General features: G+C 69.3%; 51 protein-coding genes and 2 pseudogenes. 23 read left to right on the top strand and 30 right to left on the bottom strand.

All coding sequences use genetic code 11. The annotated features are described in order from the left end of the window. Positions 1 to 259 (top strand): hypothetical protein (locus ACWDX9_RS23635; protein ID WP_449957356.1); only part of this gene is annotated, 259 nt, incomplete at its 5' end. Between the two features lie 29 nt (positions 260 to 288). Here the strand turns inward: ACWDX9_RS23635 and ACWDX9_RS23640 are convergent. The 6 genes and pseudogenes from ACWDX9_RS23640 to ACWDX9_RS23665 all read right to left on the bottom strand — a co-directional run bounded on the left by ACWDX9_RS23640 (position 289) and on the right by ACWDX9_RS23665 (position 4,817). Beyond that, entirely contained in the window at positions 289 to 1,398 is a 1,110-nt protein-coding gene (locus ACWDX9_RS23640; protein ID WP_449957358.1) for an ABC transporter permease, read from the bottom strand. Then, complete coding sequence (locus ACWDX9_RS23645; protein WP_449957360.1) at positions 1,395 to 2,291, bottom strand: ABC transporter ATP-binding protein; 897 nt, start codon at positions 2,289 to 2,291, stop codon at positions 1,395 to 1,397. Before ACWDX9_RS23645 ends, ACWDX9_RS23640 begins: the two co-directional genes overlap by 4 nt. A 65-nt stretch (positions 2,292 to 2,356) precedes the next feature. Then, complete coding sequence (locus ACWDX9_RS23650) at positions 2,357 to 3,013, bottom strand: GPP34 family phosphoprotein (RefSeq protein ID WP_449957362.1); 657 nt, start codon at positions 3,011 to 3,013, stop codon at positions 2,357 to 2,359. Further along, entirely contained in the window at positions 2,988 to 3,245 is a 258-nt protein-coding gene (locus ACWDX9_RS23655; RefSeq protein ID WP_449957364.1) for a hypothetical protein, read from the bottom strand. The genes ACWDX9_RS23650 and ACWDX9_RS23655 overlap by 26 nt, the downstream gene beginning before the upstream one ends. Before the next feature lie 5 nt (positions 3,246 to 3,250). Then, positions 3,251 to 3,935: pseudogene (locus ACWDX9_RS23660) on the bottom strand (SPFH domain-containing protein). A gap of 99 nt (positions 3,936 to 4,034) precedes the next feature. Next, positions 4,035 to 4,817 (bottom strand): alpha/beta fold hydrolase, encoded by a 783-nt coding sequence (locus ACWDX9_RS23665; protein WP_449957366.1) that lies wholly within the window; start codon positions 4,815 to 4,817, stop codon positions 4,035 to 4,037. 246 nt (positions 4,818 to 5,063) lie between these two features. Between ACWDX9_RS23665 and ACWDX9_RS23670 the strand changes: the two genes are divergently transcribed. Further along, a complete protein-coding gene (locus tag ACWDX9_RS23670; RefSeq protein WP_449957368.1) occupies positions 5,064 to 5,660 on the top strand; it encodes a DUF2218 domain-containing protein in 597 nt (198 codons plus the stop codon). A 19-nt stretch (positions 5,661 to 5,679) separates the two neighbouring features. Here ACWDX9_RS23670 and ACWDX9_RS23675 read toward each other — a convergent pair whose 3' ends face one another. From ACWDX9_RS23675 to ACWDX9_RS23700, 6 genes are all read right to left on the bottom strand, one after another. Then, positions 5,680 to 6,258, bottom strand: coding sequence for a TetR/AcrR family transcriptional regulator (locus tag ACWDX9_RS23675; protein ID WP_449957370.1), 579 nt, complete (start codon positions 6,256 to 6,258; stop codon positions 5,680 to 5,682). A 63-nt stretch (positions 6,259 to 6,321) separates the two neighbouring features. Continuing rightward, entirely contained in the window at positions 6,322 to 6,423 is a 102-nt protein-coding gene (locus ACWDX9_RS23680; RefSeq protein ID WP_449957371.1) for an alpha/beta fold hydrolase, read from the bottom strand. Positions 6,424 to 6,737: 314 nt separating this feature from the next. Continuing rightward, on the bottom strand, positions 6,738 to 8,345 hold the full coding sequence (locus ACWDX9_RS23685; RefSeq protein WP_449957373.1) for an alpha-amylase family glycosyl hydrolase: 1,608 nt from the start codon (positions 8,343 to 8,345) through the stop codon (positions 6,738 to 6,740). Further along, entirely contained in the window at positions 8,342 to 9,220 is an 879-nt protein-coding gene (locus ACWDX9_RS23690; protein ID WP_350737030.1) for a carbohydrate ABC transporter permease, read from the bottom strand. The genes ACWDX9_RS23685 and ACWDX9_RS23690 overlap by 4 nt, the downstream gene beginning before the upstream one ends. Next, on the bottom strand, positions 9,217 to 10,077 hold the full coding sequence (locus ACWDX9_RS23695; protein WP_449957375.1) for a carbohydrate ABC transporter permease: 861 nt from the start codon (positions 10,075 to 10,077) through the stop codon (positions 9,217 to 9,219). The genes ACWDX9_RS23690 and ACWDX9_RS23695 overlap by 4 nt, the downstream gene beginning before the upstream one ends. Positions 10,078 to 10,145: 68 nt before the next feature. After that, positions 10,146 to 11,312, bottom strand: a complete 1,167-nt coding sequence (locus ACWDX9_RS23700) for an ABC transporter substrate-binding protein (RefSeq protein ID WP_449957377.1) — start codon at positions 11,310 to 11,312, stop codon at positions 10,146 to 10,148. 259 nt (positions 11,313 to 11,571) lie between these two features. On the opposite strand from ACWDX9_RS23700, the gene ACWDX9_RS23705 reads away from it, so the two are divergent. Genes ACWDX9_RS23705 through ACWDX9_RS23715 form a run of 3 tightly spaced genes read left to right on the top strand, consistent with a single transcriptional unit; the run spans position 11,572 to position 13,956 of the window. After that, positions 11,572 to 12,288, top strand: coding sequence for a FadR/GntR family transcriptional regulator (locus ACWDX9_RS23705; RefSeq protein WP_355206008.1), 717 nt, complete (start codon positions 11,572 to 11,574; stop codon positions 12,286 to 12,288). A gap of 7 nt (positions 12,289 to 12,295) precedes the next feature. Next, positions 12,296 to 13,390, top strand: a complete 1,095-nt coding sequence (locus ACWDX9_RS23710; RefSeq protein WP_449957378.1) for a D-2-hydroxyacid dehydrogenase — start codon at positions 12,296 to 12,298, stop codon at positions 13,388 to 13,390. Next, positions 13,390 to 13,956, top strand: a complete 567-nt coding sequence (locus ACWDX9_RS23715) for a gluconokinase (RefSeq protein WP_449957380.1) — start codon at positions 13,390 to 13,392, stop codon at positions 13,954 to 13,956. The genes ACWDX9_RS23710 and ACWDX9_RS23715 overlap by 1 nt, the downstream gene beginning before the upstream one ends. A 31-nt stretch (positions 13,957 to 13,987) precedes the next feature. Here the strand turns inward: ACWDX9_RS23715 and ACWDX9_RS23720 are convergent, their stop codons facing one another. Next, positions 13,988 to 15,190, bottom strand: a complete 1,203-nt coding sequence (locus ACWDX9_RS23720) for an acyltransferase family protein (protein WP_449957382.1) — start codon at positions 15,188 to 15,190, stop codon at positions 13,988 to 13,990. 103 nt (positions 15,191 to 15,293) lie between these two features. Between ACWDX9_RS23720 and ACWDX9_RS23725 the strand changes: the two genes are divergently transcribed. Continuing rightward, complete coding sequence (locus ACWDX9_RS23725; protein ID WP_449957441.1) at positions 15,294 to 16,415, top strand: MFS transporter; 1,122 nt, start codon at positions 15,294 to 15,296, stop codon at positions 16,413 to 16,415. Here ACWDX9_RS23725 and ACWDX9_RS23730 read toward each other — a convergent pair. Next, complete coding sequence (locus ACWDX9_RS23730) at positions 16,406 to 16,960, bottom strand: TetR/AcrR family transcriptional regulator (RefSeq protein ID WP_449957384.1); 555 nt, start codon at positions 16,958 to 16,960, stop codon at positions 16,406 to 16,408. The two genes, ACWDX9_RS23725 and ACWDX9_RS23730, sit on opposite strands and share 10 nt — an antisense overlap. 115 nt (positions 16,961 to 17,075) lie before the next feature. On the opposite strand from ACWDX9_RS23730, the gene ACWDX9_RS23735 reads away from it, so the two are divergent. Genes ACWDX9_RS23735 through ACWDX9_RS23745 form a run of 3 tightly spaced genes read left to right on the top strand, consistent with a single transcriptional unit; the run spans position 17,076 to position 18,671 of the window. Next, a complete protein-coding gene (locus tag ACWDX9_RS23735) occupies positions 17,076 to 17,723 on the top strand; it encodes a class I SAM-dependent methyltransferase (protein WP_449957386.1) in 648 nt (215 codons plus the stop codon). Between the two features lie 48 nt (positions 17,724 to 17,771). Continuing rightward, the gene (locus ACWDX9_RS23740) at positions 17,772 to 17,987 is read left to right on the top strand and encodes a hypothetical protein (protein ID WP_449957388.1); all 216 of its coding nucleotides are present in this window, start codon (positions 17,772 to 17,774) and stop codon (positions 17,985 to 17,987) included. 3 nt (positions 17,988 to 17,990) lie between these two features. Then, positions 17,991 to 18,671, top strand: a complete 681-nt coding sequence (locus ACWDX9_RS23745) for an ABC transporter permease (protein WP_449957389.1) — start codon at positions 17,991 to 17,993, stop codon at positions 18,669 to 18,671. A 132-nt stretch (positions 18,672 to 18,803) separates the two neighbouring features. Here the strand turns inward: ACWDX9_RS23745 and ACWDX9_RS23750 are convergent, their stop codons facing one another. Next, complete coding sequence (locus tag ACWDX9_RS23750; protein WP_449957391.1) at positions 18,804 to 19,238, bottom strand: GNAT family N-acetyltransferase; 435 nt, start codon at positions 19,236 to 19,238, stop codon at positions 18,804 to 18,806. 179 nt (positions 19,239 to 19,417) lie between these two features. Then, positions 19,418 to 20,119 (bottom strand): GntR family transcriptional regulator, encoded by a 702-nt coding sequence (locus ACWDX9_RS23755; RefSeq protein WP_449957393.1) that lies wholly within the window; start codon positions 20,117 to 20,119, stop codon positions 19,418 to 19,420. Between the two features lie 134 nt (positions 20,120 to 20,253). Between ACWDX9_RS23755 and ACWDX9_RS23760 the strand changes: the two genes are divergently transcribed. Genes ACWDX9_RS23760 through ACWDX9_RS23780 form a run of 5 tightly spaced genes read left to right on the top strand, consistent with a single transcriptional unit; the run spans position 20,254 to position 25,795 of the window. Continuing rightward, complete coding sequence (locus ACWDX9_RS23760; RefSeq protein WP_449957395.1) at positions 20,254 to 21,543, top strand: alpha-L-fucosidase; 1,290 nt, start codon at positions 20,254 to 20,256, stop codon at positions 21,541 to 21,543. Further along, entirely contained in the window at positions 21,530 to 22,882 is a 1,353-nt protein-coding gene (locus ACWDX9_RS23765; protein ID WP_449957397.1) for an ABC transporter substrate-binding protein, read from the top strand. Before ACWDX9_RS23760 ends, ACWDX9_RS23765 begins: the two co-directional genes overlap by 14 nt. Next, positions 22,882 to 23,805, top strand: coding sequence for a carbohydrate ABC transporter permease (locus ACWDX9_RS23770; protein ID WP_449957399.1), 924 nt, complete (start codon positions 22,882 to 22,884; stop codon positions 23,803 to 23,805). The genes ACWDX9_RS23765 and ACWDX9_RS23770 overlap by 1 nt, the downstream gene beginning before the upstream one ends. Then, complete coding sequence (locus ACWDX9_RS23775; protein WP_449957401.1) at positions 23,802 to 24,692, top strand: carbohydrate ABC transporter permease; 891 nt, start codon at positions 23,802 to 23,804, stop codon at positions 24,690 to 24,692. The genes ACWDX9_RS23770 and ACWDX9_RS23775 overlap by 4 nt, the downstream gene beginning before the upstream one ends. A gap of 14 nt (positions 24,693 to 24,706) precedes the next feature. Further along, positions 24,707 to 25,795 (top strand): mandelate racemase/muconate lactonizing enzyme family protein, encoded by a 1,089-nt coding sequence (locus ACWDX9_RS23780; RefSeq protein WP_364265785.1) that lies wholly within the window; start codon positions 24,707 to 24,709, stop codon positions 25,793 to 25,795. A gap of 43 nt (positions 25,796 to 25,838) precedes the next feature. On the opposite strand, the gene ACWDX9_RS23785 is transcribed toward ACWDX9_RS23780, so the two are convergent. Next, on the bottom strand, positions 25,839 to 26,090 hold the full coding sequence (locus ACWDX9_RS23785; RefSeq protein WP_449957404.1) for a hypothetical protein: 252 nt from the start codon (positions 26,088 to 26,090) through the stop codon (positions 25,839 to 25,841). A 124-nt stretch (positions 26,091 to 26,214) separates the two neighbouring features. Between ACWDX9_RS23785 and ACWDX9_RS23790 the strand changes: the two genes are divergently transcribed. From ACWDX9_RS23790 to ACWDX9_RS23800, 3 genes are all read left to right on the top strand, one after another. Beyond that, positions 26,215 to 26,787: a DUF6506 family protein gene (locus tag ACWDX9_RS23790; RefSeq protein ID WP_449957406.1), complete on the top strand. Its 573-nt coding sequence runs from the start codon at positions 26,215 to 26,217 to the stop codon at positions 26,785 to 26,787. A gap of 354 nt (positions 26,788 to 27,141) precedes the next feature. After that, on the top strand, positions 27,142 to 28,335 hold the full coding sequence (locus tag ACWDX9_RS23795) for an Nramp family divalent metal transporter (RefSeq protein WP_449957408.1): 1,194 nt from the start codon (positions 27,142 to 27,144) through the stop codon (positions 28,333 to 28,335). A gap of 20 nt (positions 28,336 to 28,355) precedes the next feature. Continuing rightward, entirely contained in the window at positions 28,356 to 28,613 is a 258-nt protein-coding gene (locus ACWDX9_RS23800; protein WP_449957410.1) for a hypothetical protein, read from the top strand. A gap of 13 nt (positions 28,614 to 28,626) precedes the next feature. Here ACWDX9_RS23800 and ACWDX9_RS23805 read toward each other — a convergent pair whose 3' ends face one another. From ACWDX9_RS23805 to ACWDX9_RS23840, 8 genes are all read right to left on the bottom strand, one after another. After that, positions 28,627 to 29,670, bottom strand: a complete 1,044-nt coding sequence (locus ACWDX9_RS23805; protein WP_363983744.1) for a cupin domain-containing protein — start codon at positions 29,668 to 29,670, stop codon at positions 28,627 to 28,629. Between the two features lie 216 nt (positions 29,671 to 29,886). Continuing rightward, complete coding sequence (locus tag ACWDX9_RS23810) at positions 29,887 to 30,030, bottom strand: hypothetical protein (protein ID WP_449957412.1); 144 nt, start codon at positions 30,028 to 30,030, stop codon at positions 29,887 to 29,889. A gap of 12 nt (positions 30,031 to 30,042) precedes the next feature. Continuing rightward, on the bottom strand, positions 30,043 to 30,162 hold the full coding sequence (locus ACWDX9_RS23815) for a hypothetical protein (protein ID WP_449957443.1): 120 nt from the start codon (positions 30,160 to 30,162) through the stop codon (positions 30,043 to 30,045). Positions 30,163 to 30,216: 54 nt separating this feature from the next. Continuing rightward, on the bottom strand, positions 30,217 to 31,398 hold the full coding sequence (locus ACWDX9_RS23820; protein ID WP_449957414.1) for an MFS transporter: 1,182 nt from the start codon (positions 31,396 to 31,398) through the stop codon (positions 30,217 to 30,219). Beyond that, positions 31,395 to 31,697 carry a chromate resistance protein ChrB domain-containing protein gene (locus tag ACWDX9_RS23825; RefSeq protein WP_449957416.1) on the bottom strand — a complete coding sequence of 101 codons (303 nt, stop codon included), beginning with the start codon at positions 31,695 to 31,697 and terminating at the stop codon, positions 31,395 to 31,397. Before ACWDX9_RS23825 ends, ACWDX9_RS23820 begins: the two co-directional genes overlap by 4 nt. 23 nt (positions 31,698 to 31,720) lie before the next feature. Further along, the gene (locus ACWDX9_RS23830; protein ID WP_449957418.1) at positions 31,721 to 32,194 is read right to left on the bottom strand and encodes a Chromate resistance protein ChrB; all 474 of its coding nucleotides are present in this window, start codon (positions 32,192 to 32,194) and stop codon (positions 31,721 to 31,723) included. A 68-nt stretch (positions 32,195 to 32,262) separates the two neighbouring features. Further along, positions 32,263 to 32,811, bottom strand: a complete 549-nt coding sequence (locus tag ACWDX9_RS23835) for a hypothetical protein (RefSeq protein ID WP_449957420.1) — start codon at positions 32,809 to 32,811, stop codon at positions 32,263 to 32,265. A gap of 365 nt (positions 32,812 to 33,176) precedes the next feature. Further along, positions 33,177 to 34,466 carry a dicarboxylate/amino acid:cation symporter gene (locus ACWDX9_RS23840; protein WP_449957421.1) on the bottom strand — a complete coding sequence of 430 codons (1,290 nt, stop codon included), beginning with the start codon at positions 34,464 to 34,466 and terminating at the stop codon, positions 33,177 to 33,179. 341 nt (positions 34,467 to 34,807) lie between these two features. On the opposite strand from ACWDX9_RS23840, the gene ACWDX9_RS23845 reads away from it, so the two are divergent. From ACWDX9_RS23845 to ACWDX9_RS23860, 4 genes are read left to right on the top strand one after another with little or no spacing between them, the layout of a single operon-like run. Then, positions 34,808 to 35,587 (top strand): ABC transporter permease, encoded by a 780-nt coding sequence (locus ACWDX9_RS23845; protein WP_449957423.1) that lies wholly within the window; start codon positions 34,808 to 34,810, stop codon positions 35,585 to 35,587. 16 nt (positions 35,588 to 35,603) lie between these two features. Then, entirely contained in the window at positions 35,604 to 36,632 is a 1,029-nt protein-coding gene (locus ACWDX9_RS23850; RefSeq protein WP_449957425.1) for a taurine ABC transporter substrate-binding protein, read from the top strand. Beyond that, complete coding sequence (locus ACWDX9_RS23855) at positions 36,616 to 37,443, top strand: ABC transporter ATP-binding protein (RefSeq protein WP_449957427.1); 828 nt, start codon at positions 36,616 to 36,618, stop codon at positions 37,441 to 37,443. Before ACWDX9_RS23850 ends, ACWDX9_RS23855 begins: the two co-directional genes overlap by 17 nt. Continuing rightward, positions 37,443 to 38,567 carry an LLM class flavin-dependent oxidoreductase gene (locus ACWDX9_RS23860; protein WP_449957428.1) on the top strand — a complete coding sequence of 375 codons (1,125 nt, stop codon included), beginning with the start codon at positions 37,443 to 37,445 and terminating at the stop codon, positions 38,565 to 38,567. The genes ACWDX9_RS23855 and ACWDX9_RS23860 overlap by 1 nt, the downstream gene beginning before the upstream one ends. Here the strand turns inward: ACWDX9_RS23860 and ACWDX9_RS23865 are convergent. After that, on the bottom strand, positions 38,557 to 39,465 hold the full coding sequence (locus ACWDX9_RS23865) for a phage baseplate protein (protein WP_449957430.1): 909 nt from the start codon (positions 39,463 to 39,465) through the stop codon (positions 38,557 to 38,559). The genes ACWDX9_RS23860 and ACWDX9_RS23865 overlap by 11 nt on opposite strands. A 253-nt stretch (positions 39,466 to 39,718) precedes the next feature. Between ACWDX9_RS23865 and ACWDX9_RS23870 the strand changes: the two genes are divergently transcribed. Further along, the gene (locus ACWDX9_RS23870) at positions 39,719 to 40,249 is read left to right on the top strand and encodes a hypothetical protein (protein ID WP_449957432.1); all 531 of its coding nucleotides are present in this window, start codon (positions 39,719 to 39,721) and stop codon (positions 40,247 to 40,249) included. Here ACWDX9_RS23870 and ACWDX9_RS23875 read toward each other — a convergent pair. Together ACWDX9_RS23875 and ACWDX9_RS23880 are read right to left on the bottom strand one after the other, a co-directional pair. Then, entirely contained in the window at positions 40,165 to 40,887 is a 723-nt protein-coding gene (locus ACWDX9_RS23875; protein ID WP_449957434.1) for a hypothetical protein, read from the bottom strand. The two genes, ACWDX9_RS23870 and ACWDX9_RS23875, sit on opposite strands and share 85 nt — an antisense overlap. 152 nt (positions 40,888 to 41,039) lie before the next feature. Then, complete coding sequence (locus tag ACWDX9_RS23880; RefSeq protein WP_449957435.1) at positions 41,040 to 41,441, bottom strand: ArsR/SmtB family transcription factor; 402 nt, start codon at positions 41,439 to 41,441, stop codon at positions 41,040 to 41,042. Positions 41,442 to 41,506: 65 nt separating this feature from the next. On the opposite strand from ACWDX9_RS23880, the gene ACWDX9_RS23885 reads away from it, so the two are divergent. Further along, complete coding sequence (locus ACWDX9_RS23885; RefSeq protein ID WP_449957437.1) at positions 41,507 to 43,534, top strand: heavy metal translocating P-type ATPase; 2,028 nt, start codon at positions 41,507 to 41,509, stop codon at positions 43,532 to 43,534. 88 nt (positions 43,535 to 43,622) lie between these two features. Here ACWDX9_RS23885 and ACWDX9_RS23890 read toward each other — a convergent pair whose 3' ends face one another. Both ACWDX9_RS23890 and ACWDX9_RS23895 read right to left on the bottom strand, forming a co-directional pair. Next, entirely contained in the window at positions 43,623 to 43,817 is a 195-nt protein-coding gene (locus tag ACWDX9_RS23890) for an ATP-binding protein (protein WP_449957439.1), read from the bottom strand. Positions 43,818 to 43,927: 110 nt separating this feature from the next. Beyond that, positions 43,928 to 44,065: pseudogene (locus tag ACWDX9_RS23895) on the bottom strand (two-component sensor histidine kinase); the annotation flags it as partial. Between the last annotated feature and the right edge of the window lie 267 nt (positions 44,066 to 44,332).

Raw genomic sequence — 44,332 nt, forward strand, 5'->3', positions numbered from 1 at the left:
GCTGGCCACCGGACCCACCCCGAGAGAACGAACGCAAGGGCTCACCACCGACGTCCCACCCGAAGCCGGCCCGTTCTCGATGACCGCCGAACCCGCCGGCCACCTGGTGGTGACCCTGTCCACCCCGCCAAGCCAACTACCCGCACTGGCCATCGACCAGATCGTCTGCACGGCCGCCGCCCTGGCACCGGAAACCCCTGGCCAGGTCACCATCCTCGGCGCCGGGCAGGACATCGGCCCCCGAAGCTGCCCGAGGTGACACGGGCGGTCTTGGCCAGATCGTCCCATTCAGCGCATACGTACCACGTCGCCGAGCCTGACCCTGGCGCCTGTCCGCAGCACCGCCCGCTGGTACACCTTGGCGCCGAAGGCCAGCGCCGCGAGCACCGCCGCCACCATCGCCGCCGTGGCGAGCACCGCCTGCCACAGCGGCACCTCGGTCGCGGCCATCCGCACCGGCATGACGATCGAGGAGAACGGCGGCACGTACGACATGACCATGGCCGGCGTACCCGTGGGATCGATGGTGGCGTAGAAGGCCACGAAGTAGCTCACCATGATCACCATGATGATCGGCGTCAGCACGCTGTTGACCTCCTCCAGGCGCGAGACCAGCGAGGCGAACGCCCCCGCCAGCGTGGCGAAGAAGGCGTACCCGAGGACGAACCACACCACCACCCCGGCCACCAGCCCCGGCATGCCGGGCGGGAAGTCGCCGGCGATACCTGAGACCATGGAGGCGGTCAGGCCGACCGTCAGGATCGTGACCAGGTTGATCAGGCCGACCGCGCCCAGCCCGACGATCTTGCCGCCGAACAGCTGCCACGGCCGCAGCGTGGAGAGCAGGATCTCCACGATCCTGCTGCCCTTCTCCTCCACCACTCCCATGGCCACCATCCCGATCTGGCCGATGAGCATCATGAAGAGCACGATCACCAGCACCACGGCGAGCCCGGTGCGCGCGGCCTGATAGCGGGTGTCGGCGCCCACGGACTCCATCTTCAGCGGCGGGATCGACACGCCTGCGGCCCCGAGCTTCGCCTCCCGGTTGACGCTCTGCAGGAGCACGCCGAGCTGGTCGTCGATCTCCCCGTCCGTGAGCACCTTGGTGCCGTTGACCAGCACCGCGTCCACGTCCTTTGCGAGCACGGCCCGCTTGGCGGCGGCCTCGTCGGAGAACGCGCGCCAGGTGAACTCCGAGTCCGGGGCGGCGGCCTCCAGCGGTAGCCGCTGGGAGTTGACGGTGCCGAGGGTGTAGGAATTAGGCCCGTCGAGCAGCTTCGGCGCGAAGGAGACGGCCGCCACCAGCACGGCCGTGATGATCAGGCCGGTGACGAACGCCTTCGTACGGAGCTGCGTCACGATCTCCCTCCGGGCGACCAGCATCAACTCGTTCACGCCACGGCCTCCTTGAAGATCTCGGTGAGGGTCGGGCGCTCGTGGCCGAAGTGCTCGACGTGCCCGGCCTTGATGGCGCGGCGCAGGATCTCCTGGTCGTCGCCGTTCGTCGTACGCAGAATGTGCCGGTCGCCGGACACGGTGACCGTGCCGGGCAGGCCGTCCGCCCAGCCGGGGGACGGATCGCGGACGACCACCCGCAGCGTGTCGTCCTCGGCCGAGCGCAGGTCGGTCACCGTGCCCGAGGCCACCATCCGCCCGGCGGACACGATGCCGACCGAGTCGCACAGCCGCTCGACCAGCTCCAGCTGGTGGCTGGAGAAGATCACCGGCACGCCGCCCCTGCACCGTTCCTGCAGAGCGGTGGCCAGCGCGTCCACCGCGATCGGGTCGAGTCCGGAGAACGGCTCGTCCAGCACCAGGACCTCGATGTCGTGCACCAGCGCCACGGCGAGCTGCACGCGCTGCTGGTTGCCCAGCGAGAGCGCCTGCACCGGGTCGTTCCTGCGCTCGGCCACGCCCAGCCGCTCCATGAGATCCTCGGTGGCCTTCTTGGCGGTGGCGGCGCTCATCCCGTGCAGGCGGCCGAAGTATTCGATCTGCTCGGCGACCCGCATCTTCTGGTAGAGGCCGCGTTCTTCCGGCATGTAGCCGAAGCGGCGCCGGTCGTCGTAGCCGAGCGTGCGGCCCTGCCAGCTCACCGAGCCGGAGTCGGCCTGGAGCACACCCATCACGATGCGCATGGTCGTCGTCTTGCCCGCGCCGTTCGCGCCGACGAACCCGAACATCTCCCCCGGCCGTACGGCGAAACTGATCCCGTCCAGGGCGATCTTGCCGTCGGGAGCGTCGGGTCCGCCCGCGAAGCGCTTGTGTAACTCGCTGATCTCGAGCATCAGGTGCTCTCCTCCATCATGGGTGCCGTCGAGAACTGTGCGATGAGCCGCCGTGATGCGTCATGTCAGCCGCCCCCGCTCGCCGCCGCCGACCTGGCCTCATCGACGCTCTTGCGCAATGCGGTCGCGATCGGCTCGACCGGCGCGGACAGCTGCTGGATCCGGTCCCGGCGCAGACGCGCCTCCCGCCAGGAGGGAACCACCGTCTTGAGCCGGGCCGCCGTGGCCAGCGCCGCCAGGACGCGGACGTCCTCATCCAGGAGCCCGACCGGCTGGCCGCCGCGGATGGCCTGGCCGACGCGCTCGGCCAGCCTGCGCGACAGGTACGCCTTGCGCGGCGTGATCCGCTCGACCGGGAACAGCAGGATCCGGCGCCGCTCCACGTCGATCATCCGGGCGGCCGCCAGCTCGTCGCGTACCAAGCGGACCGCCTTGCCGTTGTGCTTCTGCACCCACCGCCGCCACGAGCGGGGCGGCGAGTTCGAGATCTGCTCCCAGACCACGGCCCGCAGGGAACCCGGCTCGGCGGCCGGAGCGGTGAGAGCCCGCGCCCTGCCCGACTCGTCCGCCAGGTTGCCCGCCAGCAGCAGCTCGGCGAGGGTGGCCGCGCGCAGCAGGCAGCCCAGGTCTCCCCGCTGGGTCAGCTTCTCCTTCCGCAGGTCGAAGGCCAGTAGGAAGGCCGATCGGGTCAGTGACTCACCCTGCTTCACTTGCGTCTCCATCCGCCTGCTCCCCTTCTTCTTCCTGATCTGTGTCGTCCTCCCGTGCCTTCCTCTGCCGTCCGCGCGGGCGCATCCGCCCCACGCTGTCGGGCAGGCGTCCGGCCTCCGAGAGGGCCCTGCGCAACAGGAACTCGATCTGCGAGTTCGTGCTGCGCAGGTCGTCGGCGGCCCACCTGGCCAGCGCGTCGTGGACCACCGGGTCGAGCCGCAGCAGGATCTTCTTCCGCTCCACGGCGATTACTGGTAGAGCGTGCCGGTGTTGACCACCGGCTGGGTGTCGCGGTCGCCGACCAGCACCACCATGAGATTGCTGACCATGGCCGCCTTGCGCTCCTCGTCCAGCTCCACCACGTCGTCCTCGGCGACCTTGGCCAGCGCCATCTCGACCATGCCGACCGCCCCCTCGACGATCCGCTGCCTGGCCGCCACCACCGCCGCGATGTGCCGCACGGCCGTCCCCGCCTGGATGGCCACGAAGTCATCCACCTCGAACACCGCGGTCGCGATCTGGATCGGGTTGCCGCCGGCGTCGTTGACCTTCGTCACGTCCGTCGCGCCGGCGCACCGTGATCGGGTTGACCCGCTGGAAGCCGGGGGTGCGCAGGGGGCCGACGTACCGGCCGAGCAGTTGCGCCACCCTGGCCTCCCCCGGTGCCACCGCGGTGAGGCCGACGGACATGAAGAGCCCGAGCAGGATCATCAGGCTGCTCGCGATGACCACCCACATGCCGTCCTGCCCGGCCCCCGCGGCGAGCAGGACGATCCCCACGACGAGCAGCGCTATCCCGGCCAGGTCCAGCCCCGTCGCCACCCCCAGCATCACGAACCCGTTGGCCACCCGCACCGGGTGCTCGCTCGTGCGCGGTGCGGGCATGTCCACGACGGCGGTCTCAAGTACGGCCTCACCCGATGCGTTCGCCATCGTCCGCCCCTTCTATGTGACTTCACCTTGCTAGCAAAGTGATATCACTTTTTGGGTGACTAGGGAAGGCCAGGTTTGAGCTCCTCCCCTCCGCGCCCGTCAGAGCGACTTGACGAGCGCGGCGGCGAATGCCGGGGCGTCGGTGATGAAGCCGATGTGGCCGCCGGGAAGCTCGGCCACGTCGCGGCCCAGACGCGTGCCCAGCGCCACGGTCGCCTCGTAACAGGGGTGTCCGCGTGATTCGCGGCCGACCGCGGGAGTGACACGACCGGCGTGCGCCGCGAGCGAGGCAAGGTCGAGAGGGGCCGGCGGGTACTGGCGTAGCTCGTGCTCGAACCAGTAGGCGGCGTTGGCGTCGTTTCTCGGGGCGTTGGCCATGTACCGGTGGTCATAGGGGGCGAATGTGCGCTCCCGGAACAGCGTCATCGCGGGCTCGGGACCGGAGCGCCGATGGAGGTCGTAGACCTCGGAGAAGAACCGTACCCATGTGTCGCCGTCGGAGAGCAGTCGCGTCACGGGCGGTTCGTACGGGATGAGAGTGCGGATCGCAGAGGGGTGGCGGGCGAGGAGTTCCAGCCCGACCACGGCTCCGGAACTGGCGCCGAAGACGATCGCCGGCCCGGCGCCGAGGTGCTCGATCAGACGGCGAGCGTCGTCGGCGTCGGTTTCCAGGCGGCGGTCGTAGTCCTGCGAGCCTTCGAGGAGGCTGCGGGAGAAGCCGCGGCGGTCGTAGATGGCGACGGTGAAGTGGGCGGTCAGATGCTGGGTGACGGCTCGATATACGTCGGCCACGCCAGGGGCGCCTGTGATCAGGAGGAGGAGAGGGCCCCTCCCGTGGGTCTCGTAGTAGAGACGGGCTCCTGGGACTTCGAGCGTGCTCACGTGTCCAGCGCTCCTCATCTGTTCGCGGTGTTGCGGAATTTTGCGATACAGAGTGTATGTATATAGTACGACATGTTCCAGACCGAGACAGAGAGGCAGCGTCATGACAGGAACGCCGCACGGTCATCGCGGCCGTACGCCATCGGCGTTCCTCGAAGCCCGGCGGTCGCATCCCCGACGGCGTCCTGGCCCGGCTCGCCGCGCTCACCAGAATCCGACCCTCACCGAATCCCGAAAGGACTGCCGATGCCGACCGCCGAAGCCCGCGTCGCAACCGAACGCGCCGGCCGATACCTCGTCCAGCTATGCCGCCACGCCACCCAGGTGGGCCACGGCTTCCCCGCTCACCCCGGCCGCGACCGGCACATGGGCAGCGAGAGGCCGAAGAACGTCCAGGCCGAGTGGTCGGAGACCAGCGGGACCATCACCGTCGACGGGGGATCCTGCGTTCTGGAGGCCACGCCCGAGGCCCTGACCTTACGGATCGAGGCCGAGGACGAGGACGGGCTGCAGCGCCTCCAGACCCTCCTCACCAGGAACATCACGCGGATGGGCAGAAGGGACAGCCTGGCCGTGGAGTGGAACCGTACGGACGCGAACACCGGAACGGCGCCCGCCGTGGCGAAGGCCACGCCGCGTCGAGGCCGGCACACGGTGCTCGGTCTTACGGTGGCCGCCGTCGTCGCGATCGGCGTTCACGTGGGCCTGGCCGCAGGCGTTCTGGCGATTCCGCATTGGGCCGGACTGGGCGCGGACGTCGTCCTGGTGGCCCTCCTGGTGAAGGCGGCCCTTGTGGCGACCCACGTCTGGCGCCGCCGCCGACCGTCCGCCAAAGCCCGCTGAGCCCGAGCGGGCGTCCGGCTCAGCGGGCTCGCAACCCGGACAACGTGAGTGCGACGAGCCGCTGGACAGCGGCTTTTGACGGAAGTGCGCCGGCCGCCTGAAGCGCGTGGAGGCAGAACGTGGCCAGCTCGTCCGCCGCCACGTCGTCACGTATGACACCGGCCCGCACGGCATCGGCCAGCGCATCGCGGAACATGGCGTGCAGCTGCTGCCGGGCGTGGCCGGCGTCGTGCGATCGGTGCAGGAGGGTGACGAGGTCGGGGCTGAAACCGTGCCCTGCCATCTGCTGGTTGATGAGCGCGTACGCCTCCAGCATGGCCTCGAGCCGCTGCCCGGCGTCGCTCTCATGCTCAGCCGCCCGTACGAGGTGCTCCAGATGCCCGGCGACCTGGCGGTTGTGCCAGGCCACCAGAATCGTCTCGACGTCGGGGAAGTACTTGTAGAGCGTGGCCCGGCCGATGCCGGTCTTCTCGGCGATCTGCGACATCGTCACCGCCAGCAGCCCCCGCTCGCCCACCAGCTCCACTGTGGCGTCCAGGATCGCGTCATGCACGGTACGGCGGTGCGCCTCGATCGTCTCGTTCCACAGTTTGGGCACCCAGCCAGTGTACGAGGCGACGCAGGGGCCCTCTGAGGTGTCGCCGCCGGCGGGACCGGGTTGCTAGGCGTGCTGGCCGAGGAACCCGAGGATCTCGCTGTTGAAGAGCTCAGGCGCCTGCAGGCAAGGCATGTGCCCCACCCCGGGAAGCAGCACGGACGACATCCCGGGCACGCCTTGGGCGATCCGCCGGCCGATCTCCGATGAGATCGATCCGCGGGCCAGTGTCGGTCAGGACCCTGGCGAGTCTCATCGGGGATGTCCTCTCGTGTGGCCGCCGGTTCCGCGGAGCGCCCGCTTCGAGCAGGTCCAGAGCCAGAGCGTACGACTGTTCGACGGAGGCTCGGGCCGCATCGCTCAGGCGCACCACTACCGGGTCGCGGGCGAAGTACATCTCTCGCCAGCCGGCCAGGCTGTGGATTACTCCATCACGGAAACTTATTCGCCGAGCCTGGCCGGCACGCGCGACCCCCGGACTGTCACCGCAGGAGTCGCGCTTCGAAAGGCGCGAGAGTGACCGCACCGGGCAGCCGGTCTCCCTCGCCGACGGTCGCATGCGATGACCAGAGCGTGCTCCGGGACCCGGGAAACGCGACCGTCCGGTCGCGGTCGGAAAGGTTCACCGCCACGACGAGCGAGTTCTCGCCGTCGCCACGGAGGTAGGCGAGATGGTCCGGGCCGGCGGAGAGCACGGTGATGCCGCCCTGACGCAGCACGGCCAGCTCTCGCCGGAGCTTCAGGAGTTCCCGGACGCGGGAGAGGAGCGAGCGGGGGTCGAGCTCCTGGCTCTCGACGCTGAACCGTCCCGCCCACGCTGGTACGGGCAACCACGGCTCGACGTCGTCGGGCGTGAATCCGGCGTGCGACGGCGTCGCCTCCCAGGGCATGGGCATCCGCTGGGGATCCCGGCCGAGTCCGAGGCCGGGCGCGCGGAGTTCGGCGCAGTCGCGGGCGCGCCCGGCCTCGACCGGGGCGTCGGGCAGGCCGAGTTCGTCGCCGTAGTAGAGCGTCGGCGTCCCCTTGAGCGTGAGCAGCAGGGCCAGCGCGCCGGGGACGCGTTCCGTCCCGATGCGGCTGGCGAGCCGGGACCTGTCGTGGTTGCTCAGCACCCAGTTGGGGTGCGAGCCGGGCGGGAGCGCGGCGTAGTAGCGCTGGATGAGTGTCGCCAGGTCGAGGCCGTTCCAGGGGGCGTCGATGAGGGAGAAGTTCATCGCGATGTCCAGCCCCCGCGTGCCGAGGGCGGCGACGCGTTCGAGCTTGAGGTGGAGCTCACCCATCAGCATCCGGTCGTCGTACTCGTCGATGACCGTGTGCATCTGCGCGAGCAGGCCCGGGAGCTCGGGTTGGTCGGCGGTGTACTTCTGGATCTGCCGGACCGTCGTGTGCGCGGCCGCGCCGCCGATCTCGAACGACTCGCCGCCGTCCTCCATCATCGGGTTGTCGCGCAGCTGCGCGTCCTTGATGAGCCGCCACAACGCGTCCACGCGGAACCCGTCGACCCCGCGGTCCAGCCAGAACCTCATGACCTCGAACATCGCCTCCCGGACGGCCGGGTTGCGCCAGTTCAGGCTCGGCTGCTCGGGCAGGTGCGCGTGGTAGTAGTACTGCCCGGTCGGCTCGTGGAAGGTCCAGGCGGGGCCGCCGAAGGCGGAGGCCCAGTTGTTGGGCGGGCTGCCGTCCGGTTTCGGATCGTGCCACAGGTACCAGTCCCGGTGCGTGCTGTCACGGCTCGACAGCGCGTCGCGGAACCAGGGATGTTCGCTGGAGGTGTGCTGGGGCACGTAGTCGAGGACGACACGCAGCCCTCGATCGTGCGCCCCTCGTACGACGCGATCGAAGGTGGCCGGATCGCCGAACACCGTCCCGACCTCCGTGTGACCGGACACGTCGTAACCGAAGTCCAGCAGCGGCGACGCATAGATCGGGCTCAGCCACACCGCGGTCACGCCGAGTGCCGCGATGTGGTCGAGGCGCCGCTCCACGCCCCGCAGATCGCCGAATCCGTCCGCGTCGCCGTCCTGGAACGACGGCACGTACACCTGGTAGAAGACGCCCTCGCGCCACCACCGTCCGTTCTGGGCGTTCATCCTTTGACTGCTCCCGCGGTGAGGCCGGACACGATCTTTCTCTGGAAGACCAGAACCAGGAGAACGAGCGGGATCGAGATGATCACGGACGCGGCGCTGATCGTGCCGAGCGGTTGCTCGTACTCGCTCGCGCCGGTGAAGAACGCGATGGCGACGGGGACGGTGCGAGCCTCGGGACTGTACGTCAGCGTGGCCGCGAGCAGGAACTCGTTCCAGGCGAAGATGAACGCGAGGATCCCCACGGTGGCTATGCCGGGTGCGGCAAGCGGGAGGATGACCTTGTAGTAGGCCTGGAACGGGGACGTGCCGTCGATGTACGCCGCCTCCTCGAGCTCCACGGGGATCTCTTTGAAAAAGGACACGAGGGTGTAGATCGACAACGGCAGGGTGAACGTCAGATAGGGGATGATCAGCCCGACCAGCGTGTTGTAGAGCCCGAGATCGTTCCACAGGGAGAACATCGGCGCGGCGATCGCGATACCTGGGAAAGTCGTCACGGACAGCACGATGCTCAGGATGAGGAACTTGCCGCGCATCCTGAGCCGCGCGAGAGGATACGCGGCGAACGACGCGACGGCGAGCGCGAGCAGGGTCGTCGTCGTCGCCACGATGACGGAGTTGACCAGCGCGCCCACGAACTGGCTGTCGCCGAGCACCGCCAGGTAATTCTCGAAAGTGGGGCGCGGCGGGGTGAGACTCGCCGTCGAGAGGTCGGGCCCGGTCTTCAACGACGTGTTGACCAGCCAGTACACCGGCACGATCGAGAAGACCATGACGACGGCCATGGCACACCAGACCAGCGGGTTGTGCTCCGGACCGCGCCGTCGGGCCCTTCGCCGTGGCGACGGCTGCCGGCCGGTGGCGGTGTTGCTCATCGCGAACCTCCCTTGACGACCGATCGGATGTTGCCGCCGGCGAAGCGGATGTAGAGGAAGGACACGAGCATGACGATGGCGAACGTGAGGATCGACACCGCGGATCCTTCGCCGATCAGCTGGTTGCCGCGCAAGGTCTGGTAGGCCAGGACGGACATCGTCTCCGTGCCGTAGGCGCCACGCGTCAGCACGAACGGCAGGTCGAAAACGCGCAGAGCGTCGAGCGTACGGAAGATCATCGCCAGCGCGATGGCGGGCCACAGCAGGGGCAGCGTGATGCTCCAGAAGTGCCGCAGAGCGCCGGCGCCGTCGATCTGCGAGGCCTCCCGCAGGTCGGCGGGGATGACCTGGAGCCCGGCGAGCACCAGGAGCGCGACGAAGGGCGCCGTCTTCCAGACGTCCGCCAGGATCACCACCGTCATCGCGTATCCGCTCTGCCCCAGCCAGACCACGCCGGCGTCGGTGAGGCCGAGGGAGCTGAGCATCGTGGAGACGAGGCCCAGGTCCGGGTCGAAGATGGTCCGCCACGTGATGGCGGACACGACCGTCAGGATCGCGTACGGGAGCAGCACGATGCTGCGCAGCAGCGTCCTGAACCGGAAGGCGATGTTCAGCAGGAGCGCCAGGCCGATCCCGATGACCAGCTCGAGCGGGACCGAGATCGCGGTGAACAGGAAGGTGTTGCGCACGGCTTCCCACCACGCGCGCGAGGTGAGCTGCTCGACGTAATTGCCCAGGCCGACGAATCGCGAGAGCCCAGGGGTGATGACGCTGTACTGGTGCAGCGAGAGCCAGATCGCGTAGAGCACGGGATAGCCGGCGACGCCGGCCATGAGGATGAGGGCGGGCGCCACCATACGCGCCGCGAGGCGCCTCTCGGTGGAGTCCGAGAGGTGCCTCGAGGATCGGGAGAACCGCATCGCCATCAGAACGTCTTCAGGGCGGTGCCGACCTTGTCCGCCATCTGCGAGGCCCCTGCCTGCGGAGTCAGCTCTCCGGAGAGCACCTTCCCCACGGTCTGGTAGATCGCCTGCGAGATCTGCGGATAGACGGGCGACACCGGCCGCGCCTTCGCGCTCGTCAGCGCCTTCAGCAGCTCCTGCGAGAACGGCAGCGCCTTCTTGACCGGCTCGGACGTGTAGGCCGCCGCGACGGCGGGGGCGAGCGCGTTCTTGACCGCGATCTGCTCCTGCCAGCTGTCGCTGGTCATGAAGTCGATCATCGCGAGGGCGCCCGCCTGGTTCTTGGAGAACGTGCTGACCGCGACGTTGCTGCCGCCGAGCACGCCGACGCCGTTGCCCGGCGTCTTCCAGCCGGGAAGCGGCATCACGGCGAACTTGCCGGCGATGGCCGACTTCTGGCCGGCCGCGTAGGCGTAGGGGTAATTACGCATGGTCGCCCCGGCGCCGGACTCGAACGCGAGGCGGGTGGCGTCCTCGTCGTACGTCAGCACCGCCTTCGGCGCGGCGCCCTTGTTGATGCCGTTCTGCATGAACGTGAGGACTTCGGCCGTCTGCGGCGAATTGACGGCCACCTCGCCCTTGTCGTTCAGCATCTCGCCGCCCGCGCTGTACAACAACTCGAGAAAGCTCACAGTGAGCGACTCACTTTGTGAGGCCTGGTAGAGAAATCCCTTCTTGGAGTCCGCCTCGCCATATGAGTAGAGCTGCTGCCAGGTCTGCGGAGCCTCCGTCTTGTCGGTGCGGTAGTAGAGCAGACCGGTGTTCGAATAGAACGGGACACCCCAGTATTTGTCCTTGTAGAGCAGGGTGCCGGCCGTGGACGGAATGAGTTTGTCCAGCTTGGCCGAGATGACTTTGCTCATGTCCGCGAGCCAGCCCTGGGCGGCCAGCTGCGCCGTCCACACCACATCCAGGCGGACGACGTCACACTGCGTCGACTTCGTCTGCATTCGCTGGGTAATCTGCTGCAGCTGGTCGTCGGCCGACGCTCCCAGCTCCACATAATTGGCCACCGTCCCCGGGTTGGCCTTGTTGAAGGCCTCCATCGTCGCCTTCCAGACGCCCGAGGAGTCCGTGGGCCCGCAGACCGTGACATTTCCCTTCGCGGACTTGGCCAGCGCCGGATCCATTGCCGTACTGGTGGAGGCCGACTGCTGGGAGCCGGAACATGCGGTGAGCGCTACGGCCAGTGCTGAGCCCGCTCCGATTACCGTGACGGCACGGAGCAGACGTCGTTCACGTGTCAACATCATTGCCGCTTTCTCTGGTTACTTCTGGGCTATGTCGTCGTAGCGCCACGAATCGAGCAGGCCCGGGGAGTTTGCTGTTGAAGGGGATTCTCGCTAGAATCCGAATAATCCTATTTGTAGGATGAATGGAGTAGATCACATGATCGAACCTCGTGTCAAGGTGACCAGGAGAAACCTGTCGGCCTCGATCGCCGACGACCTGCTGTTCAAGATCAAGAGTGGCCAGTTTCCGCCGGGCTCGAAGGTGCCGGGGGAGAAGGAATTGATGGAGGCTTACGGGGTTGGCCGCAACACCGTCCGGGAGGCGGTCCAATCGCTGGTGACCATGGGTTACCTCGACGTGCGCCCACGCGTCGGAGCGCGGGTGACCTCCGTCCCGATCGAAGAGGCGGTCGAGGCGGCGGCGATCTCCGCATTACTGGAGGGGCAGGCCGTTGGGGACATCTATGAGCTGCGGCGCGTGCTGGAGACCGCGATAGCCGAGCGGGCGGCGACCGAGGCGAGTCCCGCCGACCTCGAGGCGATCGGCGTCGCCCTCGACGACTACGAACGCGCCCACCGGGACGGGCAGGGCGCCTACCGCGCCGACGTCGCCTTCCACGCGGCGCTGGCGGTCGCGAGCCACAACGTGGCGTTCCGCAACGTGCTCGAGGGCGTGGGGGATCTTCTTCTGAACGCGCGCCAGCTGACCGACCGTCTGCCTGGCGCGATCTCACTCGCGCTGAAGGAGCACACGGAGATCTTGCGAGCGGTCGAGCAGCGTGACCCCGACAAGGCGCGTCACGCGATGAAGGTGCACATGGACACTTCCGTGGAGGCGTGGAAACGCGCCCAGCGACTCTTCGTCGAGAGCTGACCGGCGAGTGAGCGATCACAGGAAGCCGGACGGGGACCGACTCCCGCCCGGCCGGAAAAACCTTCGAGTTGCCGTCGCCAACCCCCTTCACGAGGAGTCCTACCAGCTCATTCTGGAACGCGAACCGCGCGTGACCCTGCTGTTCGATCCCTCGTTGCTGCCGCCCCTCCGGCACCAGGCGGACTTCTCCGGCGATCCCGGATTTCGGCGGACTCCGGAGCAGCAGCGAAGATTCGAAGCCCTCCTCGATTCCGCCGACGCGCTGCTGGGGATCCCCGACGTCGATCCTGCGGCGCTGGCCCGTACGGTGCAGTCGAATCCGCGCCTGAAGTGGGTGCACACGACCTCCGCCGGCGGCGGCCAGCAGGTCGGGAAGGCCGGGCTGAGCCCGTCGCACTTCCAGAGGGTCACGTTCACCACGTCGGCGGGCGTGCATGGATCGCCGCTGTCCGAGTTCGTGGTGCTGGGAGTCCTCTGCGGCGCCAAGGATCTTCCCCGGCTGCTGCGGCAGAAGAGCCGGCGCCAGTGGGGCGAGCGGTGGATGTCGCGGCAGATCTCCCGGCAGAAGGCGCTGATCCTCGGCTTCGGGGGGATCGGCAGGGCCGTCGCCCGCTCTCTCTCCGCGCTCGGCATGAGCGTCACGGCGACCTCACGCCACGCCGACGCCAAACACCTGGACGTCGACAGGTTCGTGAGCATCGACGAATTGGACGACGTCGCCGGCGAGATGGACGTGATCGTGTCCGCGCTGCCGGGCACCGACCTGACGAGACGGCTCGTGGGCGAACGGCTGCTCGCACGGGTCAAGCGCGGTGTCACGTTCGTGAACGTGGGCCGCGGCAGCGTGGTCGACGAACCGGCTCTGATCGCGGCGCTGGAGGACGGGCGGATCGGGTTCGCGGCCCTCGACGTGTTCGAGGTCGAGCCGTTGCCCGCCGCGAGCCCGCTCTGGGGAATGCCCAACGTCTTGATCAGTCCGCACACCGCGGCCCTCGCGGTCGACGAGGAGGCGGCCGTCGTCGAGCTGTTCGCCGACAACGCCACCCGGCTGCTGGACGGGCACGAGCTCGTGAACGTCGTCGACACGGTCGAGTTCTACTGATGCCGCGGGTCGATATCGGCCCATCAGACCGAGGAAGGGGATTTCCGCTGCGACCACTTGTTGTAGTGATGGGCGTGTCCGGGGCCGGAAAGACCACCGTCGGCCGCTTACTCGCCGAGCGGCTGCGAGTGCCTTTCCTCGACGGCGACGACCTTCATCCGCAGGCCAATGTGGCCAAGATGGCTTCGGGCGTCCCGCTCACGGACGACGACCGTCTCCCGTGGCTCGTAACGGTCGGAGGCGCTCTCACCGGCTTACGAGCGGAAGGGGCGGTCGTCGCGTGCTCGGCACTCAAACGGAAATATCGGGAGACCATTCTCGCCGAGGCCCCGAGTGCGGTGTTCGTCGAGCTCCATGCCCCGCCGGACCTCATCGCCCGTCGCGTCGAGGCACGCACCGGGCATTTCATGCCGGGGGCGCTGTTCGACTCGCAAATGAAAACCCTCGAGCCGTTGGAGGCGGACGAACCGGGGTTCCGCGTGGACTGCACTCAGGAGCCGGACCGCGTGGTCGCGAACCTCATGGAGAAGATCCTGCCGCGCGACTCCCGCGTCCCGCCCTGCTGATGCCGCCGAGCCTCACCCGGCCCGGTGGTCCTCACGTGAGTACGGGCGCCGCGGAGGAGCTCCGGTCAGCCAGGCGGCGGCCGAATCGCTGAAGAGGCCGCTCGATGAATCGGTGGCTCAGCCAGCTGGCCGGGAGGAGCACACCGACGAAGAGCACGCTGATGCCGATCTGCATGGGCAGGGGTGACCAGCGCATCTCCCCCGCCAGTTCCATGACGACGAGCAGGATCGGCAGGTGCACCAGATAGAGGGAGTAGCTGATCGTCCCGAGCCAGGTGAGGAAGACGGGCACGCGGCGCGTGCGCCAGACCATGGCAGCGGCGAAGGTGACGCCCGCCAGGACGATGGTCAAGCTCCACACATCAGGCTGAACCCACCACCACCCCGCGTTGATCGCCCACAGAGGCGTCGCCGTCACCAGCACGGCGGCGACGGCCACCGGCCACAGCCGGCCGTCGCCGCGCTCCCACCGGTGAATCGCCGTACCGGCGAACATGACCGCGAGGATCGCGGCGGCGAACCACGGGACGCGGCTGCTCACCAGGACCAGAGCCAGCGCCATGACGCCCAGCGCACATGATCCAACGGTGATCGCGCGTCCGGAGATCACACCCGCCAGACCGATCACGAACACCCCGAACGACAGCCAGGCCAGCCACCCGCCCGACAGCGACGCGCCGGACAGAGCCAGCCCGGTGACGGCGCAGATCAGCCCGAACAGGACCGGGAGCAGAGCCTGGCGGTCACGCACGCCCGTCACGAACAGCGCGGCGACCAGCAGGTAGAAGACCATCTCGTACGACAACGTCCACATGGTGTTCAGCACGCCGGCCACGCCGATCGCGTCCATCAGCATCGTCGCGTGCGCGGCCACCGACGCGACCTCCCTGGGCACCTCGTCGCGTACGGGGATCCACCACGACAGGGCCAGCACCACGGCGATGACCGCGAGGTAGAGCGGATAGAGGCGGAAGAGGCGGCCGATCCAGAAGGCGCGCACGCCGCCCTGCCGTTCAAGCGAGGCCGGGATGATGTACCCGCTGACCAGGAAAAAGACCAAGACGCCGTACACGCCCAGATTGAACGAGGTGGGGCGCAACCAGGGCATGGCCCAGGTCGTCAGGTGCTCTCCCACGACCGCGAGCGCCCCGACGCCACGCAACGCGTCCAGCCACGCCAGTCGGGTAGGCGCAGTATGCGCGGCTTGATGAGTTTTAGGAGGGGCCGTCACCATATGCCAAACGTATCGGAGCGATGATCCAACGCCACATCGCTCCGTCAAGGCCGGCGTCAGGAAGCCTTTTGTCGGAGCGGCCGGGTAGCCTGCGTCGGTGTTCATGGGCAAGAAGCAGCGAGAGCCGTTCCCGGCGGCAGCGAAGACGCTGCTGTGGATACGGGTGCTCAACCAGCTCGGCGCCTATGCCCTGGCCTTTCTCGCGGTGCTCACCGGCCCTGAGCTCGCACCCGCCGCGCTGGCGAGCTTCGGGATCGCCGCGTTGGTCTCACGCTGGATCGGGGCCTTCCTCCTGGACCGCATGCCGCCACGCACGGTCCTCGGCCTGGGCCTCGGCCTGACCGGCCTGTCCTTGCTGGCCCTCGCCGCCGCCCGGACCCCGCCGCACATGCTGGGAGCGGTCGTCCTCGTGGGCCTGGCGTTCGAGCTGTACGAGCCCGCCACCCAGGAGCTCATCGCCCGTGTCGCCACTGGAGCACGGCGGCAGCAGGTGTACGCACTGCTCGGAGTCTGCCTGTCGGCAGCGGGGGCGATGGCCGGCCTGCTCGCCGCCGTCCTGCTGCCTCTGGGCGTGCGGTGGCTGGTGATCACTGATGCGGTCACCTGCCTGGTAGCCGCCGGAGTCGCCCTGCGCTTCCTCCCCCGCGGCGAGGAACGGGTCATCGCGCCGAGACGACGCTGGCGGCCTCCCGCCCCCTTGCTCCGGTTGACCCTCGCCGGCACCGCCTTCGCGGTGGGCTATCTGGCCGTGATGATGTTCATCCCCTTGGCCCTGCTCGAACGCGGCGCCCCTGCCTGGGCACCCGGGCTCACCCTCGCCGGCGCGGCGGTGCTCAGCCCGCTCGCGCTGTGGGCAGGCGGGCGACAGCTGGCACGCCTGGGTCACGGGATCGTGCTCGGTGGCGGCGCCGTGCTGCTCGGCCTGCTCGCCCTGACCATGGCGCTCACCGAACGGCCAGGGCTGACCGCGGCGGCCTACCTCGCGTCCACGGCCGCCAACGGACTGCTGCTCGGACGCTGGCAGAGCCTCGTCGCCGACTCCGCACCCGAGCCCGAACGGCCGCGCTGGTTCGCCTTCCAGGGATCGTCCTGGGGTGTCGCCCAACCCGTCGTCCCAGGTCTGGTGGCCATGTTCGGCTCCTTGGCGGGCGCTCCGGGTGCGGGCGCGTTCTGGACCGCGGCTCTGGCCTTCCTGGTGGTGCCCCTCACCCTCAGCTACTCCTGACCCAGCGCCGCCCGCACGCCCGGCTCGATCGCCGCGCGGAAGGCCGCGTCCAGTTCGGCGGGCGTAGCGGTGCTCTCGCCGTCCACCCACGCCCGCATCAGCCCCATGAACGCGCCGACCACGCACACCACCAGCAGGTCCAGCGAGGCCGACGCCCGCGCGCCCGCGGCCACGAGCTCGTTCCTGACCGCGGCCGCGAGCAGTTGCTCGCCGCGCGCGTACACCTGGCCGCCGCCCCGCCGCCCCAGCAGCGCGCGCACGAGCCGCCGCTGCTCCCGCACGTGCTCGAACATCGGCAGGCTGAACGCGAAAAGCTCCCCCGATCGGGCAGCCGGTACGGGATGCAGGAACGCGAGCTCGTCGAGGTTGCCGAACAGCACGTCCTGCTTGTCCGTGAAGTGCGAGTAGAACGTGGACCGGCCCACGTCCGCGCGCTCGATGATGTCGGTGACGGTCACCGCGTCATACCCCTTCTCCAGGATCAGCGCCACCAGCGCCTCCTGGACGACCCGCCGGGTACGCCGCACCCGCCTGTCTCCGGACACTTTTCCACCCTCTGTTCGGTACCGCACAACACGGCCGATCTGCTCGTTGCCCCCTCACCATTATGAACGCATCATTCATAACTGAACACCTTGTTCATCATTGGGAGGCAATGCCATGGGTCTGGGAAAGCTCCTGCACACCCACGAAGAGCACGCCGACGCCGGCGGCACCATCGACCACCCGCGCGCCTACGAGACCCTCGTCTCGATCGGATTCCTGGGCGGCCGCCGCGCCGCCTTCACCCGGGTGGCGGCAGCGGCCAGGCCACGAGCAGGCGATCGCGTCCTGGACGTCGGCTGCGGCACCGGCTATCTCAGCCGGATCCTCGCCCCGGTCGTCACGCCCAGCGGCCACGTCACCGGCCTGGACCCCTCCCCCGCGATGATCGACTACGCCACCCGGCACGCTCCGGCGAACTGCACCTATGTGGAAGGCGAGGGCCAGGACCTGCCGTTCCCCCACGGCTCGTTCGACCTGGTGGTCTCCAGCTTCGCCGTCCACCACATCCCCGCCGGCGCCCGGCCCGAGGCGCTGCGCCAGATGTTCCGCGTGCTGCGGCCCGGCGGCCGCCTGCTCATCGCCGAATTCCGCCCACCCGCCAACCCCCTGGCCAGACACCTCATCGGCGCCCTCAGCGGCCCCGCCATGCGGCACGACCCTCGCGACCTTCTCGGCACCATGATCCCCGACGCCGGTTTCCAGGTGGAATCAGAAGGCCGCCTGCCGTACCTCCTCTACTACGTCCGCGCCGCACGGCCGTAGAACGCAGTCACAAACAGGCTCAGCGGCGGGCTCGTTAGGGTCTGCGGTATGGCTCAGCACTGGTTCGATCCCGACCGGTCCGGCTCCACCGGCTGGGACCTGGTGGCCGTGGCGCTGTGCGTCCTGGTGTTCTGGCTGCTGATCGACAGCGGTGGCCGCGCCGCCTGGGTTCACGCCGTGCTGATCGCGCTGCTGGTCGTCGGCATGCTGCTGCGCGGGCGGCGGCCGTTCGTCGCGCTGGGCGTCGTCGGCAGGGACGCGTGAGCCATGGCCCTGCGCAACACCGTCGCCGCCGAAGTGATCAAGCTCGTCACCCTTCCGGCCGCGCTCGCCGCGGTCTGCGCGACCGTCCTCGTCCCGGCCGGGCTCGCCGCAGTCATCGCCGCCGGGCCGCCGTCCGCGATGGCGTCGGCGTTCAGGAGCGTCGATTACGCCCAGGCCGGCCTGCTCGTGCTCGGTGTCCTGTCGGTCGCGTCCGAGTACGCCGGGAGCCAGATCCGGACGACCCTCACCGCCGTCCCGGGGCGGATGCCGCTCATGGCGGGCAAGCTCATCGCGTACCTGGTGGTCGCGTCCTGCACCGCCCTGCTCACGGTCACCGGTGCCGCGCTCGCCGCCCGCCTCACCGACGGCGCCGAGGTGGACGTCGCCGGTCTGCTGCGCGCCGCCGCCTATCTGGTGCTGATCGGCCTGCTCGGGGCGGTGGCGGCGACCTTGACCAGGGAGGTCGTCGCCGCGCTCGGCGCCGCGCTCGTGCTGGTCCTGATCCTGCCGCCGGTCCTGGGCCGCGTCACCACCCTGGCCGGCTACCTGCCGAGTGCGGCGGGGGCGCGGATGTACCTGCAAGGGCCGGGGCTGACGCCGGTGGAGGGCGGGCTGGTGCTGGGGGCGTGGCTGGCGGTCGGGCTGGCCGGCGCCGCGCTCGCCTTCTCCCAGCGGGACGCCTGAGGCGAGGAATTCGACCGCAGCCGGGAGGACCTTCAGCGCCGCCTGCGCGAGTCGCACGTCCTGGTGCTCGGCACCGGTGGCCTCAACTCCAAGCACGTACTCGTGAACCCCCCTGCGGCCCCGAACCACTGCCTACAGAGTGATCCAGTAGCGGCGCTTGACGCCCACCTCCGTGGTGCGGACATCCTCCAGGACGCCACCGTTGCGCTCGATGCTGCGCGCCGATCCGACGTTGTCGTCGTCGCAGGTGACCAGGACCTGATCCATACCGAACGCACGCGCCTCGGGCAGAACCGCCCCGAGGGCCCACGTGGCCAGGCCGCGCCTTCGGGCAGAGGGCCGGATGCTGTAGCCGATGTGCCCGCCGATATCGAGGAGGACGGCGTTCAGGTAGTGCCGCAGATCGATGGCTCCCAGGTAGTCGTCGTCCTCGACGATCCACCAGTAGGTGGCGTGGACGCTCCCGTCTCCCAGGGGGACCGACCTGTCCGACTGCTGCCGCAGTTCCTTGACCCACGCCGAGAAGACCTCGGGACTGTCCAGCTCGGCTTCAGGTGCGAGGCGCAAGCCGGTCCCGTCCTGATGGGCACCTGGAGGCCACTCGTCACGCGCCGCGAGCCATGAGGACCGGAGTCGACGTGTGGGGGTGATCAGTTCGGGCATGCGGGCGAGGATAGCAGCCTCTGATCAGGCATTTTACGCTGCCCCTGGCCCGCGACGCCGCACTCTCCGCGGACCTCGCGGGGTCAGGCCTCGTAGGCGCTCGTCAGGCGTGACCGCGACGCCTCCAGGTGGGCGGTCATGGCGCTCGCCGCCGCCTCGGGATCCTTGCGGCAGATGGCGTCGAGCACCGCGCGGTGCTCATCGGCGGCGTGGGTGGCGATCCCGTGGCGGAAGTAGAGGCGGTAGCCATGGGTGTGCGCGCGGAACCTGCGCAGCGTGTCGGCGATGAGCGGGCTGCGACTGGCCTCGGCGATCGCGTTGTGAAACAGGGCGTCCAGTTCCGCGAAGCCACGGTAGGCCTCGTAGGTGTCGCCGAGCAGCGGCGACATCATCTGCTCCAGCGCCTCCCGCATGGCGGCCACCTCGGCATCCGTGGCGTGCCGTGCGGCACGCGCGGCGGCGGACGGTTCGAGGAGCAGGCGAACGTCGTACAGGTCGTCGAGGGCCGCCCGGTCGAGCAGCGGAGCCACCAGATAGCCGGCGTTCGGCCGGCGGACGACGAGCCCCTCCGACTCGCAGCGCGCGAGCGCTTCGCGAACCGGCGTCTGTGACACGTCGAGTTCGCGGGAGAGCCCGTCGATCGACAGCTTCGTCCCGGGCTCCAGGTCGTGATCCATGAGCCGGGCCTTGAGCGCCTGGAATACCGATTCGCGCACGCTGACCTTGGCCGGCTCGTCGGAGCCCGAGCCGCTGGATGCGCCTGCCACCGGCGCGGACTCACTCATCGTCCCTCCATCTGAGACCACCGCGGACATCTTCGCCACTCGTGGTTGACACATGCCCGAAACGCCCTGCATCCTCGTGCAAATCGTATCGTATCCGATCTGGGCAAGCTCGCCCAACGCAGAAGGATGAGCTCGTGACCTTTCCCGGCTGGTTCGGTGACGCGGGTTTCGGCCTGTTCGTGCACTGGGACCATGCGAGTCAGCAAGGCGTGGAGATCGGCTGGCCCCTGGTCGGCCATTCGATCCTTCCGGGCCGGACAGAACCCGAAGCCGACATCACGATCACGCAGTACCAGTCGAGCGCGGCCACGTTCGACCCGCGGCGCTGGGACCCGCAAGCCGTGGCGCGGCTCGCCCGCGACGCGGGTGCCCGCTACGTGGTCTTCACCGTCCGCCATCACGCCGGGTACTCGATGTACCACACGAGGCAGTCGGAGTTCTCCGTCGCGGCGTCGCCGTACGGACGTGACATCACCCGGGAGTTCTTCGACGCGCTGCGCGCCGAGGGCCTGCGCGTCGGCGTCTACTACTCGCTGCTCGACTGGAACCATCCCGACTACCCGGCGTTCACCGACGCCGATCGTCCCTACCCGCACGAACGCTACCGGCGGCCCGCGCCCGAGCAGTGGGCGCGCTATCTCGACTACGTCAAGGGGCAGCTCACCGAACTGCTCACCGAGTACGGGACCATCGACCTGCTGTGGTTCGACGGGGAGTGGGAACGCACCGCGGAGGAGTGGCACGCCGCCGGGCTGCGCGAGCTGATCAAATCCCTGCAACCGGACGTGATCATCAATGACCGGCTGCCGGGCCAGGGCGACTACGCGACCCCCGAACAGGGCATGCCGCGCCGGCCACCGGGCGGACCGTGGGAGCTGTGCCTCACCATGAGCGAGAGCTGGGCGTACCGGCCCGACGACCTCGACTACAAGAGTCCGCGGCTGCTCGCCTCCTACCTGAGCGAGGTCGTCTCCCGGGGCGGAAACCTCCTGCTCAACATCGGGCCGCGGGGTGACGGGTCGCTGGTGCCGACCGAGGTCGCCACGCTCAAGCAGCTCGGCGGCTGGCTCGCCGGCCACGGCGAGAGCATCGTCGGGGCCGCGCCCGCGCCGGAACGCCTCGACTTCCACGGCCCGGCCACGCAGCGCGGCAACAACATCTACCTCCACCTGCTGATGCAGCCGCAGGAGGTGCTCATCGTCCGGAACGTCCCCATCGGCTCGGTCGTCGGCGTCCGCCTGCTCGGCACCGAGCAACAGCTGCCGTACAGCGTCAACGAGGAAGTGCACAAGGCGAACGGCGCGGACGACGAGCCGCTCGGCGAGCTGTTCATCACCGTGCCACCACCGACCGGCGCGCTCGTCGACGTCATCGCCATAGAGCTGTCAGCCCCCTGGAAGGACGGGTCCCGTGCCACTCTCTAGAACTCTCAGGGCGGTCAGGCCGGTCCTCGCGGGCGTCCTGCTCGCGGCCGTCGGCATCGCGTGCGGCACCGGCACCGGACCGGGCGGCGGCGACGGCAAGTCGCTCCGGATCCAGATTCCCACCGGACCGCTGGCGAGCGCCATGCAGCAGGTCGGCAAGGACTTCGAGAAGGCCAACCCGGGCACGGTGGTCACCTTCGAGGGCGTCGACTCCGGCAGCTCCCGCGGCCCCAACGTGGCCCTGCTCAGCTCGACCGGCACCCCGGACATCGGCTACCTGCAGCGCAGCACGGGCGTCTGGTCCGCGCTGCTGAAGAACAGGCAGCTGACCCCGCTGGACGACGTCTGGCAGGCCGCGGGCCTGGCGGACAAGTACTCCAAGAGCCAGGTCGACTACTACACGACCGACGGGCACCACTACGGCGTCCTCTACGAGCAACTGCTGATCAACCCCGTCTACTACAACAAGGCGGCCTTCGCGAAGGCCGGCATCCCCGAGCCGGCCGACCACCAGATCGCCTCCGTCGCCGACTTCGAGTCCATGGTGGGCAAGGTCAACTCCGCCGGTTACGAGGGATTCGGCGTGGGCGGTTCGAGCCCGTACGACCTGGGGCACACGCTGGACGCGCTGCTGCCGACCGCGGTGTCGGCCGACGACTACGCCGCCATGCTCACCAACTTCAAGCCCGGCTCCCCCACGAACGTCAAGTACACCGACCCCGGCTTCGTGAAGGTGCTCCAGACGATCCAGGACTGGCAGAAGAAGGGCATCTACCAGAACGGGATGCTCGGCATGGACACCGACCAGGCCCAGGGGCTGTTCACCAGCGGCAAACTCGCCATGCTGCAGGGCGGCAACTACACCTACGCGAGCTTGAAGGAGGCCAAGCCGTCGTTCGAGATGGGCTGGTTCCTGCTGCCCCCGCTCACCCCGGGCCGGAAGACGCCGTTCAACGCCTTCAACGGTGACACCCTGGTGGTCCCGGCCAAGGCGGCGAACCCGGAGCTGGCCAAGAAGTTCCTCCAGTTCTTCATGACCGACAAGTACCAGGTCAGCGTCATCGCCGCCACCGGGTCACTCCCGGTGTTCACCTCGATCCCCGCATCGAGCCTGTCCAACCTCGGTGACCTGGTGCAGCAGCAGTTCGAGCTGTCGCAGTCCGTCGGATTGGTCAACATCTGGGACTCCACCGTGCCCTCCACCCTCGGGCAGGCGTTCTCGGTGCCGGTGCTGCAGAAGCTCGTGGCGGACAAGCTGACCCCGCAGCAGGCGGCGCAGCAGTACCAGTCGGCACTGGAGGACCTGCAGTCCGGCAAGGTGTCGGGGGCGTCGGACTGATGACGGCCGACAAAGTCGTTCTGGCGACGGCCGCCACGGCGCGGCCGCCCCGCCGGAGGGCACGGATCTTCCCGATCGCGGTGATGGCCCCGGCCCTGGTGCTGCTGCTCGCGCTCGTCGCCTACCCGATCGCCGGATCCGTGCGCATCAGCCTCGGTTCCTGGGACGGCGTCGGCGCGGTCGTCTACCACGGCCTGGACAACTACCGGCGGCTTCTGCACGATTCGCTGGTCTGGCAGTCCATCGGGACCAGCCTGCAGTTCTTCATCGGGACCGTGGTGTTCACGGTGATCTTGGGCTGTCTGCTGGCCAACGCGATCAGCCGGAAGGTCCCCGGCGCCCGGATCTTCAAGGTCGTCTGGTTCCTGCCGGTGATCATCCCGGTCAGCATCGCGGGCATCTTCTGGTCGAACGCGTTCCAGCCCACGACCGGCGTGGTGAACTCCCTGCTCGGCCTGATCGGGCTCGGAGACGGGCACGCCTGGCTGGCGTCGTCCTCGACCGCGCTGTACGCGGCGATCTTCGTCGCGGTGTGGACGCAGACCGGGTACGCGATGCTGATCCTGCTGGGCGCGATGGAGGCCATCCCCCAGGAGGTGCACGAGGCGGCCACGATCGACGGCGTCGGAGCGGCCGGACGGCTGTTCCGGATCACCTTGCCGAACATCGTGCCGATGCTGGGCACGATCACGACGTTGACCTCGGTGTTCTCGTTCAACGCGTTCGGCGTCATCTACGCGATGACCCGGGGCGGCCCGGGCAACTCCACGAGCATCCTCCCGGTCCTGGTCTACAAGCAGTCCTTCGTCGACCAGGACTACGGCTACGGCTCGGCCACCGCGGTCATCACGACCCTGATCGTCGCCGTCATCGGGATCATGGTCATGCGGATCTTCCGCCAGCAGACCCTGGACGCGCGATGACGGCGCCGCGGACCCCGCGCGGGACGCGGCCGGCCCTGCGGCGACGATCTGCCTGGCGGCACGGCCCGCTCTGGTACGTCGGCTACACGCTCCTGCTGGTCTGGACGGCGATCACGGTCGTGCCGTTCGTGTCGATGCTGCTGCTGTCGCTGCACCCGACCAGCGACATCTACGCCCACCCGCTGGGGCTGGGCGGCGAGTGGGTGCTGTCGAACTACGCCGACGCCTGGCGGGGCGTGGTCGGCGGCGCGCCGCTGTCGACGTACATCATCAACAGCGTGCTGGTGGCACTCTGCAGCCTGGCCATCGGCGTGACCTGCGGCAGCCTGGCCGGCTACGGCCTGGCCCGCGCGACCAGGGGCCTGTCGAACGCGGTCAGCCGCGTCATGGTCCTCGCCCTGAGCGTCCCGCTGGTCGTCGCGCTGATCCCGACGTTCGAGCTGCTGGGCAGGTATCAGATGCTCAACAGCGTGCCGGGCATCTCGCTGGTCTACGCGGCGTTCATGACGCCCACCATCGCCCTCATCATGCGGTCGGTGTTCGCCGCCGTACCGCGGGAACTGCTCGAAGCGGCCAAGATCGACGGCTACGGGGAGCTGGCCGCGCTGCTCCGCGTGGTCCTGCCGATCAGCAAGGGCGGTTTCGTCTCCGTCACGCTGCTCGGGCTCATCTTCGTGTGGAGCGAGGTCCAGTTCGGGGTCGTCCTGCTGACGCGCCCGCAGAACCGCACGCTGTCGGTCGGCCTGCTCTCCTTCCAGGGCCAGTTCGTCAGCGACCAGGGGGCCTTCTTCGCCGGCCTCGTCATCGCGACGTTCCCGATCGTCATCCTCTTCCTGATCTTCCAGCGCTACGTCACGAGCGGCATCACCCTGGGTGCGCTCAAGTGAAGAAGGCATATGACATGACCCGAATCGAACGAATCGACGTCCAGTTGGTCGACCTGCAACCGGCGGCCGTCCGCGTCGACGCGATGCAGTCCTTCGTCAAGCAGGAGACGGTGCTGGTCACCGTGCACACCTCCGACGGGCTGTCCGGTACCGGGTACTCGTACACGATCGGGACCGGCGGGCGGGCCGTCATGTCACTCATCACCGACCACCTGGTCCCGGCACTTCTGGGCCGAGACGCCCGGCCGGTGGAGGCGCTGTGGCGGCACATGCTCGACCAGACCCGCGCGACCACCGTCGGGGCCATCACCTCACTGGCGTTCGCCGCCGTCGACACCGCGCTCTGGGACCTGCGCGGCCGGCGTACCGGTGAGTCGCTGTGGCAGATGGCAGGCGGCGCGCACGAGCGGCTGCCCGTCTACGACACCGAGGGCGGCTGGCTGCACCTGCCCGTCGAGGAACTGGTGGACGGCGCGAAGCGAGCGGCCACGGCCGGGCTGTGCGGGGTGAAGATCAAGGTGGGCAGGCCGTCGCTCGCCGAGGACGCCGAACGGCTCGCGGCCGTCCGCGAGGCGGTGGGACCGGGCTTCGAGGTCATGGTCGACGCCAATCAGGCGTTCACCTCCGCGGAGGCGATCCGACGCGCCCGGACCTACGAGCCGCTCGGCATCGCCTGGTTCGAGGAGCCGCTGCCGGCCGACGACCTGCACGGACACCGAAGGCTGGCCGCCTCCACCTCGGTGCCGGTGGCGGTCGGCGAATCCCTCTACTCCGTCCAGCGGTTCGGCGACTACCTGGCCGCGGGCGCGGTCGGCATCGTGCAGGTCGACGTGGCCCGCATCGGCGGGATCACCCCATGGCTGAAGGTCGCCCACGCCGCCGAGGCGTTCAACGTCGCGGTGAGCCCGCACTTCCTCATGGAGCTGCACGTCAGCCTGGCCGCCGCCGTGCCCAACGGGATGTACGTCGAGCACATCCCGCAGTTGCAGGCGATCACCCGTAGCTCCCTGGTGATCGAGGAGGGCCAGGTGACACCGCCCGACGTGCCCGGCATCGGGATCGACTGGGATCCCGATGCCCTCGACGACCACCGCGTCGCCTGAGCGGGACGAGGAGGGCGATGACACGGGTGGCGACGGACCGTCGCTACGGACGAGCGTTCGACGACTGACGGCGAAGCTGCAGGTGGGCGTCGGCGAGGGCCTCTTTCAGCTCGGCGATCTCGCGTTCGTCGCGGGCATCCGGCCGTAGCAACGGCATCACGACGGTGTCGAGGATCTCGCCGACCACCTCGTCGGAGACAGCGCCGCTCACCGCGGTCGAGGCCCTGATGGCCCGGGCCTGCCCTACCGGGTCGCTCCACGTCGAACGGTTCAGCGGACGGAGCGACGCCGGCACCGGAGGTGAGGAATTCGAGGTCGAGCTGGTGCGAACCGGCCAGGTTCTGGCGGAGCAGCGGCTGCTCGGTGCGGGGCGGGTCCGCCTTGACCTCAAGTTTGGTTGAGGTAGCAGAGTCGTGGACATGAGCGAAGACAGAGTGATCATTTATGAGGAGACCGGCGCCGACCCGTGGACGGACGTCATGACGATCCAGAACGAGGGCGGGCGCACGCGGGTGCGGGCCGTCGGCGAGCCGGGGCAGATGACCGAGCTCGTGTCCCGGCTGGTCGGCGAAGGGGCGACCCAGGTCGAGCTCTGCGGCGGGTTCGGCGCGGTCTGGCACGCCGCGGCCGGCCGGGCAGCCGCTGGGAAGGTCCCCGTGGGGGCCATCTACTACGGGTTCGAGTCGCTGACCGGCGTGGCCTCGTACAAGACCCGCTTCGAGACTGGGGAGACGCTGTCCGAGGCGTTCATCATCGTGCACGAAGGCGCCGATCCAGCGGTCGACGTGGTGGTGCACGAGAAGGCCGACGGCGGCAGGACGACCTTTGTGGCGGTGCCCGACGAGACCGTCGCCGGCGAGGTGGCCGGGACGATGGCCGGCGAGCTGCAGCTGATCGAGCTGTACGGCGGCTCCGGGCCCGAGGGTGCCGAGCCGGTCATCCGCGCCGTGGACGGCCAGGTGCCCGTCGGCGTCAGCGCGTACCGGCGTTAGAGGAGGGTGCCTGGCACCGCCTAGTACGGGGCCGGCGGGTGTTCCGGTTGAGGCCCCCGTGCCACACACCCAGATCGCCTCGATTTGCAGGGAAACCTGAAGATAGAGCCCTTCGAATGGATTGATGGCAATTTAGCACTCCCACGATATCGATCCGATCCTTTCGTGAAATGATCGCGTTTCACGACCCTCTTTGTACGGGTATCCCTAACTCGGCATGCCGATTCTGGCGACACGGAAAAATGCCGAATACATCATCATTAGGGAAGCTCGGTGATTGCGCGCCTCAAGCCGACGAATTCGAGTAGGTGGTCCGGCAGACTCCGCACCGCCACCATCGCTACGAGGCCGGAAATGCTGGGGCCGGCCTTCGTCGCTGCGATCGCGTACGTCGACCCCGGAAATGTGGCCACCAACCTCACCGCGGGCGCGACGCTGGGCTACACCCTGGTATGGGTCGTCGTGGCGGCCAGCCTCGTCGCGATCCTCGTGCAGTTCCAGGCGGCGAAACTCGGCATGGCGACCGGGAAGAACCTGCCGCAGTTGTGCCGGCAGCGGTTCACCCGGGCGGGCAGCCTCATGCTGTGGTTGCAGGTCGAGGTGGTCGTGCTCGCGACCGATCTCGCGGAGTTCGTCGGCGCGGCGATCGGGATGCAGCTGCTGTTCGGCATGCCGGTGGGGGTGTCGGCGGTGGCGACGGCGCTGGTGTCGCTCGCGCTGCTCGAACTGCGTCGCAAGGGCCGGACCCGCCCGTTCGAACTCATGAGCGCCGCGGCTCTCCTGTTCGTCGGCGCGGGCATCGGCTACGACATCATCGTCACGGGAAACCAGTCCGCGAGCGGACTCGCCACCGGGCTGCTCCCGAGCCTCGGAGGCGAGGGAGCGCTGCTCCTGGCCATGGGCATTGTCGGCGCCACGGTCATGCCCCACGCGGTCTACCTGCACTCGGCACTGGTGCAGGGACGCGGCATGACGACCGCTGCCGCCCGCTCGCAGCCGGACCTCGTCCGCCGGATCCTGCGCCTGGACTGCTCACTGGCCCTGGGCGTCGCCACGGTCATCAATGTGTCGATGATCGCCCTCGGCGCCGGGCTCGGCGCCGAGACCGGCGGTGCGTGGGCCGGCGACCTGCCGGCCGCCCATGCGGAACTGAGCGCCCGGATAGGCGGAGCCGCCGCCCTCGCCTTCGCCATCGCGCTCCTGTCGTCCGGGATCTCGTCCTCCGGGATCGGAACGCTCGCAGGCGACATCGTGATGCAGGGTTTCCTGGGCCGGCGGGTGCCCGTGCACGTGCGCCGGATCGTGACCATGACGCCGGCCGTCCTCGCGCTGCTCTCCGGCGCGCCGCTGACCGACCTGCTGATTCTCAGCCAGGTGGTCATCTCCCTCGGCGTGCCCGTGGTGCTGTTCCTGCTCGTCCGTTTCTGCCGCGATCGGTCGCTGATGGGTCCGCTCGTCAACGCCCCGCACACGACCTGGATCGCAGGCACCGCCGCGGCGATCGTCGCTCTTCTCGGCTGTTCGCTGCCGGTTCTCCTGCTGTTCTGACCTGCGAACGGGGTCCTTCGATGCACGACCACACCGGGCCCGACGAGGACCGCACCCCGCCCGAGACACTGATTCCGATTTCCCTGGCCAGAATTCGGGTCAAGTTCTTCGTCTTCGCCGGACTGGCCGTCGGCTGTGCCATTTTCGGTGCGACCGTATGGCTGACCCTCACGCTGCTGCTCACGTGTGCCGCGATTCTGCTCGCCGTGGCGATCATCGGAGGGAAGGAGCTGGTCCGTTCCCTTTTCTTCGTGTCGCCGAAGCGGGACTGGCGATAAGAGCCGCGAGCCGTCATTGCCGAACAGGATCGCTGGGGTTGGCCCGGGCGACGATGAGCGGGTCTATCGGCGTGAAGGGGAATTGAGGAAGCTCACGCTCGGGAATGCCGAAACTCGCGGCGAGGACTTCGCGGGAGAACGCCGACGCGGTGGCCCGATAGCCGATGTCGCCGGGCATGGGCTGATCGAAGAAGATGAGGAAGTGGATGTCCTCGTCGCCGATGACCTCGATATGGTGCGGGAAGGCTCGTGGCACGAAGTACAGGTCGCCGGGGCCGAGCAGATACTCGTCGAGGGTGTTGTCGGGGTCCAGGACGCGCATGCGGGCGTGACCTTTCTCGACGTATCCCATCTCGGCGGTGACCGGATGCCAGTGCGGTTCGCGCATCCCGCTCTCCCTGATGCGCAGGGAGTACATGGAGATGTCCTCCAGGGCGGCCCAATACTGCTTACGGGCCAGGCGGGCGTCACCGTAGGCGTAGGACAGCGGCGCGTGCTGGCCTTCGGCGTCGAACAGGTGGGCATTGGGCAGCCCGGCCGTGGACGGGACGTCGGCGGCACCGGTACGGCGGACGATCTGCTGGGCCGGAGACCGCTCGAAGGCGCTGAACGCCGATGAGGGCAGGTCATAGGTGTTGCCGAGCACCGCATCGGTCATCGCGTTGAAGCTGTCGTGCAGCGAGAAATGCTGCGGGCGCTCGTTGCGCAGGGCGAGGAGGAACTCGGCGCGCTCGGCGCCGATGTTCTCGATGTGGTAAACGGCGCCGGACTCGACGTGATACATCTGACCGGCGCTGACGATGAACGAGGAGAAGGCGTCGGCGTTGCCGAGGATCGACACCAGGACCGTGCCGGAAAGGCAGTAGCCGAGCTGGTTGGCATTGACATTCCACTGCGGCTCGCGGATCGCGCCGGGTTCGAGGACGACGCGCTTGAGCGAGAGCCGGTTGAGAATCGGCAGCACGGTGGCGTCGACCATGGTGACCGAGCCGAGCTCGTTCTCGAATGCGGGTGACACGGTCGCCAACGAGGTGATGTGCGGCGATGCGTTCGTCATGGCCTTCCCTTCATTGCCGCAACCCGCACGCTCAACGTCGAATGCGTGCCACCGCGAAAATGTCGCCCCGGGTCGCGTGGCGCGTCCACGCCGGTGGTCTGTGAGTTGGCCTTCGGCCGCTCCAGTTTTCCAAGGTTAAGCATGAAGTGTCCGCTGCAGCGGATTGTGGTGCAGCGTGTCGCCCTTTCGACCACGTTGTGTAACCGGCCGAAGGACTCACGGCAGCAGCACCGTGCCCAGGCCCAGCACCGCGCAGCTGCCCAGGATGCGCAGCATCGGCCACTTGAGCGCGAACGTTCGGCCTGGGCGACGACGGCCAGCACCCGCCGGGGCGATTCCGGCGAACAGCGCGGTCACCACCGTGGTGTCCTGTCACAGGATGTAGACGCCCGACAGGACCAGCAGCGCCAGCATGCCGGGCAGCACGAAGAGGGTGCCCGCCACCAGCCCACCGCGGGTGCCGTTGAGCAGCCAGCCGACGTAAATGGCCAGCTGCTGGGCCTAGGGAACAGATCGTGTGTCGCTTTGGTGGTCATGGCGACCTCATCAGGGAGAAGGCTGATCGGCGGGCAGACGGACGGATCGGAAGATCCGCCATAAGGTCAGGTCGTAGCCGGTCTTGGCGACTCCGGCGATCAGGAAGGGCAACGCCAACCCGAGCGGGAACAGCAGTCCGGCAAGTGCCGGGCCGACGGGCCGGGTGAGGTAGCGGGCGGTGTTGGTGACACCCGCCGCCGCGGTCCGCTCCTCCGCCGGGACGAGCGCCATCACGTACGCCTGCCGGGTGGGCACGTCCATCTGCGACAGGCAGGCACGGGCCAGCAGCAGTGCGATCGCGACAGGCAGGACAGGCGCGAACGGGACCGCGGCCAGCAGCAGGTTGGCCGGCAGGTGTGTGAAGACCATCGTGCGCAGCAATCCGATGCGCCCCGCCACCACCGGCGCGGCCAGCAGGGACGCTGTCTGCAACACGCCGAGCGCGGCGAAGGTGATCCCGATCGTCTGTGTGGTGGCGCCGTAGCTGACGCTGAGCCAGTACCCGAGGTACGCCTGCACCACGAACCCACCGGCCAGGCTGTCCACCGCGAACAGCGCGGCCAGCCGGGCCACCGGCCCACGGGAACGAGCGAGCAACCGCGGACGCGGCAGACCGGGCAGCGTCACCGGCGCCTCGACGCTCGCGGGCAGCCGCGCCGCCAGCATCGCGCCCGCAACCCCTGCCATGATCAGCACACCGCCGAGCAGCCGCCGGTCCGCCGGAAGCGCGCCGAGGAGCGCACCCAGCGTCCCGGCGACCGCCGCGACCGCGTTGTAGAGCCCGAACCCGCGGATGACCTCGCGTTGCGGGCGCCCCGTGCTGGCCAGCATGACCTGCTCCAGCGTGGTGAACGGCCCGGACTCGATCACCTCGACCGACAGTGCGCCCGTCATGGCCACCACCGCCAGCAGCCATATGGGCGCCCCGACCGCGATGACGATCCCGCAACAGGCCAGCGCGCCGTACAGAGCCGCGTACGCCCGGCGGCGGCCGACACGATCACCCCAGCGCGCCAGGACGAGGCTGGAGACGAACGTGCCGGCCAGGATCGCCGCCAGCATCAGCCCGACCTCGGCCGGCGACAGCCCGTCGGCCCGCAGGATCACACCAAGCTGGACCGCCGCGACGCCGTACCCCAGGCCGCGTAGCGCCTGTGCGGCAAGCAGGATGCCGACGACATTCCGGATCATGCCGGCTCGCGTCCCAGCAGCATCGAGCGCCGGTAGAACTCGTACAGCCCGTCGAAGAGCGGGCCCGTGAGCTCGAGAACGCGCCGATCGTCGCAGGTCATGGACAGCCCACGGAGGATCGCGTCCGGACCGGCGGCCTCGGGCGCGTCATGGCGCTCATCGTCGACATCGGCCTCATGCACGATCTCGGCCAGCTTCCACAGCACCGGATCGTCGAGGTCGTACCGGCGCAGGATCGTCTCGAAGCTGCAGTCGCCGCCATGGTGCGACAACTCCACGCCGCTGGCGTCGATGTGCACCCCGGCACGCGTGGCCCACCTCATCAGGCGCTCTCCATCTCTCGGGCCAGAGCGCGCACGGCCCGCTGCGCGGTCTCGCGCTCGGCGGGCGGGAAGTAGTCGCGCCGGCCGATCCTGCCCAGCTCGGCCTGCAACCGCTTGACCGCCCGGCTGCGCTCTCCGGGCCGCGCGTGAGCGGCGGCCTCGGCGTGCGCGATCACCTCGCGATATTCGGCCGCCCGCGCCCGGCGCATGTCCACGGCGATGGCCTTCTCCTGCGCCGCGTTGCCCGGGGCGGCCAGCCAGATGGTCGAGCTGCCGCCCAGCTCGCCGATCTCCTCGGCGAGCCACTCCAGGTGCTCGCGGGTACGGGCGTCGGCGGGCAGCGCCACCAGCCCGTCACCCAGCCGCGCCACGCCGAGCCGGTCCAGCTTGCGCCAGATCGTGATCCGCAACGTCGAGGGCTGGCGCGGGATGCGGTACGCCAGCAGCACCCACTGCCCCACCGTCTCCGCCATCCGGCCCTCCATGCTGCAACCACAGTTACTGTAACCATGGTTGCGCTCATGAGTCCAGACAGAAGGCGTCAGAGGTCGAGCCGGCGGCCCTTGAACTGCGGGTGCCTGGTTTCCCGATATCGCCAGCCTTCGACCCTGGCGGGCACGTTGGCGATTCCGGAATTGATCTGGACGGGGCGGCACGTGCCGAGGACGGACCAGGCCGACCATCCGATGCGGTAACCGGCGACGCGGTACCACATGTTGCCGTACATGCCCTTGCTGACGTCCCGTTTGTATTCGTGTCCGGTGAAGACCTTGTACTCCTCCCGGAGATGGGGAAGCCCCACCCGCTGCAATCCGCGGACCAGGTCGCCAATGCTGATCGCGGCGGGCCTGATGTCGAAGGTCTCAATGGACGCGCGCACTTGGTGCTCCCTCGTGACCGACACCCTCATCTTGCCGCCGGGGCCATCGATGTAGCGGGTGCGGGGAACGGTGAAGTTCCTCGGCGAAAGCCAATCGGCCTTGAAGATGGTGCGCGGAGAGCACCGGCTGTGGCCGGCGCTGTCCGCGCGCGCGGAGAGGGGCAAGGTGGCGACCATGACCATCGAAAGGCAGCCGCTCATGGTTGACATGGTCGTTCTCTGGGTCGCGTGACGTACCCCTGGCCTGGCGAGAGCGGCTGCTGTTCGGGGAATTGGCGTGAACATGTACCGTTCCTTCCGGAATACGAACCCTGACCGCTACTGTCCGGCAGCGAAAGCAGCGCTCCTAGCTCGCTGAGCGAACCGAGGAGACTCGTACGATGCTTACAGCCGTCGCGAGCCGGTCCATGACGCCACGCCGCGCTCGGATCCCATAACCGGTGATCCCACCTCGGGTTCTCTGCGGCCGCTCTCAGGCCCGGAGGCCGTCGAGCATGACCGTGGCGAGCGGGTCGCCGAAGCGGACGGGGCGGCCCTTGCGCGGGCCGCCCCGTCCGGTCATCCGAGCGATGGGGTCATGCGATCGCCGGTTCGCCGGAGGGGCGCGGCGTGCTCACCGGAGTCTCGTCGAGCGGCTGCGGCGGAGCGTTGAGCACCGCCTCGTCGATCCGGCCCTCGCCGCGGGCGACGAGGACCGGCACCACGATCTGTCCCGCGACGTTGGTCGCGGTGCGGATCATGTCCAGGATCGGGTCGATGGCGAGCAGCAGGCCGACACCCTCGAGCGGCAGGCCCAGCGTGCTCAGAGTCAGCGTGAGCATGACGATCGCGCCGGTCAGACCGGCCGTCGCGGCCGAGCCGACCACGGAGACGAACGCGATGAGCAGGTACTCGCCGACCCCCAGCGGGACGTCGAACACCTGCGCCACGAAGATCGCCGCCAGCGCCGGGTAGATCGAGGCGCAGCCGTCCATCTTGGTGGTCGCACCGAACGGCACGGCGAAGGAAGCGTAGTCGCGGTCGACCCCCAGACGCTCGATCGTGACCTTCTGCGTCAGCGGCAGCGTGCCGACCGAGGAGCGGGAGACGAAGGCCAGCTCGATCGCGGGCCACGCGTTGCGGAAGAACGTGATCGGGTTGACCTTGCCGACCAGCGAGAGCAGCGCCGGGTAGACGGCCAGCAGGACGATGAAGCAGCCGACGTAGACGCCGAGGCTGAACTTGGCCAGCGGCGCGAGCAGATCCCACCCGTACGTGGCGACCGACTTGCCGATCAGGCCGGCGGTCCCGATGGGGGCCAGGCGGATGACCCACCACAGCGCCTTCTGGACCAGTTCGAGGATCGAGCGGCTGAAGTTGAGGAACGGCTCGGCCTTCTCGCCGATCGCGATGGCCGCCGCGCCGAGGACGATCCCCAGGAAGACGATCTGGAGGACGTTGAGCTCGGTGAACGCCGTGACGATGTTCGTCGGGATGATGCCGGTGAGGAAGTCGACCCAGGATCCGACGTGCTCGGGCGCCTTGGCGCCCGCCGTGCTCAGGGTGACGCCCCGGCCGGGATTGATGATCAGGCCGAGGCCGATGCCGACGATGACGGCGATCAGGGCGGTGGCCAGGAACCAGAACAGCGTCTTGCCCGCCAGCCTGGCCGCGCCGTTGACGTTGCGGAGGTTGGCGACGCTGACCACAACGGCGGTGAACACCAGCGGCGGCACTGCCAGTTTGAGCAGCTGGACGAAGATCGCTCCGACTTCGGTGAGGGTCGTGGCCAGCCAGGCAAGGTCCCAGATGCGGGCGGCGAAGCCGAGAGCGACTCCCAGGACCAGGCCCAGCAGCAACTGCAGGGAGAAAGAGAATCTCTTCACGATGAGGAAGGCTCCGAAAGAAGGCATGCGAGAAGGGGGTGGAATCGAGCGCCACGTCAGAGCGCGATCAGTGACGGAGGGAGCCGGTCAGACAAGCCACGCAGACAGGACGTTAGACCTCACAAGGCGAGTAAGTCGTACGAATGGGTCGGCATTTCGACTGTAAGAGTGATCTACTTCGCAAATCAAGACTTTCCCGGTAGGGAGTTAAGAGACGGACGTCGGGTGAGCGGTGGTGAGCTCGCCGCGCACCCGCCGACAGCAGGTTGCGCGGCCCAGGTGGAATCATCTACCGTAATTCCCACTAAACCAGTCGCTTTTTGGTAGTAGGGGAAGAGCCGGTGATCCGTGGTGTCGGGCTCCGGGTGGCGGGGGTGGTCCTGCTGGCCGCGATCTGGTGGGCGGTCTCAGCCGCCCACCTGTGGCCCGAGGTGTTCGTCCCCTCCCCCGGTTCCGTGTGGCAGCAGCTGCTCCTGACCTCCTCCGTGCACGACGGGCAGCGCGGCTACAGCGGCTACCTGCTCTCGGAGCACCTGCTGGCCAGCCTGCGCCGCATCGCCCTGGGCAGCCTGTACGGCATCGCCGGCGGGATCGCGCTCGGCCTGGTCGTCGGGCTCGTGCCGACCGTGCGGGCCCTGTTGAACCCTCTGATCACGTTCGTGCGGACGCTGCCGCCGCTGGCCTATTTCAGCCTCCTGATCATCTGGCTGGGCATCGACGAGCCGCCCAAGGTCTCGCTGCTGTTCGTGGCCGCGCTGCCACCCGTGGCGGTGGCCACCGCGGACGCGGTACGCGGCGTGCACGAGGACTATCTGCACGCGGCCCGGTCGCTGGGGGCGAGGCGCTGGCAGCTCCCGTACCGGATCGTGCTCCCCTCGGCCCTGCCCGAAGTGATCACCGGCATCCGGGTGGCCGTCGGGGTGGCCTACACCACGGTCGTGGCCGCCGAGACGGTCAACGGGGTGCCGGGCATCGGCGGGATGATCCGCGACGCGCAGCGCTACAACCAGACCGACGTCGTCGTGCTCGGGCTGCTCGTCATCGGCGCCTCCGGCCTGCTCATCGACGCCCTCCTGCAACTCACCGAGCGCCTGCTCGTGCCCTGGCGCGGCAAGGCATGACAAGAAGGCATCAGCCATGAAACACCGCCTCGTTCCCGCGCTCGCGCTCGCCCTGTGCCTGGCCGCGTGCTCCAGCGGCACCGGCGCCACGACGGGCGCCGCGCCCGACGGCAGCCCCAGGGAACTGCGCATCGGCTACCAGCTCATTCCGAACGGCGACCTGATCGTCAAGGACCGGCGCTGGCTGGAGACCTCGCTGCCGAACACGAAGATCAGCTGGATCAAGTTCGACTCCGGCGGCGACGTGAACACCGCGATGGTCGCCGGCAGCATCGACATCGGCCTGGCCGGCAGCAGCCCGGTCACCCGCGGCCTGTCCGCGCCGCTGAACATCCCGTACCAGGTGCCGTGGATCTTCGACGTCATCGGCGAGAACGAGGCGCTCGTGGCCCGCCAGGCCGCCTCGGTCGCCGAGCTCAAGGGCAAGAAGATCGCCACTCCGTTCTCCTCGACCTCCCACTACAGCCTGCTGGCCGCCCTTCAGGAGGCCGGGCTTGCCGAGTCCGACGTCACCGTCGTCGACCTGGAGCCGCCGGACATCCAGGCCGCCTGGACGCGCGGCGACATCGACGCCGCCTACGTCTGGACGCCGGTGCTCGGCGAGCTGCGCAAGTCCGGCAAGGTGCTGGTCACCAGCAAGGAGCTGGCCGCCAAGGGCAAGCTCACCGCCGACCTGGCCGTGGTCCGCACCCAGTTCGCCACGACGTACCCGGCGGCCCTGCGGACCTGGCTGCGGCAGCAGGACCGGGCGGTCAAGCTGGTACGCGCGGACAAGGCGTCAGCCGCCGCGGCCGTCGGCCGCCAGCTCAACCTCGACCCGGCCGCGGCCGCCGGACAGATCGACGAACTCATCCTGCTCGACGGCAAGGAGCAGGCCGGCCCCGACTACCTGGGCACGCCCGAGAAGCCCGGCGCACTCGCCGAGAACCTGCGCAGCGCCGCCGAGTTCCTCAAGTCGCAGAACAAGCTCCCCGCCGTGCCCGAACCGGCCGTTTTCCAGAAGGGGCTGGCCACCGAGGAGCTCCGCGATGCGTTCGCCGGATGAGACGCTCACCGCGGCGCGCACCGCGGCCGCGGTGCGGCTGAGCGAGGTCTCGCTGACATACGGCCCACGCTCCCGCTGGTCCAGGGCCGAGCCTGTCGAGGCGCTGCGCGGCATCGGCGCCGACATCGGCGCGGGCGAGTTCGTGACCATCGTCGGGCCGTCGGGCTGCGGCAAGAGCACGCTGCTGCGGCTGGTCGCCGGGTTCGCGTTCCCGACCGGCGGGCAGATCGCCGTGGCAGGCGAAACCGTGACGGCACCGGGGCCGGACCGGGGCGTGGTGTTCCAGCAGCCGCGCCTGTTCCCGTGGCTGAACGTGCGCCGCAACGTGGAGTTCGGGCTGCGGATGGCCGGGGTCTCCGCGCCGGTCAGGCGGTCCCGGGCCGCCGAACTGCTCGACCTCGTGGGGCTGGGCGACGTGGCCGGACGGCGGCCGTACGAGCTGTCGGGTGGCATGCAGCAGCGCGCCGCCATCGCCCGCGCGCTCGCCCCCGACCCCGCGATCCTGCTCATGGACGAGCCGTTCGCCGCGCTGGACGCGCTCACCCGGGAGCGCCTGCAGGAGGAGATCCGGCGCATCTGGCAGGCCACGGGCAAGACCGTGCTGTTCGTCACGCACAGCGTCGACGAGGCCGTCTACCTCGGCACCCGCCAGCTGGTGATGAGCCGCCGGCCCGGCCGCATCGTGCTCGATCAGCCCTCCGGCCTCCCGTACGCGCTCGACCCGCACACCCACCCGGAGTTCCCCGCCGTACGCGAGACCGTGGCGGCAGCCGTACGGCGGGCCGCCTCCACCGATCCCGAGGTGACCTGATGCGCTTCCACTGGTTCCTGCCGACGACCGGCGACGGCCACGACGTCCGCTCGGCCATCACCACGACCGACGCGTTCCGTCCCGCGGCCCGCCCGGCCACCGTCGCCTACCTGACCCAGGTCGCCAGGGCCGCCGAGCAGGCCGGGTTCGAGGCCGCGCTCACCCCGGTCGGCGCGGGCTGCCCCGACCCGTGGATCGTGTGCGCGGCGCTGGCCCAGCACACCGAGCGGCTGAGGATGCTGGTCGCCTTCCGCACCGGCTACGCGCTGCCCACCCTGCTCGCCCAGCAGGCCCAGGCCTTCCAGGAGATCTCCGGCGGGCGGTTGCTGCTCAACGTCGTGACCGGCGGCGACCCGGTGGAGCAGCGCGCGTACGGGGACTTCCTCGACCACGACGCCCGCTACGCCAGGACCGCCGAGTTCCTGAAGGTGCTGCGCCGTTCCTGGGAGGGCGTGCCCTTCGACCACCACGGCGAGCACTACCGCGTCGAGGGCGGTGGGCTGGCCGAGCCCCTCGACCCGGCGCCCGAGCTGTACTTCGGCGGCGCGTCCCCGGCGGCTGAGCAGGTCGCCGCCCGGCATGCCGACGTGGTGCTGATGTGGGGCGAGCCGCCACACGCGATCGCCGAGCGCATCGCCCGCCTGCGCGCGCTGGCCACGCCGCTCTGCCGCGAGCTCCGGTACGGCCTCCGCGTGCACGTCATCGCCCGCGACACCGGCGGCGCCGCCTGGGCCGAGGCCGACCGGCTGCTGACGGGCATGGATCCGGCCCGCATCGCCGCCGCCCAGCACCGCTTCGCCCGCTACGACTCCGTCGGCCAGCGCCGCATGGTGGATCTGCACACCGGCGACACCCGCGACCTGGAGATCCACCCGGGGTTGTGGGCCGGGATCGGACTGGTGCGCGAAGGGGCGGGCACCGCGCTGGTCGGCTCGTACGACGAGGTCGCTGCCCTGCTCCGGGAATATGCCGCCGCCGGCGTGGACGAGTTCGTCCTGTCGGGGTGGCCGCACCTGGAGGAGGCGTACCGGGTCGGCGAGCACGTACTCCCCCGTCTGGCGCGCGTAGCGACGCTTGGCTTCTCCACGGACATGCGCCGGCTCCCTGGACGCCTTACCCGGTGAGCTGGCTCTTGTAGAAGACGGTCGCCTGGAACTGGTCAGGACTGCCACTGATCTTGCTGGAGAAGCCGAACGCGAGGCGCGGGCCGTCCGACGAGCGCCAGATCGCCATTCCCTGAGGTTCGCGACCGGGCAGCGACTCGCCCGCTCTCGTCCGGTACACCTCCTCGACCGAACCCCCGGTCTTGTTCATGTCGAGACGGACCAGGTAGGACGGCTTGGCCGGGTCCGAGGGCTGCGCGGGCGGACCGCCGTAGGAGAGGTACGCGTACTGACCGTACGAGGTCACGCCCTGGAAGAGGTCGGAGTCGGAGAGACCGAGTTGGGCGTTGGTCGGGAGAGCGCGCATGGCAAGGACGGGAGTGGTGTCGCTGATGCCCTTGTCGAGGACGGCGGGGAGGTCGAACAGCGCGAGGCGCCACGGGCTCGTCGTCCCCATGTACCGGACGAGCAGCCGGTTGGTGTAGGGATCGATCGACGGTCGCGGACAGTCCAGGAAATCGGAGAGGCGGACCGGGAAGTTCCGGACCCCCGCGCCGTCGGCGTAGTCGAGCACGCCCCCGTCGCTGTACTTGACGCGGCAGATCGTGTGGCTGTTCGGGCCGGTACCGGGGGACAAACTCCTCCAGTCGCCCGCGAGCCACACGTACGGAGATCCGGACGTGTCCGGCTGGATCGCCATCGACGAACCGTGGTCGAACCCGTGCAGCGCCATGGCGCCCAGCACCTTGCCGCTCAGGTCGGTCCTGGTCATCCAGAGGTCGCCGTTCGTGCTCCCGACCTTGCTCTGCGCGAAGTAGATGTGCCCGTGGACGTGGTCGAAGGCGAAGGACTGCATCGCCCAGTAAGGCTGGTGAAGCGTGGCCCGCACAACGGGATCGCCGCCGGCCCCCTCGAACACGAAACGCTGCGATGTCGGGACGGTCGCGGACGCCGCTTCAGCCGCGAACAAGGAAAGGCCGCCGGTGGCGGCGGCCGCTGCTATCCCTGTACCGGTTCGAAGGAGCGTGCGACGACTTACGGCGGATGCTCCGCTGATGTGGGAATTTTCGCGCAAGTGCATCACCCTGCCGGTCGTTCGGCTGATTTGGTTGATCACGACGAACCTAGCAATCGGACCGATGGGTGTCGATAACACGAACTGCGCCCGAAATATGGGCACTTCACGCGCCAGCAGCAGGTCCGTACCGGCCGGGATGCCGCTGCCGGTCGAGGCGGCCGCGGTGTGGCAGCGCCACCTTGCCAACAAGGAAGCCGAGCGCCCGCGGCGGGCGCAGGAGAAGGCCTTGGGCGAGCGGGTGCCGATCTCCCTCGGCTGCAAGTCCTCCTTCCTGCGGATCGCCCACACCGGAGCGGTGGTCAACGCTCTGGCGAGCACCGCCGACCCGGACAACTCGGCTGAGGTGGCGTGGGTGCGGTGCGCCTCCGATCGTCACGCGTGCACCGAGGGCTCCATCTGGCGGGAGGCGTACCAGGGCGGCTTCAGGTGCGTCGTCCCGAACTCGCGCACCCAGGCGAGGCACGATCCCGACTCGGTGAACTGCGACAGCGACTCCTGCTCACCACAAACGAGTCGTCGTCCTACACGGCCCGGCCAAGCTCAGTCGCTCAGCGGTGAAAGGCCCTGCCACCAGGCGTACAGCGGCTGTGGGGTCCAAGCCTCGGCGGTCATGGCCACGGACTGACCTTTGTACGTCCAGGACATGGCGTAGTACGGCCCGTTGAGGGTGCAGAGCAGCTTGCCCCTGACCCAGGTGCCTTTGTACTCGGCCCCGGTGGCGCAGTTGCCTCCCCGGCCGTCGTGCAGGGCCCACCAATACGACTCGACCCACGTCTCGGCGTCGGTGTCGCTGCGGAACAGCACGATCATCGGATCGTGAACCGGACCCGACCGGACGGCCGTGCAGTCGAGAGCGGCCACCGCACCGGCCGGAGGACGAGCGGCAGGCCGGCAGTTCCTCAAGTCCGCCGAGCCGAGCATCTTCTCCAGCCGGCACTCGCCCGGCGTCATGACGCACGCCGACCCGGTCGGCTCGGTCGACGGGTCCTCTTCGGCCGTCGGCTTCGGTGTCCTGGAACGAGAGCGGGAAGACGGGGCCGCCGATTCGGTCACGGTCACCGTCGGCGTCGGTGACGCCGACGTGATCCCTGCTCCAGGTTCTCCACCCGTCCGAAGCGCGGCAAGAGCGACGATCAACCCGCCGATGCCCGCCAGGGCGCCCACCATCTCCCAGTGGATGTGGTCGCGCCAGGACTTCCGGGCGTTCTGGGCCGGTCGTGAAGGGCCCTTCGATCCGGGGGCCGAGGAGCCCATCGAATTCACGTCCGACCTCCTGCTCATGAAAGACCCCCGGCGTGAACAGGAGAAACAGTCCCTGATGGCCGACTTCTCCACACCGCGGCATCGGTCACTTCCGCCAACCTGCCGAGGCTCCTTCGCCGGGGACGGGGGGTCCAGGTGTTCCTCTGGGCGGGTCAGCGTGCGTGCGCGGCCGCTCGTTCGCCCGGCGGCGCGTCCAGCCGAGCCTCGGCCTGGCCGGTCCCTTCGGCGTGGCCGGCTCGGTCGAGGTGGTCCGCGTGGAACAGTCCTTCGGCCAGCAGGCGCCGGACGTGCTCGTCGGCGGCGCTGTAGTACACGAACGTGCCCTCGCGGCGGCCCTTGACGAGCCCGGCCAGCCGGAGTTTGGCCAGGTGCTGGCTGACCGCGGTGGGGGCGGCGTCGGCGAGCTCGGCCAGGCAGGCGACGTTGGACTCACCCTGCAGCAGCGCCCAAAGGATCTTGATGCGGGTGGGATCGGACAACAGGCGGAATGACTCGGCGGCCAGATGCACCTGTTCCTCGTTCGGCATGTCGAAGTCGGGCAGCGAGGTGTGCATACGGCAAGCCTACCCCGAACCTCACTGCATGCGTATCTGCGTAAATGCGCATATATGATGCTTCGGTGACCACTGATCTGACCACGTTCGACGCCCCCGCACGCCCGGCGCCCGCATCCAGACCGCTGCGCTGGTGGCACTCGGGGGCGGGTTCGCTGCCGGAGGTGCGCTGGGCCCTGGCGGCCACCGCGCTGTTCGCCGCGGGCGGCCTGGCCCAGCTCGCCGGCGCGCCCGCCTGGCTGTGGTGGGCGCTGTATCTGGCCTGCTACGCCGCCGGGGGCTGGGAGCCGGGCCTGGCCGGGCTGAAAGCCTTGCGCGAGAAGACCCTGGACGTCGATCTGCTCATGGTCGTCGCCGCGATCGGCGCCGCGGCGATCGGTCAGGTCTTCGACGGCGCGCTGCTGATCGTCATCTTCGCCACCTCCGGCGCGCTGGAGGCGGTGGCCACCAAACGCACCGAGGACTCGGTGCGCGGCCTGCTGGACCTGGCCCCCGATCAGGCCACCCGCGTCGACGCCGACGGTGACGAGGAGGTCGTGGCGGCCGCCGACCTGCGGGTGGACGACGTCATCGTGGTACGGCCGGGCGAGCGCATCGGCGCCGACGGGCGCGTGGTGGCCGGGGTCAGCGACGTCGATCAGGCCTCCATCACCGGCGAGAGCCTCCCGGCCGACAAGCAGAGCGGCGATGAGGTGTTCGCCGGGACGATGAACGGCACCGGCGCGCTGCGCGTCCAGGTCACCCGGCCCGCCGGCGAGACGGTGATCGCCCGGATCGTGGCCATGGTCGAGCAGGCCGGCGCCACGAAGGCCCGCACCCAGCTGTTCATCGAGAAGGTCGAGCAGCGCTACTCGATCGTCATGGTCGCCGCCACGCTCGCTCTGTTCACGCTGCCCCTGCTGTGGGGCGCCTCGGTGCAGGACAGTCTGCTGCGGGCGATGACGTTCATGATCGTGGCCTCGCCGTGCGCGGTGGTGCTGGCCACCATGCCGCCGCTGCTGGCCGCGATCGCCACCGCCGGCCGCAACGGCGTGCTGGTCAAGTCCGCGGTGGTGATGGAACACCTGGCCGACGTCGATCTGGTCGCCTTCGACAAGACCGGAACCCTGACCGAGGGCCGGCCGTACCTGACCTGCCTGCGTGTCCTGCCCGGCACGGCGGCCACCGCGAGAAGTGGATCGGAGGGCGGGGTGCGGGCCGATCGGCTGCTCGCGCTGGCGGCCGCGGCCGAGCAGGGCTCGGAACATCCGCTCGGCCGCGCCATCGTCTCCGCCGCCCACCACCAGCGCCTGCCGCTGCCCGCGGCGGCCGACTTCTCCGCCCTGCCCGGGCGCGGCGTCCGCGCCCGGGTCGATGGACGCCTGGTCGAGATCGGCAGCCCCGCTCACCTGCTGGACCAGACCGCGGGCGGCGCCATGTCCGGCGATGCCGAGCAGGCCCGCCAGGTCGTGGCCGAGGTCGAGGAGGACGGGCACAGCGCCGTGCTGCTGCTCCTGGACGGTCGTCCCGTCGCGGTGCTCGGTCTTGCCGACCGCATGCGTGCCGGCGCGGCACAGGCGGTGGCGCAGCTGACCGGCCTGACCGGGACGGCCCCCGTCCTGCTGACCGGCGACAACCCCCGCGCTGCGGCCCGCGTGGCCGAACAGGCCGGCATCACCGACGTACGGGCCGGGCTGCTGCCGCAGGACAAGGTCGAGGCCGTTCACGAGCTGCGGCGGCAAGGCGCCCGGCCGGCCTTGGTCGGCGACGGCGTCAACGACGCCCCCGCTCTGGCCGGCGCGCACGCCGGCATCGCGATGGGCGGCTCCGGGGCCGCCCTCACCCTGCAAGCCGCCGACGCCGTCATCACCCGCGACGACCTGTCCACCGTCCCGGCGGTCCTCGCGCTGGCCCGCCGGGCCCGCCGCCTGGTGGTCGCCAACCTTGTCATCGCCGGCACGTTCATCGCCGTGCTGGTGGTCTGGGATCTGTTCGGTGAGCTGCCGCTGCCGCTGGGGGTGGCCGGGCACGAGGGCTCCACCGTCATCGTCGGCCTCAACGGGCTGCGCCTGCTGCGCGATGCGGCGTGGAGGCGTGTGCCGCTCGAACATTGAGTCACGTGCCAGGCCGGCGGTGTGCAGGTCCACCCCGGATTCCGCCCGGCCATCCACGACTTCTGGACCACCCTCCACCAGGCCACGCCTAGCTGAGCGGCAGGCGGAGGATGAACCGGGTGCCGTGGGGGCTGTCCTCGATCCGGAGGGTGCCGGCGTGCGCCTCGGCGATCTGCCGGGCGATCGGCAGGCCCAGTCCGGTGCCGCCGGCGTACCTGTCACCACCACACCGCGCTCGAGCGAGAACTCGAACCGCTTGTCCTGCTTCGGGCGCCTCTCGCACTCCGAGGTCACGAATTCGGCCAGGTCGATCGGCTCGCGTTCCACCTCCTTGCCCGCCTCCAGCCGCGCGATGGTCAGCAGGTCGCCCACGATCGCCTCGAGCCGGTCCACGCTCCTCAGAACGGTGTTGCCCAGCGTCGGCACGCTGGTCTCCTCGGGCGCGTGCAGGGCGTCCTCGACCTCGGCCCGTATCGCGGCGATGGGGGTACGCAGCTCGTGGGAGGCGTCCGAGGTGATCCGAGGTGAAATGCCGCTGCAGTTTCATCGCGGCCTCCAGCCGCGCCAGAGTCCGGTTGACGCTGTCGGCCGGCTCGTGGATCTCGTCCTGGCTTCCCGGAAGAGGCACCCGCCGGTCGGGACGGGTCTCCGTGATCTTGTCGAGCTCCATCCGGATGGCGTTCACCGGTCTGAGCGATTCGGTGACGATCCGATGGCCGATCGTGGTGATGGCCGCGGGCCACAACAACGCGGCGACACCACGTTCTCAAGCAGCTCGACGCCGTCGGCCCCGGCGCC

This window comes from Nonomuraea sp. NPDC003201, assembly GCF_053590415.1.

What these genes read in the sequence shown, in the direction of transcription:
- ACWDX9_RS23795 (WP_449957408.1), top strand. Translation starts at nt 27,142, where the DNA reads ATGCTGGGGCCGGCCTTCGTCGCTGCGATCGCGTACGTCGACCCCGGA.
- ACWDX9_RS23735 (WP_449957386.1), top strand. Translation starts at nt 17,076, where the DNA reads ATGGGTCTGGGAAAGCTCCTGCACACCCACGAAGAGCACGCCGACGCC.
- ACWDX9_RS23720 (WP_449957382.1), bottom strand. Translation starts at nt 15,190, where the DNA reads ATGGTGACGGCCCCTCCTAAAACTCATCAAGCCGCGCATACTGCGCCT.
- ACWDX9_RS23790 (WP_449957406.1), top strand. Translation starts at nt 26,215, where the DNA reads ATGAGCGAAGACAGAGTGATCATTTATGAGGAGACCGGCGCCGACCCG.
- ACWDX9_RS23860 (WP_449957428.1), top strand. Translation starts at nt 37,443, where the DNA reads ATGCGCTTCCACTGGTTCCTGCCGACGACCGGCGACGGCCACGACGTC.
- ACWDX9_RS23705 (WP_355206008.1), top strand. Translation starts at nt 11,572, where the DNA reads ATGATCGAACCTCGTGTCAAGGTGACCAGGAGAAACCTGTCGGCCTCG.
- ACWDX9_RS23700 (WP_449957377.1), bottom strand. Translation starts at nt 11,312, where the DNA reads ATGGATCCGGCGCTGGCCAAGTCCGCGAAGGGAAATGTCACGGTCTGC.
- ACWDX9_RS23715 (WP_449957380.1), top strand. Translation starts at nt 13,390, where the DNA reads ATGCCGCGGGTCGATATCGGCCCATCAGACCGAGGAAGGGGATTTCCG.
- ACWDX9_RS23680 (WP_449957371.1), bottom strand. Translation starts at nt 6,423, where the DNA reads ATGTCGTCCGTGCTGCTTCCCGGGGTGGGGCACATGCCTTGCCTGCAG.
- ACWDX9_RS23820 (WP_449957414.1), bottom strand. Translation starts at nt 31,398, where the DNA reads ATGATCCGGAATGTCGTCGGCATCCTGCTTGCCGCACAGGCGCTACGC.
- ACWDX9_RS23650 (WP_449957362.1), bottom strand. Translation starts at nt 3,013, where the DNA reads ATGGAGACGCAAGTGAAGCAGGGTGAGTCACTGACCCGATCGGCCTTC.
- ACWDX9_RS23770 (WP_449957399.1), top strand. Translation starts at nt 22,882, where the DNA reads ATGACGGCCGACAAAGTCGTTCTGGCGACGGCCGCCACGGCGCGGCCG.
- ACWDX9_RS23870 (WP_449957432.1), top strand. Translation starts at nt 39,719, where the DNA reads ATGGGCACTTCACGCGCCAGCAGCAGGTCCGTACCGGCCGGGATGCCG.
- ACWDX9_RS23740 (WP_449957388.1), top strand. Translation starts at nt 17,772, where the DNA reads ATGGCTCAGCACTGGTTCGATCCCGACCGGTCCGGCTCCACCGGCTGG.
- ACWDX9_RS23830 (WP_449957418.1), bottom strand. Translation starts at nt 32,194, where the DNA reads ATGGCGGAGACGGTGGGGCAGTGGGTGCTGCTGGCGTACCGCATCCCG.
- ACWDX9_RS23745 (WP_449957389.1), top strand. Translation starts at nt 17,991, where the DNA reads ATGGCCCTGCGCAACACCGTCGCCGCCGAAGTGATCAAGCTCGTCACC.
- ACWDX9_RS23690 (WP_350737030.1), bottom strand. Translation starts at nt 9,220, where the DNA reads ATGAGCAACACCGCCACCGGCCGGCAGCCGTCGCCACGGCGAAGGGCC.
- ACWDX9_RS23645 (WP_449957360.1), bottom strand. Translation starts at nt 2,291, where the DNA reads ATGCTCGAGATCAGCGAGTTACACAAGCGCTTCGCGGGCGGACCCGAC.
- ACWDX9_RS23670 (WP_449957368.1), top strand. Translation starts at nt 5,064, where the DNA reads ATGCCGACCGCCGAAGCCCGCGTCGCAACCGAACGCGCCGGCCGATAC.
- ACWDX9_RS23775 (WP_449957401.1), top strand. Translation starts at nt 23,802, where the DNA reads ATGACGGCGCCGCGGACCCCGCGCGGGACGCGGCCGGCCCTGCGGCGA.
- ACWDX9_RS23805 (WP_363983744.1), bottom strand. Translation starts at nt 29,670, where the DNA reads ATGACGAACGCATCGCCGCACATCACCTCGTTGGCGACCGTGTCACCC.
- ACWDX9_RS23755 (WP_449957393.1), bottom strand. Translation starts at nt 20,119, where the DNA reads ATGAGTGAGTCCGCGCCGGTGGCAGGCGCATCCAGCGGCTCGGGCTCC.
- ACWDX9_RS23780 (WP_364265785.1), top strand. Translation starts at nt 24,707, where the DNA reads ATGACCCGAATCGAACGAATCGACGTCCAGTTGGTCGACCTGCAACCG.
- ACWDX9_RS23850 (WP_449957425.1), top strand. Translation starts at nt 35,604, where the DNA reads ATGAAACACCGCCTCGTTCCCGCGCTCGCGCTCGCCCTGTGCCTGGCC.
- ACWDX9_RS23685 (WP_449957373.1), bottom strand. Translation starts at nt 8,345, where the DNA reads ATGAACGCCCAGAACGGACGGTGGTGGCGCGAGGGCGTCTTCTACCAG.
- ACWDX9_RS23880 (WP_449957435.1), bottom strand. Translation starts at nt 41,441, where the DNA reads ATGCACACCTCGCTGCCCGACTTCGACATGCCGAACGAGGAACAGGTG.
- ACWDX9_RS23835 (WP_449957420.1), bottom strand. Translation starts at nt 32,811, where the DNA reads ATGTCAACCATGAGCGGCTGCCTTTCGATGGTCATGGTCGCCACCTTG.
- ACWDX9_RS23725 (WP_449957441.1), top strand. Translation starts at nt 15,294, where the DNA reads ATGGGCAAGAAGCAGCGAGAGCCGTTCCCGGCGGCAGCGAAGACGCTG.
- ACWDX9_RS23855 (WP_449957427.1), top strand. Translation starts at nt 36,616, where the DNA reads ATGCGTTCGCCGGATGAGACGCTCACCGCGGCGCGCACCGCGGCCGCG.
- ACWDX9_RS23800 (WP_449957410.1), top strand. Translation starts at nt 28,356, where the DNA reads ATGCACGACCACACCGGGCCCGACGAGGACCGCACCCCGCCCGAGACA.
- ACWDX9_RS23695 (WP_449957375.1), bottom strand. Translation starts at nt 10,077, where the DNA reads ATGGTGGCGCCCGCCCTCATCCTCATGGCCGGCGTCGCCGGCTATCCC.